This is a genomic window from Salmonella sp. 2020_1395, assembly GCF_043848115.1.
GTDB classification, from domain to species: domain Bacteria; phylum Pseudomonadota; class Gammaproteobacteria; order Enterobacterales; family Enterobacteriaceae; genus Salmonella; species Salmonella enterica.
The window spans coordinates 250,110-306,906 of the sequence record NZ_JBCMFH010000006.1 but is presented as its reverse complement, the minus strand read 5'-3'; the positions used below and the strand labels follow the sequence as shown (position 1 = coordinate 306,906).

The window sequence follows — 56,797 nt, the reverse complement described above, 5'->3', positions numbered from 1 at the left end:
AAGGTATAAAAGGGATAGATTTGCCCAGTTTACCACGGACGTGCGGAATTAATGACAAACGATGAAAAGCCGGATGGCAACGCTTTCGCGTCTTATCCGGCCTACAAAGGGCTACAGCACGTTAGACTGGTGGCAGGTCAAACAGTAACACTTCACTGTCGCTATCGGCATGAATCGAAATTGCCTGCTCATCCCAGATTGCCAGGCCATCGCTGGTGGTGGCTTTGGTTCCGTTAATGGTGACATTGCCTTTTACCACCTGGATCCAGACGCGGCGCTCGGCGGCAATCTGATGCATCGACTGCTCATCTTTGAGCAGTGCCCAGCGATACAGCTCCATATCCTGGTACACTTTCAGCGAACCATCACGGGCATCCGGCGACAGCACCAGCTGTTTGCCCTGCACCGCATCGAAACGGCGTTGTTCATAGCGTGGCGTAATCCCGTTTTCCTGTGGGATGATCCAGATTTGATACAGGTGCAGTTTCTCAGTGTTGCTCGGGTTGTACTCCGAGTGACGGATCCCCGTCCCGGCGCTCATAATCTGGAATTCACCGGCCGGAACCTGTTCTTTATTGCCCATACTGTCCTGATGCTCCACCGCGCCTTCCAGCACATAAGTCAGGATTTCCATGTCTTTATGGGGGTGAGTACCAAAGCCCTGACCTGCGTCGATCACATCGTCGTTAATCACACGCAGCGCCGAGAACCCCATAAAGTTCGGATCGTAATAATCGGCAAAAGAAAAAGTATGCCAAGAGTCAAGCCAGCCATGATTCGCATGACCGCGGTCGTTTGCTTTGCGTAAGTAGATCATTGTGTTCACCCCCAGATGTTTTCGATGGAATAAGTGTGGACTCATTCCGTCCGGGATCATAGAGGGTGAAAATTGACTCCTCTGTTCAAAAAATATGAATAAGCGCAGAGGAGTCTGTAAGGGCTATTTAGCGAGGGTTATCGTCGCAGGCGATGCCTGTTCGAAAGCACGCTCGAGGATTTCCAGATTGGTAAGAACTTCAGATTCCTTGACGTAATTAGGCGTACCGACGGTCAACGTCTGGTACAGCGCATCATAAACACGACCATAGTCACCCGTTTCCGGTTTCACCTCTTCTTTCACCGTAACGCCGTCGTCATTGACATACTCCAGCACACCGACGGATTCGTCAGCGGCGAAACCGGGTTCGCCAGGCATAATGTTCGCTTTCAGGCTGGTTTCTTGTTGATCGATACCGTATTTCACAAACGAACCTTTGGTGCCGTGAACAATAAACTTCGGATAGTCGATTTTCACCAGATGGCTGGTTTTAACGATAGCCTTCAAATCGCCATAAAATAGTTGCGCTTCAAAGGTGTCATCCGGATTCGCTTTATTACGCAGGCTACGAATGTCATACGCGACATGATCCGGGCGGCCAAATAGCGAAATAATTTGATCCATGGTGTGGACGCCAAGTCCATAGAATGCGCCGTCCTGCGGCAGGCCAGGTTTGGTTTCTGCTACCGGGCGGTAATAATCGAAATGGCTTTCAATTTCGACAATCTTGCCCAGTTTCCCGCTCTCAATCGCTTCTTTAGCCGTGAGAAAACAGGAATCAAAACGCCGATTCTGATACGGCGTGACGGTCAGTCCTTTGCTTCGCGCCAGGTCGAACAACACATTTGCCTCCGCCAGCGTCGGCGTGAAAGGTTTCTCAACCAGCACATTTTTACCCGCTTCCAGCGCGCGTTTGGCGTATTCGAAATGGCTGTCAGCATGCGTACAGACGATCACCAGCTTTACCTGCGGATCGCCCAACACCTCATCCAGATCGCTGGTGAAGTGAATATGCGAATACTGCGGCGCCTGCTCTTCCGGTTTAGCGTGACGACGGAAAATATGCGCGACATGCCAGGTATCTTTCCGATTCAGAACATAGGGGAGATGGTAACGGGTGGTACTTTTGCCGAATCCAATAAATGCGCAGTGTAAGGTCATGAGACGATCCTTTTGAAGATGATTGTTTACACCATAGCGCAAAGCGTGAGGAGACTGAATGTTGGATTCTTTGACGGTGGCGGAGAAGACTTTTCGGGCCTACAAAAGCAGATGCCTCAAGATCAGCCGTCGGCGTCGCGGTCAGTTTGTTCACGGCAAGCGCGCAGGGCCCGGAGCGTACTACATGTACGTGAGGAGCACGAGCACTTCACGGGGACAAAATGACAAGTAAGCCAGGCTGAAACAAAACCCAAAAAAAAGCCAGCGAAAGCTGGCTAAAGTAATACTGGAAGCAATGTGAGCAATGTCGTGCTTTCAGGTTCTCCGTAGGGGTTCCCCTGAATGCATGGCAATAATAATCATTCTCATTCGCACTTGTCTACTTCTTTTTGCAAAAAAATGCGGTTGACGGAATTTTCTTTCTCAGCGAGTGTAAATACACAATTACCCCTGCAGGAGATAAGGAATGAGTGAAATAGTGATACGCCACGCTGAACCGAAAGATTACGACGCCATTCGTCAGATCCACGCCCAGCCGGAGGTGTACCACAACACGCTACAGGTTCCTCATCCTTCCCTCGAAATGTGGCAGGCGCGGCTAACCGAGCAAGCCGGGGTTAAACAACTAGTTGCCTGCATTGACGATATTGTCGTTGGCCATCTTTCTATTCAGGTCACCCAACGTCCCCGCCGCAGCCACGTGGCCGATTTTGGTATCTGCGTGGATGCCCGGTGGCACAATCGCGGCATTGCCAGCGCGCTGATCCGCACAATGATCGACATGTGTGACAACTGGCTGCGCGTCGAGCGTATTGAGTTAACGGTGTTTGTTGATAACGAGCCCGCGGTGGCGGTGTATAAGAAGTACGGCTTTGAAATCGAAGGCACCGGTAAGAAATACGGCCTGCGCAACGGTGAGTACGTTGATGCGTACTTTATGGCGCGCGTGAAATAGCGCTTCCCCGCCCCACCCTGTGGGGCGAAACGTCACAAACCTTCACAACATTCCAGTTATTGCAACCTACTTCCCCTATATCAAAACAATAACCACCTGAATTTCATGGTTATTACCACTTTAAGCTTTATCACCGTTTTTTCCGTAATTTTAGCAATATTAATATTACATTTTTGTTTTTTTTTGGTTTCTGCCATCACTTTATGGTGACAATCACAACAATATACTCCTCCCGGGACTAATTTAACCACGGTGAGGTAAAAAATGAAATTTGAACGCCATCATAGAATATTGAAGGAACTCAGTATTTCGGGAGTTGTAAAAGTTTCAAATCTGGCGAAAAGTCTCAAGGTAACAAAGGAAACTATTCGTTCAGATCTCAATGAACTTGCCGGACAGGGATATCTTACTCGCTGTCATGGTGGTGCATTTATTACCCTTGATTCTCTTGATAACGTCGCAAAAAATGAAATTGCTTATGTGCTGGAAAAATATGAATCAGCGCAGAAAATAAAAAAAGGTCTCTCTGCCATGAAAAATAATGTATGTGTTATTGGCTCGTTCAATGTTGATATTATCAGTTATCTACCGAGATTACCCTCAACGGGAGAATCATTGCTGGCCGATAAATTTATTTTTTCACCCGGCGGTAAGGGATGTAATCAGGCATTAGCAGCAAGCTATGCCGACTCTGATGTGCATTTTATTACTAAAGTCGGCTCAGATCATTTTAGTGATTACGCCATTAATTTTATAAACTCATCAAAAATCCATAAAAGTGTTATCTACCAGACCAAAGAAACACAAACAGGTACAGCAACTATCATGGTGAATGGAGATACCGGAGATAACGTCATCGCTATCTACCCTGGCGCCAACATGACAATCTCCCCTGATGAAATCACCATTCAAAAAGAAGCCATTGTTCATTCAGATATTGTTCTTGTCCAACTGGAGACGAATTACGAAGCGCTGCAGCAAACAATTCGCCTCGCACAAAAAAATGACATACCGGTCATCATCAATCCAGCGCCATACAATGACATGGTTAACACTATCATTGATAACATTGACTATATTACGCCAAATGAAACGGAAGCAGGCCTGCTGGCCAATATGGCGGTTAATGATATCGAATCAGCCAAATGCGCGGCCAAAATTATTCATCAGAAAGGCGTCAAAAATACCATTATTACATTAGGTAGCAAAGGTTCGCTTGCTTATGATGGCACACAATTCATCTATTCCCCGGCATTTCCGGCAGTTGTAAAAAATACTGCGGGAGCGGGTGACGCTTTCAATGGCGCCCTCGCATCTGGTCTTGCAAAAGGAAAGTCACTGGCATCCGCATTGTGCTACGCCAGCGCATTTGCCTCACTTGCGGTTGAAACGCCTAATGCCTCTGATATGCCGGAAAACGACTCCGTTCTTCATCGTATTCAGGGTTCACATTACAAACAAACTATTTCTACTCACTAAATCAAGGAGCAGACTATGAACAATACGCAGAAAAAACTAAAGGTGCTCTTTATTGGAGAATCCTGGCATATTCATATGATTCATTCAAAAGGTTATGACAGTTTCACCTCCAGTAAATATGAAGAAGGCGCTACATGGTTACTGGAATGCTTGAGGAAAGGCGGCGTTGATATTGATTACATGCCTGCCCACACGGTACAAATTGCCTTTCCAGAGAGTATTGACGAATTAAATCGTTACGATGTGATTGTTATTAGCGACATTGGTAGTAATACCTTCCTGTTGCAAAACGAGACATTTTATCAGCTAAAAATAAAACCAAACGCTCTGGAGTCCATTAAAGAGTACGTCAAAAATGGCGGTGGACTACTCATGATTGGCGGTTATCTGTCATTTATGGGTATTGAGGCAAAAGCCAATTATAAGAACACCGTTCTTGCTGAGGTTCTGCCAGTTATTATGCTTGATGGCGATGACCGGGTAGAAAAGCCCGAGGGTATCTGTGCTGAGGCTGTCTCACCTGAACATCCTGTTGTTAACGGGTTCTCAGATTATCCGGTATTTCTTGGATATAACCAGGCCGTCGCCAGAGACGATGCCGATGTCGTATTAACAATAAATAATGACCCATTGTTAGTGTTCGGTGAATACCAACAGGGTAAAACCGCCTGCTTTATGAGCGACTGCTCCCCACACTGGGGAACCCAGCAGTTTATGTCATGGCCATTTTATACCGACCTGTGGGTCAACACGCTTCAATTCATCGCCAGAAAATAAAAAACAATGGAGTAACGAAAGTTACTCCTTTTATAAAATATAAGGATTGATGTATGAACAAGAATAAGTACTCAACCCCCTTACTGATGCTTGCCACCATCTTAGCCGGTATGCTTTCCCCGATGCAGTCTGCCGTTAATGGGCAGTTAGGACATTGGTTACAAGACGGTAATGCTTGCGCAGTAATCTCGTTTGCCAGCGGTCTGGTCGTCATGTTTTTTATTATTATTGCGCGCAAAGAAACACGCCAGCAATTCGCCTCAATCCCTACTCTGATTAAAAAGAGAAAAATCCCGCTATGGAATTGGTTTGCAGGATTATGCGGGGCTATGGTCGTATTTTCTGAAGGCGCATCCGCCAGTGCGCTGGGCGTTGCCACCTTTCAAACGGCATTAATTTCTGCCCTGCTTCTTTCCGGCCTGCTGTGCGACCGTTTTGGCATCGGTGTGGAGGAGAAGAAATATTTTACGCCATGGCGCATTACTGGCGCATTGTTCGCCGTTATCGCCACCATTTTTGTCGTGTCGCCACAGTGGCACTCAACCTCGTTTATCCTGCTCGCTATCCTCCCCTTTTTGGCAGGGTTACTCGCTGGCTGGCAGCCTGCGGGGAATGCTAAAGTCGCCGAGGCAACGGGCTCCATGCTGGTGTCCATTACATGGAACTTCATCGTCGGCTTTTGTGTCCTGGGCGCAGCGCTGGCGATACGTATCGCATTAGGCCATGTCACCATCCAGTTACCCGATACATGGTGGATGTATCTCGGTGGTCCGCTGGGTCTGCTGTCCATCGGGCTAATGGCGATTCTGGTGAGAGGCTTAGGGCTATTGATGCTGGGCGTAGCGTCAACAGCAGGCCAACTGCTTGGCTCAGTGCTAATTGATGAATTGATCCCTTCATTAGGCAATACGGTCTACCTGGTCACCATCATCGGTACGCTGTTCGCGTTAGTCGGTGCGATTGTGACCACCATCCCTGAATACAGAGCATCCAAAATGGCGCAAAGAATAGAGGTGTCAGAATGAAAGGTTTCCTGCAAACCGTAACAGGCCCGGTGGCGCATACGGATATGGGGCTGACGCTACCGCATGAACATCTGTTTAACGATCTGTCTTCGGTCGTAGACGAGCCACATTATGCTTTTTCACAGCAACTGGTGGGAAAGAAAGTCAGTGCTGACCTGCAGTGGGGGCTGAAACACGACCCATACTGCTGCGCCGATAACATGGACAGAAAAGAGATTGATGATGTTATCTTCGAAATCAATAACTTTATGTCTTTAGGCGGCAGGACGATTGTCGACGCCACCGGATCAGAATCCATTGGACGGGACGCCTCAGCGCTGCGAGAAGTTGCCTTAAAAACGGGTTTGAATATCGTTGCATCATCCGGACCTTATCTGGAGAAATTTGAAAGTACCCGGATCCATAAACCTGTTGAGCTGTTAGCCTCACTCATTGATAAAGAACTGAATCAGGGTATTGGCGAGACGGATATTCGCGCTGGCATGATCGGTGAAATCGGCGTATCTCCCGCGCTTACCCAAGCGGAGCGTAACAGCCTGCGGGCAGCGTCTCTGGCACAATGTAACAACCCCCACACGGCGATGAATATCCATATGCCAAGGTGGCTGCGACTGGGTGATGAGGTGCTGGATATCGTGCTGGAAGAAATGAACGTCTCTCCGGCAAAAGTCTCGCTGGCGCATTCGGACCCTTCAGGAAAAGATGTCGTCTATCAACGTAAAATGCTCGACCGTGGCGTATGGCTTGAATTTGACATGATTGGTCTGGACATCACCTTTCCAAAAGAAGGTGTCGCGCCGGGCGTTCAGGAGACCGCAGATGCAGTAGCGAATCTGATTGCACTGGGTTACGCCGACCAAATCGTTTTAAGCCATGATGTTTTTCTCAAACAGATGTGGGCGAAAAATGGCGGAAATGGCTGGGGGTTTGTCCCGAATGTCTTCCTCGCCTATCTGGCTGCTCGCGGAGTAGACAACGATACTCTGCGCAAGCTTTGTATTGATAATCCAGCCCGATTACTCACGGCATAATCTGCAAATAGCCCGGTGTCTGACACCGGGCCTGGAATTAAAAATCAGTATCCCGCCGTTAAATCATCCACCGAACGCGGGTCAGACGCACCGTACAGTTCGCCATCCGGTCCAACCATAATACTTTGGGTGCTGCCCATCGCTTCTTTCAACGCGACTTTCTGCCCTTTCTGTTCCAGCAACTTCAGCGTATCGGGGCTGAAGCCCTTTTCTACCCGCAGTTCGTCCGGCAACCATTGATGATGGAAACGCGGCGCGTTGGTCGCTTCGGCGACGTTCATGCCAAAATCAATGCTGTTCACTACCATTTGCAGCACAGTAGTGATGATTCGACTCCCGCCAGGACTGCCGGTCACCAGCCAGGTTTTGCCCTCTTTAACGACGATAGTGGGCGACATCGACGACAGCGGACGTTTTTTTGGTTCGACCGCGTTAGCATCGCCGCCCACCAGGCCATAAACATTAGGTACACCGGGTTTAGCAGAAAAATCATCCATTTGATTATTCAGCAGAATACCGGTATTTCCCGCCACAATTCCTGTGCCAAAGGTGGTGTTCAGGGTATAGGTCACCGCCACGGCATTGCCGTCTTTATCCACCACCGAGAAGTGGGTGGTCTGGTTGCTTTCATACGGGGCGAGCTTGCCAGGTTTGATCTGGCTGGAAGGTTTGGCCTTGTTGATATCAATTTGATCGGCCAGCGTTTTCGCATAGGCTTTGTTGGTCAGCGCCTGCCACGGCACTTTCACAAAGTCCGGGTCACCCAGATACTCTGAGCGGTCGGCATAGGCGTATTTTTCCGCTTCCGCCATGATTTGCATGGCATCGGCGCTGCCAAAGCCGTACTTCTTCATGTCGAAATTTTCGAGGATATTCAGGATCTGTACGATGTGAATACCGCCCGAGGACGGCGGCGGCATGGAGAAGACCTGATACCCGCGATAGTCACCGCTGATTGGCGTACGCTCAACGGCTTTATAGCTGGCTAAATCCTCTTTGGTCATCAGACCGCCGTTCTTCTGCATTTCTCCGGCAATCTGGTCAGCAATCGCCCCTTTATAAAACGCATCCGGGCCGTTTTCGGCAATCATTTCCAGGCTTTTCGCCAGATTCTTCTGGACCAGCTTATCGCCTTTTTTCAGCGGCTCGCCGTCTTTCCAGAAAATGGCTTTGCTGTTCTCATGGTTGGGGATCACTTCGCTGCCGTAAGTTTTTAAGTCGTCGGCCAGCGCATCGTTAACCACAAAACCCTCTTCCGCCAGCTTCATCGCCGGACGCACCACTTTATTCAGCGGCATCGTGCCGTATTTCTCCAGCGCCAGCGAGAACCCCGCCACGGTACCCGGCGTACCGGATGCCAGATGCGACGTCAGCGACTTTTTCGCATCGGCGTTACCCTGATCGTCGAGGAACATATCACGGGTCGCGCCAGCCGGCGCCATTTCACGAAAATCAATCGCCGTAGTGTTACCGTCTTTGGTGCGCAGCAGCATAAATCCCCCGCCGCCCAGATTCCCGGCTTGCGGATGCGTGACAGCCAGCGCATAGCCCACGGCGACGGCGGCATCCACGGCATTACCGCCCTGCTTTAAGATATCCACGCCAACCTGCGTCGCCATTGCATCCACGGACGCCACCATCCCTTGCGTCGCCCGCACAGGATGAAAGACATCTTCTTCAACACCATAGGAGACTGGCGGCGCGACGGGAGGATTGGCCACCGCGCTAAACGTCCCCCCGGCCAGCAGAGCGGCGATCGCCACCCAGCGCATAAACGTTGGTTTCATCGTTGTTTTTCTCCAGATAAATGGGTGTATGTCCCGTTTAATCCTGGTCCACAACGCTTAAAAAATCATCATCATGGCGAAATAGAGGTACACTTAAAAAGAGGCCTCATCGGGAGGAGACGACAATGAAACGCTTACTACTTATTACGGCTTTGTTACCCTTTGCTGTATTGGCCCAGCCAATTAATACACTCAATAACCCTAATCAGCCGGGTTATAAGATCCCCAGCCAGCAGCGTATGCAGACGCAGATGCAAACGCAGCAGATTCAGCAGCAGGGTATGTTGAAACAACAGATGCAAACGCAGGCGCGCAGCCAGCAGCAAAATCTACAGTCGCAGTTGAATGCCAATACGCAGCGGGTTCAGCAGGGACAGCCGGGCAACGGTATGCTCGGTCAGCAAACGCTGCCCAATACGCAGGGCGGAATGCTCAGCGGCAGCGGAAATCCGGACCGGATGCTAAACCATTCCCAGCCAATGTTGCAGCAGGGCAGCGGGACGCCGCAGCCTGACATCCCGCTGAAAACCATCAGCCCTTAAAACTGAAAGTGAGGGCCGATGTCATCAATGCGATCGGTGCAGATACAATCCACGCCCCAGCGCAGCAGCTCTGCCGCCCGCTGGGGCTGATTGACGGTATACACCAGAATCCGCAGACCCGCGGCCTTAATCTCTTGCACTCGCGTCTCATCGAGTAATTTATGGTTGAGATGGAGGGAAACACAGCCCAGACGGGTCGTCAGTTCACGCCAGTCTTCACGCCATTTATCCAGCAGTAACCCGCGCGGCAGTTCAGGTGCTGCCGCCTGCGCCGCTTCCAGCGCCTCTATCTCAAAGGAAGAAAGCAGCGGCGGCGTCATCCCGGCCCACAGTTCGCGGGCGGCCAACGCCACGACACGTCCTGTTAGCCTTCCGCTCCCCGTTGTCGGTTTGATCTCAATATTCGCCATCATGCCGTGTTTACGGCAGCGCTCCGCCACCTGCGAGAGCAACGGCAGCGGCTCGCCTTTAAATTCGCCGCTAAACCAACCGCCAGCGTCCACACGCAATAAATCCTGCCAGTTCAACTCGCCCGCCACACCCCAACCGTTGCTGGTGCGTTCCAGGTTATCGTCATGCAGCAGGAAAATTTCGCCGTCTTTCGACAGCTTGGCATCAAACTCAATCATGGTGTGCCCGTATCGCGCGCCCACGTCAATCGCCGCCAGAGTGTTTTCCGGCGCCAGTTTACCGCCGCCGCGATGGGCGACAATGTGGGGATAAGGCCAGTTACTCATACACGTTGTCCTGTTTCGCCATCAAAAAGATGCCGCTGATGTTCCGGCAGATGCAGCCATAGCGTACTGCCCGCCGCCGGGCGCTGGTGATGCGCCAACCGCACCACCAGTTTCTGATCGCCCCAGCGCCCATGCGCCAGATTATCCGCGCCCAGAATCTCCAGCGTGTCTACCGTTAACGGCACGCCGCCTTCCGACTGCGAGCTTAACGCAATATGCTCCGGGCGGATACCCAGCGTCATGTTACGTCCGGCATGACCCCGATAGCCCGCACCAATCGGCAACGCCAGACCGCCAGGCAATTCGAAACGGTCGCCGGAAGCGCTGATAACGCCGTCCAACAGGTTCATCGCCGGGCTGCCGATAAAGCTCGCCACGAAGCGACTGGCCGGTTTTTCATATACCTCTACCGGCGTGCCAATCTGTTCTGCGACGCCTTTATTCATCACCATCACCCGCTGGGCCAGCGTCATCGCCTCTACCTGATCGTGAGTAACATAGAGCGAGGTGGTACGAAGACGACGATGCAGATGTTGTAACTCCAGACGCATCTGCACGCGCAGCTTGGCGTCGAGGTTAGAGAGCGGTTCGTCGAATAAAAAGACTGCCGGCTCGCGGACGATCGCGCGCCCCATTGCCACGCGCTGCCGTTGACCGCCGGAAAGCTCGCGTGGACGGCGTTTAAGCAGGCCGTCCAGCTCCAGAATGCGCGCCGCCTCCCGCACGCGTTCTTCAATATGCGCTTTGCTCATACCGCGAATTTTTAGTCCCCACGCCATGTTCTCCTCTACGCTCATATGGGGATAGAGAGCATAGTTCTGAAATACCATCGCGATGCCGCGATCTTTGGGCTCCATCTCGGTGACCCGTTTGCGATCAATCCAGATATCGCCGCTGGTCACGCGTTCCAGACCGGCCACCATCCGCAACAACGTTGATTTGCCGCAGCCGGACGGCCCGACCATCACGATAAATTCGCCATCCGCCACGTCCAGCGTCAGCGGTTGAATTACCTGGGTTTTGCCGTCCCAGCTTTTGGTTACTGCCTGTAGTTTTAAACCAGCCATTTTATTTCTCACTATCGACCAGGCCACGCACAAACGCGCGCTGCATGGCTAAAACGATGACAACCGGGGGAATAAGGGTCAGCAGCATTGCCGCCATCACCTGGTTCCATTGCGTGGTACCTTCGCCAGTGGCGATCATCCCTTTGATACCCGCTACGGCAGTGCCAAGATTCACGTCGGTGATAATCAACAGCGGCCACAGATACTGGTTCCAGCCGTAGATAAAGGTGATGACGAATAACGCCGCCAGGTTGGTTTTTGACAGCGGCAACACGATGTCGCGGAAAAAGCGCATCGGCGACGCGCCGTCAATACGGGCCGCCTCCACCAGTTCATCCGGAAGCGTCATAAAGAACTGACGAAACAGGAAAGTGGCGGTAGCGGACGCCATCAGCGGTAGCGTCAGACCGGCATAGCTGTCGAGCATTTTCAGGTTGGCGATCACTTCCACCGTCGGGAAGATACGCACTTCAACCGGCAGCATCAGGGTGATAAAAATCATCCAGAAGAACAGGTTACGCAGGGGAAAACGAAACCAGACGATGGCGAATGCGGAAAGCATAGATACCGTGATTTTGCCTACCGTAATGCTGAACGCCATAATGAAACTGTTAAGCATCATCAGCCAGAATGGCGCGCTATTAACACCGACGCCGTTGACCCAAATAGTTTTGATATTCTCCAGTAACTGCGTGCCGGGAAGCAGCGTCATCGGCGTCTCAAACACCGCGCGGTCGTCCAGCGTCGCCGCGACAAACGCGACATACAGCGGAAACAAAATGACCGCGATCCCCAGAATCAGCATGGTATGGCTGAATATTGTCAGCCCGCGACGATTCTCTATCATTGGTAACGCACCTTACTTTCCACATAGCGGAACTGCACCACCGTCAGAATGATGACGAGGAACATCAACACCACCGACTGCGCGGCGGACGCCGAGAGATCCAGGCCGGTAAACCCTTCGCGATAGATCTTATAAATCAGCGTCGTGGTGGCTTGTACCGGCCCGCCGGCGGTCGCGGCGTCAATCACCGGGAAGGTGTCGAAAAAGGCGTACACCAGGTTGACCACCAGCAGGAAGAAACTGACCGGCGCAATAAGCGGCAAAGAAAGCCGGAAGAAACGACGAATCGGCCCGGCGCCGTCAATGGCCGCCGCTTCCACCAGCGAGCGGGGAATAGATTGCAGCGCGGCAAAGAAGAATAAAAAGTTGTAACTAATCTGCTTCCAGACTGACGCAAATACCACCAGGAACATCGCCTGACCGCTGTTTTGCGCGTGGTTCCAGTTATAGCCGAATTCGCCGAGGAAATGGGTGATTAATCCCCGCCCCGGGTTAAACAGGAAAATCCACAATACGGCGGCGACGGCGGGCGCGACGGCATAAGGCAGCAGCATCAGCGTCTGATAAAAACGGCTGCCGCGCACCACGTAATCCACCAGGGCGGCGAAAAACAACGAGACCAGCAGGCCGCTAAACGTGACCAGCGCGCTGAATTTAATCGTCGTCCAGAAGGCGTCGAGATAATAACTGTCGTGAAAAAGCGCGACAAAATTCTCCAGCCCGACAAATTGGCTGGAAAAACCAAACGGATCGACGCTTTGCAGCGAATACCACAGCGCTTCGCCCGCAGGCCAGATAAAGAAAATAACGGTGATAACCAACTGCGGGGCAACCAGTAAATACGGCAGCCAACGCGAGCGGAACACCGGACGGGATGATGACATGAAGGTTCTTTTCCTGGAAGGTGCCGGATGGCGGTGCAAGCACCTTATCCGGCCTACAAACGCTGTAGGCCTGATAAGCGCAGCGCCACCAGGCACTTATACACTTAAGATTTGCTCGCTTTCTCAAAACGACGCAGCAACTGATTCCCGCGATCCACTGCGGTATCCAACGCCTGTTGTGGGGTTTTCTTCCCGGTCCAGACGCTTTCCAGCTCTTCGTCCACGATGGTACGAATCTGCGGCATATTGCCCAGACGCAAGCCTTTGGTGAAGGGTAACGGCGGCTTATTCAACATCTGGCGAGTGGCGATATCCGCACCGGGGTTTTTATCGTAATAACCCTGCTCGCGGGTCAGCTCGTAGGCGGCGGTGGTAATCGGCAGGTAGCCGGTTTTTTGATGCCATTCAGCAGCGTTTTCCGGTTTTGCCAGGAAGTCGAGGAATTTGGCGACGCCGGTATAGGTTTCTTTATCTTTACCCTGCATGACCCATAGGCTGGCTCCGCCGATAATGGCGTTTTGCGGCGCGCCCTTGATATCAGCGTCGTACGGCATCATACCCACGCCATAGTTAAATTTGGCATACTGGCGGATATTGGCGAGCGAGCCGGAGGACGCGGTTGTCATCGCGCAGTCACCGTTATAAAACTTCTCGGTAGACTCGTCCTTACGCCCAACATAGCTAAAATCGCCTTTTTTATTCATCTCTTCCAGCAGCGCGATATGTTTCACCTGCTCTGGCTTATTAAACTCCAGCACCGCATCTGTACCGTCAAAGCCATTGTTTTTACTGGCGAAGGGGAGACCGTTCCAGGCGCTGAAGTTTTCCAGTTGGATCCAGCCTTGCCAGCCGCTGGCGTAACCGCATTTCATGCCTGCCGCTCTCAGTTTCGCGGTATAGTCAGCCAGCTCCTGCCAGGTTTTCGGCGGCTGTTCCGGATCTAAACCGGCTTTCTTAAAGGCGTCTTTGTTGTAGTACAGTACCGGCGTGGAGCTGTTAAAGGGCTGGGAGAGCAGATGCCCGCTTTTAGCATCGGTGTAGTAGCCTGCAACGGTTGGTACAAACTGGGACTCGTCAAAGTTAATACCGGCGTCTTTAAACACTTCATAAACCGGCTTAATGGCTTTCGAGGCCATCATGGTCGCTGTCCCAACCTCATAAACCTGCAATATTGCCGGCGCGTTGCCGGTACGGAATGCCGCGATCCCGGCGCTCAGGTTCTGTTCATAGTTCCCCTTATAGACCGGAACGATTTTGTAATCCGGATTGGCCTGGTTGAAACGTTGCGCCAGTGAATCAACTTCTTTGCCTAACTCCCCTTCCATTGAATGCCAGAATGGAATAGTGGTGACGGCCAACGCCTGACCCGTAAATGCCAGACTCAGCGCCAGTCCTAAAGCTGTATGTCGTAACGATATCATCGGTTATCTCTCTTTTTGTGCCGGGATGCGCGATATCACGCGTTTTATGTTCGCGGGGGTAACATGACATGCTCGAATGACAGAAAAATAACTTTTTTATTACAAAAAAAAGATAGTAAGGCGACAGAGAGATGGCAAGGCAGTGAAAGCGCCGGAAAAGAAAAGTGGGAGCTACGGCACGTCTGACAGCGTAATGCTGACCAGACATGCGTTATTTGGCTGGCGTCAGCAGTTAATCACGATGAGAATACTTTTTGTACAGATTTTGTAAGCGCCGCTGATCTCGCCGCTCGCGTTCACGCTGAATGTCGGATTTTTCATCCTCCCACGTTGCACAATCCGGATGATGACGCACTTCGCAGGTCGTTGCGGCCAGTGGATAAGGCGTTGCGGTTTCTTCTTGCCAGATAGCAGGATCGCGGGGATCAAAATCGTTTGAGGTTAAGGCGTTAACACTGAACGAAGCCGCGAACAACAGCGTTCCCATTATGCAGGCGCCTGAACGTATCATCCTTGCTCCTTCTTCGGTGGTTATAGTTGATAACTATTCTCAACTATAACATATTGGTACGAAAAATGTTCTACTGATTTGCCGAATGCCGAGTAATCCGCCAGGTCCGGTAAGCGGTAGCGCCACCGGGCGCGTTTGCCAGATGGCAGCTGTAAACTGCGCCTTATCCGCCCAGATAGGCGCTGCGCACCGCTTCGTTCGCCAGCAGCGCATCACCGGTATCGGATAGCACCACGTGGCCGTTTTCCAGCACATAACCGCGGTCGGCGAGCTTCAGCGCCTGGTTGGCGTTCTGCTCGACAAGGAAGATGGTCATACCCTGCTCGCGCAACTGCTCAATGGTGTCGAAGATCTGCTGGATGATGATCGGCGCCAGCCCCAGCGACGGTTCATCCAGCAGCAATAGCCTCGGCTGGCTCATCAGCGCGCGGCCAATCGCCAGCATCTGCTGTTCGCCGCCGGACATGGTGCCCGCTCGCTGGATACGGCGTTCATGCAGGCGCGGAAACAGCTCGTACACCCATTTGATACGCTCCTGAAACCGATCGCGCTCGGCAAAAAAACCGCCCATCGCCAGGTTCTCTTCCACCGTCATCCGCGAGAAGACGCGCCGCCCTTCCGGCACTATCGCCACCGCTTCACGCATGATTTTCGCCGTCTGCCAGTCGGTGATGTCTTTACCGTCAAACACCACCCGTCCGCTGGAGGCGCGTGGATCGCCGCACAAGGTGCCAAGCAGCGTCGTTTTCCCCGCGCCGTTAGCGCCAATCAGGGTAACGATTTCCCCCTGATTGATGTGCAGACTGACGTCGTGCAGCGCCTGAATCTTGCCGTAGTGGGCGCTGACTTTTTCAAACGTTAACATCGTTTTTTCCATCTTATGCCTCACCCAGATAAGCGCGGATGACGTCCGGGTTGTTGCGGATCTCTTCCGGCGTGCCGTTCGCCAGCGGCGTGCCCTGGTTCACCACGTAAATGCGATCGGAAATGCCCATCACCAGCTTCATATCGTGTTCAATCAGTAATATGGTGGTGTTGTGATGGTTACGTAGTTCGGCAATCAGCTCATCCAGCTCTTTGGTCTCTTTCGGGTTAAGGCCAGCCGCCGGTTCGTCGAGCATCAGAATTTCTGGCTGCGTCACCATGCAGCGGGCAATCTCCAGCCGGCGCTGGTCGCCGTAGGCCAGATTACTGGCCTGGCGGTTGGCATGTTCCAGCAGGCCAATACGCTCAAGCCAGGTCGCCGCGCGGTCCAGCGCTTCGCTTTGCGCGCGGCGGAAAGCGGGCGTTTTCAACAGGCCGGAAAAGAGGCCCGTTTTCAGTTGCTGGTGCTGCGCCACCAGCAGGTTTTCAATCACCGTCATTTCGCGAAACAGGCGAACATGCTGGAAAGTACGTACCACGCCCATGCGGGCGATCTGCTGGCCCGGCAACCCTTCCAGATGCCGCTCGCGCAACGTGATCGTACCGCCTGTCGGCTTATAAAAACCGGTCAGGCAGTTAAACACCGTCGTTTTACCCGCGCCGTTAGGGCCAATCAGCGACACAATTTCCCGCTCACGCAATTCCAGCGATACATTGTTGACCGCCAGCAAACCGCCAAAGCGCATCATCAGGCCGTTAACCGCTAATAATGGCTGACTCATGCCTGCTCTCCTTTCGCCTGACCACTTTTCAGCTTCAACTGCGGACGCGTCATCGGCAACAATCCCTGCGGGCGCCAGATCATCATCAACACCATCAAACCACCGAGCATCAACATGCTGTATTCGTTGAAGTCGCGCATCAATTCGCGCGACACCACCAGCAGAACCGCCGCCAGGATCACCGCAAACTGCGAGCCCATTCCGCCCAGCACCACAATCGCCAGCACGAAGGCGGATTCGGCGAAGGTGAAGGATTCCGGGCTGACAAAGCCCTGGCGGGCGGCAAACAACGTCCCGGCGAAACCGGCAAACGCGGCGCTGATAGTAAAAGCGGTCAGCTTGATGCGCGTCGGGCTTAAACCTAATGAGCGACAGGCGATCTCATCCTCACGCAACGCTTCCCACGCCCGGCCCAGCGGCATACGCAGCAGGCGGTTAATGACAAACAGCGACAGGACCACCAGCAACAGGGCCACCAGATAGAGGAAAATGACCCGGTCGGATGGGTCGTACTTCACGCCAAAGAAATTGCTGAAGGTATCCCAGCCGCCTTCGCGGGTGCTGCGGCTAAACTCCAGACCAAACAGCGTCGGTTTGGGGATCTGGCTGATACCGTTCGGGCCGCCGGTAATTTCAGTGTTGTTGAGCAGCAGGATACGGACGATTTCGCCGAAGCCGAGCGTCACAATCGCCAGATAGTCGCCGCGCAGACGCAGTACCGGGAAGCCGAGCAGGAAACCAGCGGCGGCGGAGACCAGTCCCGCCAGCGGCAGGCAGGTCCAGAAACCCAAACCATAATAGTGGTTGAGCAGCGCAAAGGTATAAGCGCCGATGGCGTAAAAGCCGCCGTAGCCCAATACCAGCAGGCCGGACAGCCCCACCACCACGTTCAGCCCCAAACCGAGGATGATATAAATCATGGTCATAGTGGCGATATCCACGCTACCGCGCGACACCATAAACGGCCACGCCACGGCGATAACCAGCAGCGCCATCAGAAACAGCTTTTGCTTAACGGTAGAGCCATCGATCGCCGGCAGAATAAACTTCGGTCCGGAGACATGCTTCACCGCTTTCTGGAACATCGGACGCAACAACTGAAAGAAAAAAACCACTGCCGTACCGATAAAGATCCACTGCCAGCGGATGTCGGCGGCGGTATCCACCACCAGTTTGGTGCCGTCCAGCTCCAGTTGTACGCCCATGAAGACGCCAGCCAGAACGAAGAACATCGCCGCAGAGAATAGCGCCATCGCAATATGCATCGGTTTCATACTTTCTCTACCTCCGGACGCCCCAGGATACCGGTCGGCATCACCAGCAGTACCAGAATCAGCAGAGCGAACGATACGACATCTTTATATTCGGTACTTAAATATGCAGACGAGAGCGCTTCGGCGACGCCCAAAATCAGACCGCCGATCATCGCGCCCGGAATGCTGCCAATCCCGCCCAGCACCGCCGCGGTGAACGCTTTCATCCCGGCCATAAAACCGATGTAGGGGTTAATCACGCCATAGAACTGGCCGAGCAGCACGCCCGCCACCGCCGCCATTGCCGCGCCGATAACAAACGTTAGCGCAATGACGCGGTCGGTATTAATGCCGAGCAGACTGGCCATTTTCAGATCCTCCGCGCAGGCGCGGCAGGCGCGGCCCATCCGGGAGTAGCGAATGAAAATGGTGAGCGCCAGCATAGCCAGAAAGGTGACTATCCAGATAACCGCCTGCATGGTGGTGATGGACGCGGCAAAGTTTTCGCTGCTGCCCACAATCCACTGGCCGTTAAACAGGCTGGGTAACGCCACGTCGCGCGAACCTTCCGTCAGGCTGACGTAGTTTTGCAGAAAGATGGACATCCCGATGGCGGAAATCAGGGCGATCAGGCGCTTGGAATTGCGCACAGGCCGGTAAGCGACTCGCTCGATACTCCAGCCGTAGGCGCTGGCAATAATAATCGCGCCGATAAATCCGGCGGCCACCAGGAGCCAACTGGTGTCTATTCCCATCATCATTAGCGCGGCGATGATCATAAAAGAGACGTAGCTGCCGATCATATACACCTCGCCATGAGCGAAGTTGATCATGCCGATAATGCCGTACACCATCGTATAACCGATAGCAATCAGCGCGTAGGTGCTCCCCAGCGTGACGCCGTTAAACATCTGCTGCAAGAAATAGAGAAACTGCTCGGACATAAGGTAACCTTTTTAAACCCGCCCGGCGTGCGGGCGGTGGGATAACTTATCTTCTGGCATTACTTCGCGACGGTTGACGAGCCGTCGGCGTGCCACTGGAAGACGCCAAATTCAAATCCCTTAAGATCGCCTTTTTCATCCCATTTCAGCGGCCCAATAACGGTATCAGCCCCGTTCGCTTTAAGATCTTTCACCAGATCCAGTGGAGCATGGCTGGCGCTACGCGTCATTGCGGTCGTCAGCGACTGGACGGCGGCGTAGGTGATCCAGACGTACGGACCGCTGGGATCTTTCTTGTCGGCTTTCAGCGCCTCGACAATCGCCTTATTCGCCGGGTCTTGGTCATAACGTTTTGGCATCGTCACCAACATGCCTTCCGCCGCACCGCCCGCAATATTGGACAGCGACGCGTTACCCACGCCTTCCGGCCCCATAAATTGCGTTTTCAGGCCATTAGCCCGCGCCTGGCGCAGCATCTGCCCCATTTCCGGGTAGTAGCCGCCGTAATACACAAAGTCGATATTCTCTTTTTGCAAGCGAGCAATCAGGGCGGAGAAATCTTTTTCACCGGCGGTAATACCATCAAAAAAGACAATATTGGCATTGCCCTGCTTCAGGCCATCCTGCACGGAGCGCGCCAGTCCTTCGCCGTATTGCTGTTTATCGTGAATGATAGCGATGCGCTGCGGTTTCACCGTTTCCAGGATGTATTTCGCGGCCGTTGGCCCCTGGGAGGAGTCCAGGCCGGCGGTACGCATAATGTACTGATAGCCGCGCTGGGTCAGCTCCGGGTTAGTCGCCCCCGGGGAGATCATCAGAATACCTTCATCTTCATAGATATCGGATGCTGGCTGAGTAGAAGAAGAACACAAGTGACCAATAACGTACTGAATACCGTCGTTAACGATTTTGTTGGCCACCGCCACCGCCTGTTTTGGATCGCAGGCATCATCGTACTCTACGCCGACCAGCTTATCGCCTTTAATACCGCCTTTAGCGTTGATGTCTTTAATGGCCTGGCGCGCGCCGTTAAATTCCATATCGCCCCATTGCGCTACCGGGCCGGACATCGCCCCGACTATGGCGACTTTAATATCATCTGCCATTGCCCCCTGCGAGACTGCTAATGCAACAATCCCTGCGATTATTGTTTTCGCTTTCCGTTTCATGTGCCTGTATCCCCATTCGTGATGTTATATGTTTTGTTTTTTGCTGGTTAAAAAGCAGACTGTACTTTTTATAAATGGTGCGCTTTTTACTGACTCATTAATGAGTTAGCGCAGAATTTAAAGCATAATAAGATTAAAATCTCTATTTTTCAGTCTATTAAGAAAAGATAATATTCTGCTTTTCGCTATAGATAAACAAAAAAAAGCACGCTTGTCAGCATAAAATAACGGCATATTAAGCGGAATAATTCACTAGCATTCAGGGAATTATGCTGCCTGTTTTCCATTCTCTAATGCTTCAAACTGTAATTATCGTTGTTAAAAAATTAATAACCTGGTAAATGACACCAAAAAGAGAAAGCATCTGGCCTGCCTGTTTCGGTACACTGATCGCATCTTTTGAAATCGGGACAAGCCGTCGATGAAGCTGACCATTCTTCGTTTAGAACACTTTAGCGCTCAGGATCAGATCGATCTGGGCAAAATCTGGCCGGAATATTCCGCCTCCTCATTAAGCGTAGATGAAACGCACCGGATTTATGCCGCGCGGTTTAACGAACGTTTGTTGGGCGCCGTAAGAGTGACGCTGAGCGGAACGCAGGGCGCGCTGGATTCCTTACGCGTGCGTGAAATCACCCGTCGCCGCGGCGTCGGGCAATACCTGGTAGAAGAAGTCATCCGCGATAATCCCAACGTCTCGTCGTGGTGGATGGCGGATGTCGGTGTTGAAGACCGTAGCGTGATGGCCGCGTTTATGCAGGCGTTAGGCTTTACCGCACAGCATGACGGCTGGGAGAAGCGCTAAAAGAAAGCCGGATGGCGCTGACGCTTATCCGGCCTACATGCCGGGAGCAAAAAATAAAAAACCACCTCGCAATTTTCCAGGTATGTAGGCCGGGTAAGGCGAAGCCGCCACCCGGCACTCAATTACTTAGCGTCTGTCGCCGTACCATTCGCATGCCAGTCAAACACGCCGAACTCAAATCCTTTCAGATCGCCTTTCTCATCCCACGACAGCGGTCCCATTACGGTGTCGACCGTGGCGCCTTTCAGGTATTTGGCGATTTCCGCCGGATCGTCAGACTGGTTCAGACCCGCCTGCAACGATTGCAGCGCGGCGTAGGTGGTCCACACGAATGCGCCGCTAGGATCTTGTTTCTTGGCTTTGATGGCATCCACAATCGGTTTGTTCGCCGGGACCTGATCGTAGTTCTTCGGTTTGGTGACCAGTAAGCCTTCCGCCGACTCTCCGGCGATGTTAGACAGCGAGACGTTCGCCACCCCTTCCGGCCCCATAAACTGGGTTTTCAGCCCTGCGGCGCGGGACTGGCGCAGGATCTGCCCCATTTCCGGGTGATAACCGCCGTAGTAGACAAAGTCGATATTCTCTTTCTTCAGGCGCGCTACCAGAGTGGAGAAATCTTTTTCGCCGGCGGTGATGCCGTCAAAGAATACGACGTTAACGCCGCCTTTCTTCAGACCGTCCTGCACCGCGCGCGCCAGCCCTTCGCCGTACTGCTGCTTATCGTGGATAATCGCGATGCGCTGCGGTTTTACCTTCTCCAGAATATACTTTGCCGCCGTTGGTCCCTGGTCAGAGTCCAGGCCGGTCGTGCGCAAAATCAGGTTATAGCCGCGCGCGGTCAGCTCCGGCGCGGTCGCCGCCGGGGTTATCATCAGGATGCCTTCGTCTTCGTAGATATCAGACGCTGGCTGTGTGGAAGAGGAGCATAAGTGACCGATAACATACCTGATGCCGTCGTTCACCACTTTGTTAGCGACCGCTACCGCCTGTTTCGGGTCACAGGCGTCATCATATTTCACCGCGACGAGCTTATCGCCTTTAATACCGCCTTTCGCATTGATATCGGCAATTGCCTGCTCCGCACCGGTAAATTCCTGGTCGCCATACTGCGCCACCGGACCGGACATCGCGCCGACAACCGCGACTTTAATGTCCTCGGCGAATGCCATATGGCTTAATGACAGGGCGATACATCCTGCCAATAACGTTTTACCCTTCATATTCATCCTGATAATCCCCATTATTCTGGTTGTTACGTGTGTTGTGGTGTTATTGTTCAGCACTTTATTTCGATTATTGGCTAGCTACCCGTGCTTTAGCAGCATACTCTGCTAAAACATACCCGATTTTTATTATTTTGGAATAGCTAAATTTACATCCAGATAACAGATTTGTGTCGGTGGGGGAGAGGAAGGGCCCGTAGGCCCGATAAGCGAAGCGCCATCGGGCAAACGTGTTGCCGGATGGCAGGGTAAACGCCTTATCCGGCCTACAAAAAACAAAACCCCCGAATTCACATTCGAGGGTTCATTGGCAACTCGCGAAGATTACGCTTCGATCGCAGCGCGAAGCTTTTTCATGGCGTTCTTTTCAAGCTGGCGCACACGCTCAGCGGAGACGCCGTAACGATCGGCCAGCTCCTGCAACGTAGACTTATTGTCTTCGTCCAGCCAGCGAGCGCGGATAATATCCTGGCTACGCTCGTCGAGCCCCTGCATCGCGTCGGTCAGTCGGTTGGCGGCCTGCTCTTCCCAGTTATCGTCTTCAATGCCGTCGGCAAAGTTAGACGATTTATCCTGCAGATACAGCACCGGCGCCATTGGCTGGCTGTCGGACTCATCGTCCGAAGACATGTCAAACGTCATGTCCTGCGCCGCCATACGCGACTCCATCTCACGCACGTCTTTACTGGAAACACCCAGTTCGCGCGCCACCATTTCAACCTCATCCTGATTAAACCAGCCCAGACGCTGCTTGGTTTTACGCAGATTAAAGAACAGCTTACGCTGCGCTTTCGTGGTTGCGACTTTAACGATACGCCAGTTACGCAGCACGTATTCGTGAATTTCTGCTTTAATCCAGTGTACGGCGAAGGAAACCAGGCGCACGCCTACTTCCGGGTTAAAACGACGTACGGCTTTCATCAGGCCGATGTTGCCTTCCTGGATCAAATCCGCCTGCGGCAGACCATAGCCCGCATAGTTACGAGCAATATGAACAACAAAGCGCAGGTGAGACAGGATCAGCGTTTTAGCTGCTTCCAGATCGCCCTGGTAATGCAGCCTTTCAGCCAATGCCCGCTCCTCGTCAGCCGATAACATCGGCCACGCGTTCGCCGCCCGGATATAAGATTCCAGGTTGCCAACAGGGGCTAAAGCTAAATTTTGCATTTCTTTGGTCATTCAAATCCTCTCAATCAGTATTGCCTGGCACCGTCAGCGAGCAACAACCGTGCCAAAGCCGATGAGCAACGAGAATATCACCCACTCTTTTATCAGACAGTGATTTTATCCACAAGTTCAATGTAACACTGTGCATAATTTGCACAAATCTTGTGACATAAAGATGACGCGCGGGGAAGAGACAACAGGGACTCTTTCCCTGCGAACGGAAGCCCATTGCAGGGAAAGATTATACCACGATTTTATCAATCGGGAGTAAAGTGACGTAAATGTTGCACCGTGGCCAGCCAGGCGGCGATCCAGCCAATCATGGAACAGACCAGCAGCAGCAACAGGCACTCATCGAACGATAAGCCATTGAGATCAAACTTCGTGCCGAAGACCTGCGCCACTTCAGTCACCGCCGATGATAAACGCATCACCAAAATTTCAGACAATATCAGTGAAAGAAACGCGCCGGAAAAACCGAGCAACGCGCCGCCGTAGAGGAACGGACGCAGGATAAAGCCATCGGTCGCGCCAATCAGCTTTTGCACGTTAATGGTGTCGCGACGGGCAAAAATGCTCAGGCGCACGCTGTTGCCGATAACGAGGAAGACCGCCGCGACCATCAGCACGCCGATCATCGCCGACACGCGGCCCACCAGCCCGGTGAGCGCCGCCAGGCGCGCAAACCAGCTATCATCCATGCGGACTTCGTCAATGCCGTTAATCTGCGAGATACGGTCGCGCAGCGTATTAAGCGAAGCGGTACTCTGGAAGTCCAGCTTGGGGATCACCACCGCCACCGCCGGTAGCGGGTTCTCTTCCAGCATATCCAGCGCGCCGCCAAAACCCGACCAGTTGCGGAATTCTCCCAGCGCGTCCTCACGGGACAGGTAGTTGACCTTCTCAACGCCCTGCTCGGCCTGAAGCTGCCCAACAACCCGTGCCGCCGCGTCATCATCCAGCGTTTTTTGCAGATAAACGGTGATCTGCGGCGACGGATAATACTGAGTCGCCGCCTGGTTGACGTTCTTATAGACCATGTAACAGACGCTGGGCAGCGTCAGGGAGATGGCGATCACCATCACCGTCAGAAACGTCGCCAGCGGTTTGCTTTTCAGATCTTGCAGCGCACCGTGCCAGGCATAGCGCACCTGCTCATTAAAGACGTTCGTTTTACGTGAGTTCGGTTTCGGCGTCGGCTTCTGGCGTCCTGGCGCGTTGCGCCCGCCGCCTGTTCCGCCGCGAGACTTACGCAGTCGATCCAGCCGTCCGCCGAACTGCCTGATTTGGTTAATCGCGTCGCGCCTATTCATTGGCCAGGCCTCCATGCAGATGTCCATCGCTCAGGACGAGCTGCCTATAGGAACGACGGGAGATAAGTCCAATATCGTGCGTCGCCATCAGTACCGTCACCCCTACGCGGTTAAACTCTTCAAACAGACGTAAAATCCCTTCCGACAACGCGTCGTCCAGGTTCCCGGTCGGTTCATCCGCCAGCAATACCGCTGGCTTATTGACCACCGCGCGGGCGATGCCCACGCGCTGTTGTTCGCCTCCGGAGAGTTGAATCGGGAAGTTTCTCGCTTTGTCCAGTAGTCCAACCTTATCCAGCGCCGCCGACACACGACGACGGATATCATCGCCGCTGGCACCGGCAATGATTAACGGTATCGCCACATTGTCATAGACCGTGCGATCCATCAGCAGATGGTGATCCTGGAAAATCATCCCAATCTGGCGGCGCAAAAACGGCACTTCGCGGTTTTTCAGGCGCGTAATATCATGCCCGCTGAAGAAGATTTTGCCGGCGCTGGGCCGCTCAATCCCACAGATTAGCTTCAGCAGGGTACTTTTCCCCGCGCCGGAGTGGCCGGTCAGAAACGCCATCTCGCCTGGCCGCATATGGAATGTCACTCCCTGCAGCGCTTGTCTCCCGCCGAGATAGGCCTTGCTGACATGTTCAAAGCGAATCATTGTTAATCCTCTCGGGCAAAAAGTGCCTCAATAAAATCGTCCGCCTTAAACGGACGCAAATCCTCGATACGTTCGCCCACGCCAATGTAACGGATAGGAATGCCAAACTGGTCAGCTACCGAGAAAATCACCCCGCCTTTCGCCGTACCGTCCAGCTTGGTCAGGGTAATACCGGTTAAGCCTACCGCTTCATGGAACAGTTTGGCCTGGCTTACCGCGTTCTGTCCGGTGCTGGCGTCAATGGTCAGCATAACTTCATGTGGCGCTTCTTCGTCCAGCTTTTTCATGACGCGAACGATTTTTTTCAGCTCTTCCATCAGGTGCGACTTGTTCTGCAGACGCCCTGCCGTATCGGCAATTAACACATCCACATTACGCGCCTTCGCGGCCTGGATAGCGTCAAAAATCACCGAGGCGGAGTCCGCGCCGGTATGCTGGGCGATAACCGGAATGTTGTTACGCTGTCCCCAGACCTGTAGCTGTTCGACCGCCGCCGCGCGGAAAGTATCCCCCGCCGCCAGCATCACTGATTTACCCTGCTGCTCAAACTGGCGCGCCAGTTTACCGATAGTGGTGGTTTTACCCACGCCGTTCACGCCAACCATCAGAATAACAAAAGGCGTTTTACCTTCAATATTAAGCGGTTCGTCTACCTTCGCCAGAATCTCGCCCATCTCGTCTTTCAACAGACCATACAGCGCCTCGGCATCTTTAAGCTGTTTGCGGCTGGCGCCTTCCGTCAGATTAGCGATAATCTTACGCGTGGTTTCTACCCCGACATCAGCGATGAGCAACTGCTCTTCCAGCTCCTCGAACAAATCATCGTCGATTTTCTTGCCGCGGAACAGACTGATAAATCCGGAACCGAGATTTTCTTTGGTTTTCAGCAGACTGCGTTTCAGGCGGGCAAAGAAACCTTCTTTAGTCGGTTTTTCCTGCTCCTGAACGATCGCTTCCACCGGCGCGTCTTCTTCCGCCGACGGAACAACCATCACCGCCTCTTCCGCCGCCTGAGCGGCCAGCGCCTGCGCTTCCAGCTCTTCGTCGGTGAATTTCGCCGCGTTTTCGCCCTCTTCTTCTACCGCGGCAATGACTTCTACGGTTTCCGCTTCGGCCTGCCACTCTTCCGCCGAGATAGCCTCGTCTTTGACCTCTTCCGGCAGCGGCAATTCCTCGCGTTCCACCGCGATCTGCGGCGCTGCCGTCTCAATGGCCGCCGCGGGCTCCGGCTCTACCGGCTGCGGTTTTTCGCTCTCCTGAACTTTCTCAGTAACGTCCACCACCTCTTCCGCAAAGGCTTCGGTTTCTGCTTTGCTGTGCGCGGGCGTTTGCGCGTCTACGTCTGCCGCCGTTTCAACAGGGGGCTCAACCGGTCGTTGTTCCTCAACAATCTGCTGTTCTTCGGTCTGTTCCTGCTTCTGCTCTTTATCACCGAAGCCCAACCAGGAAAAGAAGCCACGTTTTTTCTGTTTTGCCATCTGCGACTACACCCCTCGCGGCGCTATATACATGGAAGCTAAAAAAATGATGAAATAGTCTATCACTTAACTTAATTCACATCACCGCCTGGAATAACTTGCAACAGGCGGTTCGAGCAAGAGAAATGAAAAAACCGACTCACTCTGGCAGCGGCCAAATCCGCATTATTGGCGGGCAATGGCGTGGCCGTAAATTACCGGTTCCGGACAGCCCGGGTCTGCGTCCCACCACCGATCGCGTGCGCGAAACGTTATTTAACTGGCTGGCTCCGGTAATGGTAGACGCCCATTGTCTGGATTGCTTTGCCGGCAGCGGCGCGCTGGGTCTGGAAGCGCTATCGCGTTATGCGGCCCAGGCAACGTTACTGGAAATGGATCGCGCCGTATCGCAGCAGTTGCAAAAAAATCTGGCGACGCTGAAAGCCAACAATGCTCGCGTCGTCAATACCAATACTCTGGCCTTCCTCAGCCAGCCGGGGACGCCGCATCACGTCGTCTTTGTCGACCCGCCGTTTCGTAAAGGGCTGCTGGAAGAGACGTTACAATTGCTGGAAACCCAGGGATGGCTGGCCGACGACGCGCTAATTTATGTAGAAAGCGAGGTGGAAAACGGTCTGCCGCCCGTTCCGGCGAACTGGGCATTGTATCGAGAAAAGGTGGCCGGACAGGTCGCTTATCGTCTGTATCAGCGCGACGCGCAAGGAGAAAATGATGTTGATTAATCTGGGCCGCTTATTAATGCTCTTCGTGTGGGCATTTTTGATTCTTAATCTGGTGCATCCCTTCCCGCGCCCGCTCAATATCTTCGTCAACGTGGCGTTGGTGTTCATGGCGCTGATGCACGGTATGCAACTGGCGCTACTGAAATCAACGATACCGAAAGAGGGTCCGCAGATGACGACGGGAGAGAAAATCCGCATTTTCCTGTTCGGCGTGTTTGAGCTGCTGGTCTGGCAGAAGAAGTTTAAGAACAAAAAATAACGTTTGCTGCCGGATGACGGTTTATTCGTTATCCGGGGTACGGCTAACAAACCCGACGAACCGCGTTCCCTTATAGCTCAGCGTACCTTGATCGCCCACCGTCAAAGCGTGGTACTGCTGCGCTTGTAAACGGAACGTTTTTTCGAGACCGCCATTGAGCGGCTTAAAACTGGCCTCATAGCGCATACTGGTTCCCGCCGGGCTCACTTCCTGCTGGCGAGAGCGTCGGTCGTTAACCGGCTTCTCCCGTTTACTGCTGACCACGACCAGCTTTTGCTGTAACGGCGCCGCCTCATTAGCGGCTTTTTCCCGCCGTTGCTGAACGAAGCGAAACGACGCGGCAACCACGATTAATGCGATGATTATAATGAAGAAAAGCGGTGGCTTACTCATACTGTTAACCTGTCAGAAAATGCGGAAATAAGCATACCCTGCCCGTTATAGTGTTGTCATCTGACCGTCACGGCCTCTACACTGAATAATAGAGCCGCAAGCATACCGTTTGCGAAAAAATAACGAATTCAAGGAATTAAGATGCTTTGGTCGTTTATCGCTGTCTGCCTGTCCGCATGGCTGTATGTGGACGCCTCCTATCGCGGGCCAGCCTGGCAACGCTGGGTTTTTAAGCCCGTCACGTTATTACTGTTGCTGTTACTGGCCTGGCAAGCGCCGATGTTTGACGCCATCAGTTATCTTGTGTTGGCCGGACTGTGCGCCTCGCTGGTCGGCGATGCGTTAACGCTCTTGCCGCGTCAACGCCTGCTGTACGCCGTCGGGGCATTTTTCTTATCGCATCTGCTCTACACCATTTACTTTGCCAGCCAAATGACGTTGTCGTTCTTCTGGCCGCTGCCGCTGGCGTTACTGATAGTCGGCGCGTTGCTTATCGCCGTTATCTGGACGCGACTGGAGGAGCTACGCTGGCCGGTATGTACTTTTATCGCCATGACGCTGGTCATGGTCTGGCTGGCGGGCGAACTGTGGTTCTTCCGCCCAACGGCGCCAGCCCTTTCGGCCTTTACCGGCGCGACGCTGCTGTTCATCGGCAATATCGTCTGGCTGGGTAGCCATTACCGCCGCCGTTTCCGGGCGGATAACGCGATTGCCGCCGCCTGCTACTTTGCCGGACACTTCCTGATTGTTCGCTCGCTGTACCTGTAAATAATAGCGCTTGACTCTGGAGTCGACTCCAGAGTGTATCCTCCGGTTAATGAGAAAATTATCATCAACCGGAGGACGTTATGTCGACCCCTGATACCGATGGCAAAAAAGTCCCGCCCTTTACCTCCTTCAGATTAGCCCCGGCAATACAGAAGGCCGATAGCTGCTGCTGCGAAGAACATTGCGCGTCCAGCGCGCCTGTTTCTACTGCCGTGGCAGGCACGCGCTATACCTGGAAAATCTCCGGCATGGACTGCGCCGCCTGCGCCCGAAAAGTGGAGAGTGCGGTCCGCCAAATTCGCGGCGTCAACCAGGCGCAAGTGCTGTTCGCCACCGAAAAGTTAGTGGTCGATGCCGACGCCGACCTCCGCGCGCAAATTGAACGCGCCGTACAGAAGGCGGGTTATACCTTGCGTAGTGAAGATTCGCGCGACGCCGCGCCTGAATCTCGTCTTAAAGAGAACCTGCCGCTTATTACGCTGATCATTATGATGGCGATAAGCTGGGGGCTGGAGCAATTTAACCACCCGTTCGGCCAACTGGCCTTTATCGTCACCACTCTGGTCGGTCTGTATCCTATTGCCCGCCAGGCGCTGCGGCTGATGAAAAGCGGCAGTTGGTTCGCTATTGAAACGCTGATGAGCGTCGCCGCCATTGGCGCGCTGTTTATTGGCGCGACGGCGGAAGCAGCAATGGTATTGCTGCTGTTCCTCATCGGCGAGCGCCTGGAAGGATGGGCCGCCAGCCGCGCCCGTAAAGGCGTCAGCGCGTTAATGGCGCTTAAACCGGAAACGGCGACCCGTCTGCGCGACGGCGTGCGGGAAGAGGTCGCTATTAATACCCTGCGACCGGGCGATATTATCGAAGTCGCCGCCGGGGGGCGTTTACCCGCCGACGGTAAACTGGTTTCCGGTTTCGCCAGCTTTGATGAAAGCGCGCTCACCGGCGAGTCTATCCCTGTGGAGCGCGCAACGGGCGACAAAGTCCCGGCAGGCGCGACCAGCGTTGACCGTCTCGTCACCCTGGAGGTGCTATCTGAACCTGGCGCCAGCGCGATTGACCGTATCCTGACGCTGATTGAAGAGGCGGAAGAGCGCCGTGCGCCCATTGAGCGGTTTATTGACCGTTTCAGCCGCATCTATACGCCAGTCATTATGGTCATTGCGCTGCTGGTGACGCTTATTCCGCCGCTGATGTTCGATGGCGGCTGGCAGGAGTGGATTTATAAAGGGCTGACGCTGCTATTAATCGGTTGCCCGTGCGCGCTGGTGATCTCCACGCCCGCGGCCATTACCTCCGGGCTAGCGGCGGCGGCACGGCGCGGCGCATTGATTAAAGGCGGCGCAGCGCTGGAGCAACTGGGCCGTATCACGCAGGTCGCCTTTGATAAAACCGGTACGTTGACCATCGGTAAACCACGGGTGACGGCGATTCATCCGGCAAGCGGTATCAGCGAGGCTGAACTGTTGGCGCTGGCGGCAGCCGTAGAACAAGGCGCTACGCACCCGCTGGCACAGGCTATTATCCGCGAAGCGCAGACACGCGATCTGGCGATCCCGACGGCGGAATCGCAGCGAACGCTGGCCGGCACCGGGATTGAAGCGCAGGTTAACGGCGAACGTATTCTGATTTGCGCGGCGGGAAAACAGCCTGCGGCAGCGTTTGCCGGGCAAATTAGCGAACTGGAAAACGCCGGGCAGACGGTGGTTCTGGTGCTGCGTAACGAGACCGTACTTGGCGTCCTCGCCCTCCAGGATACGTTGCGTGACGATGCGCGCGACGCCATCCGCGAACTGCATCAGTTAGGCGTTAACGGCGTGATTCTGACCGGCGATAACCCACGGGCGGCGGCAGCGATTGCCGGCGAGCTGGATCTGGCATTTAAAGCCGGACTACTGCCGGAAGACAAGGTGCGGGCAGTCACCGCCCTTAACCAACAAGCGCCGCTGGCGATGGTGGGCGACGGCATTAATGATGCGCCCGCGATGAAAGCCGCCAGTATCGGAATTGCGATGGGCAGCGGTACTGACGTCGCGCTGGAAACGGCTGACGCCGCCCTTACTCATAACCGTCTGCGCGGGTTAGCGCAGATGATTACGCTGGCGCGCGCTACCCACGCGAATATCCGGCAGAACATCACCATTGCGCTGGGGCTGAAAGCTATTTTCCTGGTGACGACGCTACTTGGTTTTACCGGGCTATGGCTGGCAATCCTGGCGGATACGGGAGCCACGGTATTGGTGACCGCCAACGCGCTACGTTTGCTGCGTAAAAAATAATCCTCTCCCGCCCGGCGGCGTCGCGTCGTGTCGCCGGGTTATCCCGCGATATTCCTTTCTTTGTACATATTATTCACGCGAAAATTATTTATTTTCTATTACTTATCAAACCATTAATCAGAAATAGCGTGATTTGATGTAAGGTTAATTTTTATCCAACCGATATTGATCATACCGTCTACAAAATAAGGAATGTTAGGCACTATGAAAAATATCAAAGTCATCACCGGCGTTATCGCGACGCTGGGCATATTTAGCGCCTTATTGCTGGTGACAGGAATACTGTTTTATTCCGCCGTCAGCAGCGATCGGCTGAATTTCCAGAATGCGAGCGCACTGAGTTACCAACAACAGGAACTGGGCGGCAGTTTTCAGACATTGATCGAAACCCGCGTCACCATTAACCGCGTGGCGATACGCATGTTAAAAAATCAGCGCGATCCCGCCTCACTGGATGCCATGAACACGCTGTTAACCAACGCTGGCGCGTCGCTCAACGAAGCGGAAAAACATTTCAACAACTACGTGAACTCCGAAGCGATCGCGGGCAAAGATCCGGCGTTGGATGCCCAGGCCGAAGCCAGCTTTAAGCAGATGTATGACGTTTTGCAGCAGTCTATCCACTATCTTAAAGCCGATAATTACGCCGCCTATGGCAACCTTGACGCGCAAAAAGCGCAGGATGACATGGAGCAGGTATATGACCAGTGGCTCTCTCAAAATGCGCAATTAATAAAATTAGCCAGCGATCAGAATCAGAGCAGTTTTACCCAGATGCAATGGACGCTGGGGATAATTCTACTTATCGTACTCATCGTGCTGGCGTTTATCTGGCTGGGGCTGCAACGCGTTCTACTCCGCCCGCTGCAACGGATTATGGCGCACATTCAAACGATCGCCGACGGCGATCTTACCCATGAGATAGAGGCCGAAGGACGCAGTGAAATGGGCCAACTGGCCGCCGGTCTCAAAACGATGCAGCAGTCGTTAATCCGTACCGTCAGCGCGGTGCGCGATAACGCAGACTCTATCTATACTGGCGCAGGCGAAATTTCCGCCGGCAGCAGCGACCTCTCTTCCCGTACCGAACAGCAGGCCTCGGCGCTGGAGGAGACCGCCGCCAGCATGGAACAGTTAACCGCCACGGTACGGCAAAACACCGATAACGCACGACAGGCGACGGGTCTGGCGAAAACCGCATCAGAAACCGCGCGTAAAGGAGGACGCGTGGTGGATAACGTAGTGAACACCATGAACGATATCGCCGAAAGTTCGGAAAAAATCGTGGACATCACCAGCGTGATTGACGGTATCGCCTTCCAGACTAATATCCTGGCGCTGAACGCCGCGGTAGAAGCCGCCCGTGCCGGCGAACAGGGGCGAGGATTCGCGGTCGTGGCCGGAGAGGTACGCACGTTGGCCAGCCGTAGCGCGCAGGCCGCCAAAGAGATCAAAGTGCTGATTGAAAACTCCGTGTCGCGCATTGATACCGGCTCTACGCAGGTACGCGAAGCGGGAGAAACCATGAAAGAGATCGTCAACGCCGTGACCCGCGTAACCGATATTATGGGCGAAATCGCCTCTGCCTCCGATGAGCAAAGCAAAGGCATTGAGCAGGTGGCGCAGGCGGTATCGGAAATGGACAGCGTGACGCAGCAAAACGCCTCGCTGGTAGAGGAATCCGCAGCAGCGGCGGCGGCGCTGGAAGATCAGGCTAACAAACTTCGTCAGGCGGTCGCCGCGTTCCGCATCCAGAAACAGCCTCGTCGGGAGGCGTCGCCGACGCCGTTAAGCAAAGGCTTAACGCCACAGCCCGCCGCAGAACAGGCGAACTGGGAAAGCTTCTAATCAGAATGTTATCTGCCGTGCGGTTAATGCGCTTTACGCAATAAATAGCGGTACGGCAGACCCTCCGTCTCTTGCGCCAGCAAATCGTGTTCCATAAAGGTACAGAACCCCGGAATATCACGCGTCGTCGCCGGATCGTCGGCGATAATCAGCAATGTTTCGCCAGTTTGCATGTTGCGCACCGTTTTGCGCACCATCATTACCGGTTCAGGGCAACGCAGCCCCAGGGCGTCAAGCGTATGGTCAGGGGAGGAAAACAGATCGCTCATCTTCGTCTCAATAGTAGAAAAACGGCGATATTTTACGCCCATCTTCGTCAGTAAGCCAGGCAGGTTAACGATTGCGTGAAAATTAGCCATTGCAATGCCAGCGCAAAACAGTATTATGCGGCGGTTCTTTATTGGGTTCCCTCACCCCATCCAACAAAAAGGTCACAATATGACTCCGTTTACACAATCACAGCGCGTAAAAGCGTTGTTCTGGCTATCGCTATTCCATTTACTGGTGATCATTTCCAGTAACTATCTGGTGCAGCTCCCCATCACTATTTTTGGTTTCCACACGACCTGGGGCGCGTTTAGTTTTCCTTTTATTTTTCTCGCCACCGATCTTACCGTGCGTATTTTTGGCGCACCGCTGGCGCGCCGCATTATCTTCGCCGTCATGATCCCTGCGCTGCTGGTGTCATATGTGGTGTCATCGCTGTTCTATATGGGCGCCTGGCAAGGTTTCGCCGCGCTGGCGAACTTTAATCTGTTTGTCGCCCGTATCGCCGCCGCCAGCTTTATGGCCTACGCGCTGGGACAGATCCTTGATGTCCATGTGTTTAACCGCCTGCGCCAAAATCGTCGCTGGTGGCTGGCGCCGACCGCTTCAACGCTGTTTGGCAATATCAGCGATACCCTTGCCTTTTTCTTCATTGCGTTCTGGCGAAGCCCCGATGCCTTTATGGCCGGGCACTGGATGGAAATTGCGCTGGTGGATTATTGCTTTAAGGTGCTCATCAGCATTATTTTCTTCCTGCCGATGTACGGCGTTCTACTGAATATGTTGCTGAAAAAGCTGGCAGATAAATCTGAAATTTCCCCATTACCGGCAAGTTAAAGGTTCGTTTTCCGAGTTGTGATAAGATGAGCGAATGAGCCGTTATGGCCGTTTATCGAAAGGAAGAAGTCAATGCGCAATTTGGTTAAATATGCCGGTATTGGCCTGCTGGTTATGGGGCTTGCGGCCTGTGATAACAACGATACAAAAGCGTCGGCAGAAAGCGCCGCCGCAGAAAGCCAGGCCTCCGGTCAGCCCATCAGCCTGATGGATGGCAAACTCAGTTTCTCACTGCCGGCGGATATGACCGATCAAAGCGGTAAGCTGGGCACCCAGGCGAATAATATGCACGTTTATTCTGACCCGACGGGCCAGAAAGCGGTGATTGTTATCGTCGGCGATAATACCGATGAAGCGTTGCCGGTGCTGGCGAACCGCCTGCTTGAGCAACAGCGTAGCCGCGACCCGCAGCTTCAGGTCGTCACCAATAAGTCTATTGAGCTCAAAGGCCATACGTTGCAACAACTGGACAGCATTATCTCCGCGAAAGGCCAGACAGCGTACTCTTCCATCGTGCTGGGCAAAGTGGATAACCAATTGCTGACGATTCAGGTCACGCTGCCTGCGGACAATCAGCAAAAAGCGCAAACCACGGCTGAAAACATCATCAATACGTTAGTTATTAAGTAACCTTTACGATGATGATGCGGCCTCCGGCAGTGCAGACGGAGGCCGTTTTTTTAAGCGCCAGGTCAGCAATAGCGCCATCGCTACCAGCCCGGCTGCCGCCAGATAAATCACCGGCACGCCCGCCCAGGTCATCACCAGCCCCGCCAGCGGCCCGGTAACCCCCAAAGACATATCCATAAAGACGGTATAGGTCGCCAGCGCCGCGCCCTGGTTCTGCGGCGGCACGGCTTTGACGGCCACCACGCCCAGCGCCGGAAAGACCAGCGAAAACCCCATCCCCGTGAGTAAAACGCCGATTTTTGCCATCCACGGCATGGCTGCCGTCCCCACCAGTAACAGACCAATAATCTCCACGCCAAAGCAGATCATGGCGACATTCAACCCGCCTAAACGATTGATGCCGTTAGGGAACAGCAAACGCGTGCCGACAAACGCGACGCTAAATAACGTGAGCGCAAAGGCGGCGCCATCCCAACCTTTAGCATCATAAAATAAGGTAATAAACGTCGCGATGACGCCAAACCCTGCCGAGGCCAGCGCCAACGCCATACCATACAGCCAGACACGCCCCAGCACCGCGCGAAACGGCAGCGGCTTGCCTTTGTTCGCCTTCACCGACGGACGTGGAAGGGCTAACAGTACCGCCAACAGCGCCACGCCCATCACCGTTAGCGCCAGTCCCTGTAACCCGCCCCAGGCATAACACAGCACGCCCAACGGCGCGCCCATCGCCATTGCGCCGTAGGTGACGATACCGTTCCAGGAGATGACCCGACCAATATGCAACGACCCGACGACGCCGACGCCCCACAGTGTCGAACCGGTGCCGGCAAAACTTTGCCCAATCCCTAAAATCACGCGACCCAGCCCCAGTAGCAACAAACTGATCATCGGCCAGGCGCTGGCGATATCCGCCAGCAGGTAGCCGAGTCCGCTTAAAAAACAGCCGCATAAGCCAAAGACAACGATTTTTTTCGGCCCTAATACATCCGCATACCGCCCGGCATGGGGACGGCTTAACAGAGTGGCGAAGTATTGCAGGCTGATAATAAGCCCCGCCCAGAACGCGCTGAATCCCATCGCATCATGCACATAGCCGGGCAAGACGGCGAGCGGCAGGCCGATGGTCAGGTAGCTGGCAAAGTTAAACATCACAATGGAGACAATACGCAGATTGAGGCGCAATCCGTTTAGCGCCGGTTCAGCGACGGGTTCGGGCATGAGTATCACCGCATTTTTACAACATGTTTTCTTTTCTATCATGGCGCGCGGTGAAAATCAGTAGTGAGATTCAGATTATCGGTATCAGGGCAGCCGCTACACTTAGAAAAAAACACAACAAGGAAAACTTCATGGCAACCGCTCAACCCGACAAAACGGGTATGCATATTCTGCTGAAACTGGCCTCCCTGGTTATTATTCTCGCCGGGATTCATGCCGCGGCGGATATTATTGTACAACTCTTGCTGGCGCTCTTTTTTGCCATCGTTCTTAATCCATTAGTGACCTGGTTTATTCGTCGGGGCGTGAAGCGACCGCTGGCGATTACTATTGTGGTGGTCGTCATGCTGATCGTGCTTACCGCGCTGGTGGGTGTGCTTGCCGCATCGCTTAATGAATTTATCGCTATGCTGCCTAAATACAGCAAGGAGCTGACGCGTAAGGTCTTACACCTTCAGGAGTTAATGCCCTTCCTGAATTTACATATGTCGCCGGAACGTATGCTCCGCGGGATGGATTCCGATAAAATCATGCTCTTCACCACAACATTAATGACCGGCGTATCGGGCGCGATGGCAAGCATTGTGCTGCTGGTGATGACCGTGGTTTTTATGCTGTTTGAGGTGCGTCACGTGCCTTATAAATTACGTTTCGCGCTAAACAATCCACAAATCCATATTGCCGGCCTGCACCGCGCCCTGAAAGGCGTCTCGCATTATCTGGCGCTGAAAACGCTGCTCAGTTTATGGACGGGCGCGATTATCTGGCTGGGACTGGCGTTAATGGATATTCAGTTTGCGCTAATGTGGGGCGTACTGGCCTTTTTGCTCAATTACGTTCCTAATATCGGCTCGGTGATTTCCGCCGTTCCCCCCATGATTCAGGCGCTGTTATTTAACGGTTTTTACGAGTGCGTACTGGTCGGCGCGCTCTTTTTGGTGGTCCATATGGTGATTGGCAACATTATGGAGCCACGCATGATGGGCCATCGTCTGGGAATGTCCACGCTGGTGGTATTTCTTTCGTTATTGGTCTGGGGATGGCTATTAGGCCCGGTCGGGATGCTCTTGTCCGTTCCTTTGACCAGCGTCTGCAAAATCTGGATGGAAACCACTAAAGGCGGCAGCAAACTGGCGATCTTACTGGGGCCAGGCCGACCGAAAAGCCGTTTACCGGGATGAGGCGACAGATGCTACAATCTCCTCTTCTTCATAGGCAACGTTGGTCCTGATATGTACCAGATCGTTCTGGGAAAAGTGTCAACATTAAGCGCAGGTCAATTGCCCGACGCGTTAATCGCTCAGGCGCCGCAGGGCGTTCGCCGGGCAAGCTGGCTGGCCGGGCGCGTGCTGCTTTCCCGTGCGCTCTCGCCGCTACCGAAGATGGTGTATGGCGAACAGGGTAAACCGGCTTTTTCCGCCGGAACGCCGCTGTGGTTTAACCTCAGCCATAGCGGCGACACTATTGCTCTGTTGCTTAGCGACGAAGGTGAAGTCGGCTGCGATATTGAAGTGATCCGCCCGCGCGATAACTGGCGTTCGCTGGCAAATGCGGTATTCAGCCTCGGCGAACATGCTGAAATGGAAGCGGAACGTCCGGAGCGACAACTGGCGGCCTTCTGGCGTATCTGGACGCGTAAAGAAGCCATCGTAAAACAACGCGGCGGCAGCGCCTGGCAAATCGTCAGCGTGGACAGCACGTTGCCCTCTGCCTTGTCGGTCAGCCAGTGTCAGCTCGATACGCTCAGTCTGGCAGTCTGTACCCCCACACCGTTTACGCTGACGCCACAGACGATAACAAAAGCGTTATGACACATTAATTTTTCCCTCTGGCGGCGGACGTGTGTTACAAAATGCGGAGCTTCCCATGCGCCGACGCGCCATACCAAAAGGTTTAAGTCAGATGCAACGTGTCACCATCACCCTCGATGACGATTTACTGGAAACGCTGGACAGCCTGAGCCAGCGACGCGGCTATAACAATCGCTCCGAAGCGATCCGTGATATTTTGCGCGGCGCTCTGGCGCAGGAGGCCACCCAGGAACACGGTACACAGGGTTTCGCGGTACTTTCATATGTTTATGAACATGAGAAACGGGATTTAGCCAGCCGCATCGTCTCCACCCAGCATCATCATCATGATTTATCCGTCGCCACGCTGCACGTCCATATCAACCACGATGACTGTCTGGAGATCGCCGTTCTGAAGGGCGATATGGGCGACGTACAGCATTTTGCCGATGATGTTATCGCCCAGCGCGGCGTGCGCCACGGCCACTTGCAGTGTTTGCCGAAAGAAGACTAACGCCGGGGGCGCTTCGCTTGCCCGGCCTACGCTCGCACGTCTGTCGTTTGTAGGCCGGATGAGGCGCAGCCGCCATCCGGCAATAATGTTCACGCCATTGTGCCAATCGTTTTTCTGAAGCGTAACAGCGCTATCAGGAAGAACACGCCGCCTATCGCCAACAGGGTCAGGAACTGCGGCCAGACGATACTCAAACCTGCGCCGCGATAAAGAATAGCCTGGGCAAGGCTGACAAAATGCGTCGTCGGCATGGTCAGCATAATATCCTGCACCGCCTGCGGCATACTTTCGCGCGGCGTGGAACCGCCGGAAAGCATTTGTAGCGGTAACAGTACCAGAATCATTAATAACCCCAGTTGCGGCATCGAACGGGCGATGGTGCCCATAAAAATCCCAATTGAAGTGGTGGCGAACAGGCTCAGCGCCACGCCCAACATAAACAATGGGATCGATCCTTCAATCGGTACGCCAAGTACGCCTTTCACCATCAGCATCAAAGACAAACCGGAAACCACCAGCACGACCAGCCCCATCGACCACACTTTTGCCATCATGATCTCAAAGGGCGTGACCGGCATCACCAACAGATGCTCTACCGTGCCGTGTTCTCGCTCGCGGATCAGCGCCGATCCGGTCAGCACTATCGCCAGCATGGTAATGTTGTTGATAATCGCCATCACGCCGCCAAACCACGCCGGGTCCAGATTCGGGTTAAAGCGCATCCGAATCTCCAGCGACACCGGCTGAACGTTATCTCCCCGCGCGCGCGCCACAAAGCTGTTGACCTCGCCGCTAATAATATTCTGGATATAACTGTTGCCGGTAAACGCCTGACTCATGCGCGTCGCATCGACGTTAACCTGAATATCAGGCTGACGTCCGGCCAGCACATCACGCTGGAAATTCGGCGGAATATTGACCGCAAAGGTATAGCGTCCGGCATCCAGTCCGACATCCATTTCCGTTGCCGTAATCATCTCCGGCGGCAGAAACCACGGGCGGTAAAAACTATTCACAATACGGTTCGACAACTGCGACTGATCCATATCGGCGATGGCGATAGGGGCAAGATGCAACGAACCGGGCAGGACGGTAGCGGAGGAGTAAACCGAAATCGTAAAGGCGAAGACGATCAGCGCCAGCATCGCTTTGTCGCCCAGCAGACTGCGCAGTTCTTTGACGCCGAGATTATAAATATTACGTAATCCGCGCATTACCCCTCCTGTTTTTTCAGCAGCAGAATGCTCAGACCCATCACCACCGGGACGGCAATCAGTAACGGCATAAATAACGGCCAGAGATCGGACAGATCCAACGCTTTGGAAAACGTCCCGCGCGCGATCGTCAGAAAATGGCTGGTCGGGTAGATCTCGCCGATCCATCTTCCCGGTCCTTCCAGCGAAGCCACCGGATCGATCATGCCGGAAAATTGTGTTGCCGGAATGAGGGTAATAATCGACGTCCCAAAAATAGCGGCGATTTGGCTCTTCATAAACGTGGAGATCAGCAGCCCCAGACCGGTGGCGATGATGACGTAAAGTAGCGCCGCGAGGGTAAGCGTGAGAAAGCTGCCTTTCAGCGGCACGCCGAACACAAAGACCGACAGCGCGCACAGTAGCAAGAAGTTCAGCATACCCAGCGCGATATACGGCAGTTGTTTACCCAGCAAAAATTCGCTGCGCGTCGTCGGCGTTACATACAGATTAATCATCGACCCCAGCTCTTTCTCCCGCACCACGCTCAGGGCACTAAGCATTGACGGGATCATCATGAGCAGCAGCGGAATGACCGCCGGAACGATAGCGGGCAGACTTTTCACATCCGGGTTATAACGATAGCGCGTTTCAATGTTGAGCAGCCCGGTCTGTTTAACCGGGTTCGGCTGACGACTTGCCGCCTCCTGCAGCCAGCTTTGGTGCATCGCCTGAACGTACCCCTTCACCGTCTCGGCGCGGCTGGGCATGGCGCCATCCACCCAGACGCCAATCTGCGCTGGCTTACCGCGAGCAATATCGCGACCAAAATTAGGCGGGATCTCAATGGCAACCGCCAACTCTCCCGAACGCATCCGCCGGTCAAGCTCGTCATAGCTGGCGAGCGGCGGCTGTTCGATAAAATAGCGCGATCCCGCCAGATTGAGCGACCATGCCTGACTACTGACGGTTTGATCGCGGTCGAGTACGGCAAAACGCAGGTTCTCCACGTCCATACTGATGCCATAGCCCATAATCAGCATCAGAATTACCGTTCCCAGCAGCGCCAGCGTGGAACGTACCGGATCGCGGCGTAGCTCCAGCGCTTCGCGGCGACTGTAGCTGAACAAACGCCGGAAGCTCAATCCCTGCCGCGACGGTTTACCTGACGCGGCGGGCGTCTGGGATGGCGGTATTGGGGTTTCAGGCGCCGCTCCCGCAGCTTCCTGTAGCCAGGAAATAAACGCCGCTTCCAGATTGGCCGCGCCCCGCTGTTGCACCAATTCCTGCGGCGTACCGCTGGCGAGCACTTTACCGGCGTGCATCAATGACATTCGGTCGCAACGTTCCGCTTCGTTCATAAAATGGGTCGAGATAAAAATCGTCACCTTATCCTGACGCGAAAGATCGACCATAAGCTGCCAGAACATATCCCTGGCGACCGGATCAACGCCGGACGTTGGCTCATCAAGAATCAGCATTTCCGGGCGATGGATCACCGCTACCGCCAGCGATAAACGCTGGCGGATACCGAGCGGCAACGAAGCGGGGAGCGTATCTTCCACCTCCGTTAGCATAAAGCGTTCGATCATCTGCGCGACGCGCGCCGGGATCTCCGCTGGCGGAATATGAAACAGGCGGGCATGAAGTTCCAGATTCTGCCGCACGGTGAGTTCGTTATAGAGAGAAAAAGCCTGCGACATATACCCGACCCGGCGACGGGTATCGATGTCGTTCGGGTCTACCGGCTGGCCAAATAGCCAGGCCTGGCCTTCGCTGGCGGGAAGCAGACCGGTCAGCATTTTCATGGTGGTCGATTTGCCGCAACCGTTTGAACCGAGGAAGCCAAAAATCTCGCCGCGCGGAATGCGGAAATTAACATGGTCAACCGCGACGAACTTACCGAAGCGCATGGTCAGATCTTTCGCCTCAATGGCAATCTCTTCCTGCTCAGCGTGATACGGCGGGATCACCACTGGCTTATGCGCCTGGCGCTGCGCTTCTGGCAACAGGGCGATAAACGCCTGTTCCAGCGTCGCGCTATAGGTTTTTGCCCGCAGTTGCTGCGCACTGCCGGTTGCCAGTATCTCGCCCGCATTCATCGCCACCAGCCAGTCAAAACGCTCCGCCTCTTCCATATAGGCCGTTGCGACCAACACGCTCATATTGGTCTGCCGTTGGCGAATACTGTCGATTAAGTCCCAGAACTGAGCGCGGGAGAGCGGGTCCACGCCGGTGGTAGGCTCATCAAGAATCAGCAATTCCGGGTCATGAATCAGCGCACAGCACAACCCCAGCTTTTGTTTCATCCCACCGGACAGCTTCCCGGCAGGACGGTCACGAAACGGCGCCAGGCCGGTGCTGTTCAGCAGCTCGGTAATACGCGCTTCGCGTTCAGCTTTGTCATGACCAAAGAGACGAGCGAAAAAATCGACGTTCTCATAAACCGATAGCGTGTGATAAAGGTTTTTCCCCAACCCCTGCGGCATCCAGGCGATGCGCGGACAGACGTCGCGGCGATGTTTCGCATCGCGCATATCGCCGCCCAGGACGATAACGTTCCCTTGCTCAATCACCCGCGCGCCAGAAATCAGCGACAGCAGGCTCGACTTACCCACCCCGTCCGGACCAATCAGCCCGACCATACTACGGGCGGGAATGTCCAGCGTGATATTGTTCAGCGCGACCGTTTTTCCGTAATGCTGGCTCACCCCCTCAAGCTGCGCCACGGGAGGAACAGGCACCAGCGTCAGCGACGTCATTGCGACAGCCTCACGCTTAGAGCGTCAGGCCAGGGCACGCGCTCATCCAGACGAACCCAGGCCATTCCCGGCAAACCGGTTTTGACATATTCCAGATGCTGTCGCAGCAGCTCTGGCGGAATACGCGCTTTGACGCGGAACATCAGCTTCAGCCGTTCATCGTGGGTTTCCACGGTTTTGGGTGTGAACTGCGCCACGCTGGCGACAAAACTGATCGTCGCTGGAATACGCAGATCCGGCGCGGCGTCCAGCACCAGTCGCGCTTCGCCGCCGATCTTCAACAACCCCGCCTGTTCGGTCGGCAGGAAAAATGTCATATAAACATCGCTGAGATCGACCATGTTCAACACCCGGCCGCCAGCCGATAACACTTCGCCCGGCTCCGCAACGCGGTACTGCACGCGTCCATCGCGCGGCGCTTTTAATTCGCTGTCGTCGATGTCGGCGACAATACGCCGCTCGGTCGCCTGCGCCGCTTCCACGCGCGTTTGCGCCTGGATAATACTGGTACGCGCCGCCTCAATCGCCGCTTTTGCCGCAGATACCTGCGCTTTGGCGGTATCCAGGGCGGCGCGCGCGCTTTCCGCCGCCGCGCGATCGTCATCTAACTGTTGTACAGATACCGCGCCACGCTGCGACAGCGAACGGGAACGCACGTGACGTTTAGAGACGGAGTCCAGCTCAGCTTCCCGCTGTTTGACGACCGACTGCGCGGCGCGCATTTCACTCTGGCGTTGCTCCAGCAAGGCGCGGGCGGCGGCAACTGCGCTCTCGGCCTCTTTAATCTGCGCAATCGCCTCCAGCCGCTGCTCCTGCAATACGCGGGTATCCATTTTCGCCAGCACCTCGCCCTGACGAACGAACTGCCCTTCCGAAACGAGGATGGTATCAATACGCCCGGCAATCTTAGTGGCAATATCCACTTCGGTGGCTTCAATTCTGCCGTTGCTGGCGGCAAACCCCTCCGGTATTCCCGCAGGGCGCAGCATCCACCAGGCTATCGCGGCCACCGCCACAAGAATCCCCGCTCCCCACCACACCAGATGACGCTTCATTTTGTCCATAATCGACCCGCCGTAATCCCTGTTGTCTAACCATGCGTGTCACAAAGTCCGCCGGGCGTGCGCTCAGCGGGGGTTTCCATTCGGGATAAGAATGAAAAAAGAAAAGGGGCCAGACGACGAACAGACGCCGATGAAGCGCTCGCCGTCAAAGGGAGTGAATGATGTAGGTACCCGGAAAAGAGGGAGTAATGTTGTCATCATCAGCGTTCCTGGCCGTAAATGAAACACGCATACTCATAACTGCTATAAATCGATACTAACACCTCTGTCCGGGATGTCTATTCGCTTATTGTTTGTAATGGTACTTAGCGTTTTGCCGCCAAATCCTGCGCGCAGGCCCAGGCGCTCGACCACGCCCACTGGAAGTTATAGCCGCCCAACCAGCCGGTGACATCCATCACTTCGCCGATAAAATAGAGACCCGGCACGCGGCGCGCTTCCATAGTCCGCGATGATAGTTCGTTTGTATCCACGCCGCCCAGCGTCACTTCCGCTGTCCGATAGCCTTCGGTGCCGTTAGGCTGCACTTGCCAGGCCGTAAGCGTGTCAACCAACGCCTGCTGGTCACGAACGTTCAACTGCCTGAGCGATACATCCGGGATGTGCCCCAACTGTTGTAAACACTCCACCAACCGTTTCGGCAGATGCATCGCCAGCGTGTTCTTCAGACTCTGGTTCGGGTGCGCGTTACGCTGTTCATTGAGAACGTCTTCCAGCGAGAGGTCCGGCAATAAGTTAATGCTCACTAACTCGCCCGGTTGCCAGTAGCTGGAAATCTGTAAAACGGCGGGGCCGGACAGCCCACGATGGGTAAAAAGTAGGTTTTCCCGAAATACCGTGCCATTGCGGGCAGTAATCACGCAGGGCACAGAGACGCCAGACAGCGTCTGGAGCTGTTCTAACAGCGGCTTATGTAGGGTAAAAGGCACCAGCCCGGCGCGCGTCGGCAACACCTTGAGACCAAACTGTTCGGCGATTTTATAGCCAAACGGCGATGCGCCAAGCCCCGGCATCGACAGACCGCCGCTGGCAATCACCAGCTTTTGCGTAGTCACCGTCTCGCCGTTCAACGCCAGTACGAAACCCGACTCATCACGCTCGACGCTCAATACCTCGCTACGCAGGCGCATCGTTACGCCGCCTTTGTCGCACTCGGCAACCAGCATATCGACAATGCGTTGGGCGGAATCATCGCAAAAAAGCTGTCCCAGCGTTTTCTCATGCCAGGCTATCCCATACCTGCCGACCAGATCGATAAAATCCCACTGGGTATAGCGGGCTAACGCTGATTTACAAAAATGGGGGTTCTGGCTCAAATACGCAGCAGGCTCAACATAAAGATTAGTAAAGTTGCAGCGCCCACCGCCGGACATGAGGATTTTACGTCCTGGCTTCTTGCCATTATCAATGAGCAGCACGCGGCTACCCGCCTGTCCTGCCTGCGCGGCGCAAAACATGCCCGCTGCGCCAGCGCCTATAATAACGGCATCAAACCTTTCCACGTCGCCTTCCTCTCTCAAATTCGGGCGGGAATTGTAAAGTTTCCTCAGTGGTCGCACCAGCGCGAAAAGCGCCTGAAAATGGTATTTATCTGAAATATATAAGATAATTCTTTAGTGATATCAAACAAAGCACGAAGTACATCAAAAAAAGTCTATATTTCACTTTGCCCGCGCCGCCAAAGTCACTGATAATGCGCCGCGTTCATGTCCTCAAAATGGCGTAACGTCCTATGCTACATTTGTTTGCTGGCCTGGATTTACATACCGGGCTTTTATTATTGCTTGCTCTGGCTTTTGTGCTGTTCTACGAAGCGATTAACGGCTTCCATGACACAGCCAATGCAGTCGCAACCGTGATTTACACCCGTGCGATGCGTTCGCAGCTGGCGGTTGTCATGGCGGCGGTGTTTAACTTTTTTGGCGTTTTGCTGGGGGGTCTCAGCGTGGCGTATGCCATTGTGCATATGCTACCGACGGATCTCCTGCTCAACATGGGTTCCGCGCACGGCCTCGCTATGGTCTTTTCCATGTTGCTGGCGGCGATTATCTGGAACCTCGGTACCTGGTATTTCGGGTTGCCGGCGTCCAGTTCCCACACGCTGATTGGCGCCATTATCGGCATCGGTTTAACCAATGCGATGATGACCGGCACGTCAGTGGTGGATGCGCTTAACATCCCGAAAGTTATCAATATTTTCGGTTCACTCATTATCTCCCCTATTGTCGGTCTGGTATTCGCCGGCGGTCTGATTTTCTTGCTGCGCCGCTACTGGAGCGGTACTAAGAAACGCGCCCGTATCCACCTGACGCCAGCCGAACGTGAAAAGAAAGACGGCAAGAAAAAGCCGCCGTTCTGGACGCGTATCGCGCTAATCCTCTCAGCTATCGGCGTGGCGTTTTCGCATGGCGCGAACGATGGTCAGAAAGGCATTGGCCTGGTCATGCTGGTGCTGATTGGCGTCGCGCCTGCGGGTTTCGTGGTCAATATGAATGCCTCCAGCTACGAAATCACCCGTACGCGCGATGCTATCAACAATGTCGAAACGTACTTTGAGCAGCGTCCTGACCTGCTGAAAGCCGTCACCGGCGTTGACCAACTGATTCCCTCTCCGGAACCGGGCGCGACTGAACCGACTGAATTCCACTGCCATCCGGCTAACACCATTAACGCGCTTAACCGTGCGAAAGGGATGCTGGCAAACGTGGAAAGCTACGACAAGTTAAGCGTTGAACAGCGTAGTCAGTTGCGTCGCATTATGCTGTGCATTTCCGACACGACCGATAAAGTCGTGAAATTGCCTGGCGTAAGCAGCGATGACCAGCGCCTGTTGAAAAAGCTGAAGACCGATATGTTAAGCACCATTGAGTATGCGCCGGTGTGGATCATTATGGCAGTGGCGTTGGCGCTGGGTATTGGTACGATGATCGGCTGGCGTCGCGTGGCGACCACTATCGGCGAGAAAATTGGTAAAAAAGGCATGACGTATGCGCAGGGAATGTCGGCGCAGATGACGGCGGCAGTCTCTATCGGTCTTGCCAGCTACACCGGTATGCCAGTTTCTACCACTCACGTACTCTCCTCTTCAGTGGCGGGAACCATGGTCGTTGATGGCGGCGGGTTGCAGCGTAAAACCGTGACCAGCATTCTGATGGCCTGGGTATTTACGTTACCGGCGGCGATTATTCTTTCCGGCGTGCTGTACTGGCTTTCCCTGAAGATTATTTAAGCCAAATGGGCCGGATAGCGCTGTCGCTAATCCGGCCTGTCAGGATGAAACGACACAGGCCTGATAGGCCGCTACAAGCGGCGTCATCCGGAGGCTTATCTAATACGAGCGGGTCAGGAAACTGGCCCGCTTTTTTTATTCAGTGCCAAATCATGAGCGCAATCAAGCTCACCACCACCAAACCGCATAACGCGCTGGTCAGCAGAAACTGGCGGCGCACGCGTTCACAACGGCGAATAAATTCTTCATCATGATGATCGCGATAGCGCTGAGCGTAGATATACCATACCAGGCGCACCTGTTTGTTGGGCTGACCATGCGTGGTAAAGAAGCCGCCGCCATCGACATATTGATAGAGCAAAGGATCGCAACCACGAAGTACCACTAACAGTGCGCGTAGCGATGAGAAATAGCGCGCCATATTAACAATGCAAACGACACATAAAGCCCAGAATAGTGAGACGGTGCTTATCATATCTCCTCCCCGGCGACCCGCCCACGGAGTTCCTCTCCGGGACTACCGCTCCCCGATACCCTGCCAGACAATCAGTGAAAGAGTACTACGAAAGCCGTCCATATTAGCGCTCCGCATTCGAACGGCTCTTATACACATTGTAGGAGATCAGTTAATTTTTTTACCAGAAGGTTAATCACTATCAATGCAATTCCCTGAAAATTTTGTTTAACTAACTGGCAAGCAAGGCAGATTGACGGATTATCCTGGTCGCTATAATGTAAGGATAGTTATGGTAAACGGCTGAGCTAGCCCCGCGCATAGAGTTCGCAGGACGCGGGTGACGCGGCGGCATAAGAAACGCCAGTAGCTCAATGGTCATCGACAACTTATGGAAGGAGTAACACTATGGCTTATAAACACATTCTTATCGCAGTTGATCTCTCCCCGGAAAGTAAAGTTCTGGTTGAAAAAGCGGTCTCTATGGCGCGCCCCTACAACGCGAAAATCTCCCTCATCCACGTTGATGTGAACTATTCTGACCTGTACACCGGTCTGATTGACGTCAATCTGGGCGATATGCAGAAACGTATCTCCGAAGAAACCCACCACGCGCTGACCGAGCTGTCTACCAACGCTGGCTACCCTATCACTGAAACCCTGAGCGGTAGCGGCGATTTGGGCCAGGTGCTGGTTGACGCCATCAAGAAATACGATATGGATCTGGTCGTTTGCGGTCATCACCAGGACTTCTGGAGCAAACTGATGTCTTCTGCGCGCCAGCTGATCAACACCGTTCACGTTGACATGCTGATTGTGCCGCTGCGCGACGAAGAAGAGTAATACTTGCCGTACCGGCTGGCGGCTAAGACCACATCTGGTCTATAGTCAATCAGGTTGGCCTGAACCATCAGGCAAATTCCGGCTATCAACAACAACGCCCGCTTATGTGGGCGTTTTGTTTATCCCCCCTTCTTCGCAGTACTCAGTACATCATTCCATCACACCAAACATAATTAGTGTGATCCACTAATTAGTTTGCGTATCATTTGTATAATAACCTATTGATCAGGCTAATAACCGCAGTCTATATCAGGGTAAGTCTTTTCGGCGCGTTTTGATATACGCGCTCATACGTTTCGGGATGGCATTAAAAGGCGAAGGAATATGAATACAACTGCACCTACGGGCTTGCTGCAGCAACCTCGTCCATTCTTCATGATCTTTTTTGTAGAATTATGGGAACGATTTGGCTATTACGGCGTCCAGGGCATCCTGGCGGTCTTTTTCGTTAAACAATTGGGTTTTTCTCAGGAACAGGCCTTTATTACCTTTGGCGCTTTTGCGGCGCTGGTTTATGGCCTGATCTCCATCGGCGGCTATGTTGGCGACCATCTGTTAGGGACTAAACGCACCCTAGTCCTGGGCGCGATTGTGCTGGCGATTGGCTATTTTATGACCGGCATGTCGCTATTAAATCCCGATCTAATTTTTATCGCACTGGGTACGATTGCCGTGGGCAACGGGTTATTTAAAGCCAATCCCGCCAGCCTGCTCTCTAAATGCTATCAGCCTAAAGATCCCCGGCTGGATGGCGCTTTCACCCTGTTTTATATGTCGATTAACATCGGTTCTTTGTTATCGCTATCGCTGGCGCCGGTGATTGCCGATAAATTTGGCTATGCGGTGACCTATAATCTGTGCGGCGCTGGTTTAATTGTTGCGCTTCTGGTGTACTTCGCCTGCCGTGGCATGGTGAAAAATATCGGTTCTGAACCGGATCATAAACCGCTACGTTTTCGCAATTTGCTGCTGGTACTACTCGGCACCGTCGTCATGATTTTCCTCTGCGCCTGGCTGATGCACAACGTTAAGATTGCCAATCTGGTGCTCATCGTCCTTTCTATCGTCGTCACTATCTTCTTCTTTCGCGAAGCGTTTCGTCTGGATAAAACCGGCCGCAATAAAATGTTCGTGGCGTTTATTCTGATGATTGAAGCCGTGCTGTTTTACATTCTGTATGCGCAGATGCCTACCTCGCTGAACTTCTTTGCGATTAATAACGTGCATCATGAAATTCTTGGATTCGCCATTAACCCGGTGAGTTTTCAGGCGCTGAACCCATTCTGGGTGGTCGTGGCCAGTCCGGTACTGGCAGCGATTTACACCCGACTGGGTAGCAAAGGCAAAGATCTGACTATGCCAATGAAGTTTACACTCGGCATGTTCCTCTGCGCGCTGGGTTTTCTGACCGCCGCCGCCGCCGGGATGTGGTTTGCCGATGCGCAAGGATTGACGTCGCCGTGGTTTATCGTGCTGGTGTATCTGTTCCAGAGTCTGGGCGAGCTGCTGATTAGCGCGCTGGGGCTGGCGATGGTCGCCGCTCTGGTGCCGCAGCATCTGATGGGCTTTATTCTGGGAATGTGGTTCCTGACCCAGGCCGCCGCCTTCCTGCTCGGCGGTTATGTGGCGACCTTCACTGCCGTACCGGAAAACATCACCGATCCGTTACAGACGCTGCCCATTTATACCGGCGTCTTTAGCAAAATTGGTCTGGTAACGCTGGCGGTCACCGTGGTGATGGCCATTATGGTGCCGTGGTTAAACCGAATGATTAATACGCCAGGCACCGAACAGTAATACTCAGTGCCGGATGCGGCTTACGCCTTATCCGGCCTACAAATAATTGAGAATCGTAGGCCCGATAAGCGTAGCGCCATCGGGCAATCCGTTACTCCGTCAGAGGGGTTCCGGCATAAATATCAAACCGATGCCCTTTGGTGACGATGGCGTTGGGCGTCGCGACATCCGCCAGCGGCGGCGCATAATCGGGACGTTTAACCACCACGCGTTTGGTCGCCAACTGACGCGCCGGTTCCAGCAGTCCGTCGGCGTCGAGATCCGGCCCCACCAGCGACTGAAACACCCGCATCTCTTTCTTCACCAGCGCGCTTTTCTGCCGGTGAGGAAACATCGGATCGAGGTAGACCACCTGCGGGCGCGGCGTGATATCGGTCAACGCCGTCAGGCTGGAAGCATGAATCAACTGCAAACGCTCCTGAAGCCAGCCGCCAATATCCGCATCGGCGTAGCCGCGCGTCAGGCCGTCGTCGAGCAACGCGGCGACCACCGGATTACGCTCCAGCATCCGCACGCGGCAACCGACGGACGCCAGCACAAACGCATCGCGCCCCAGTCCGGCCGTGGCATCAACCACATCCGGCAGATAATCGCCTTTGATACCAACGGCTTTCGCCACCGCTTCGCCGCGCCCGCCGCCGAACTTACGTCGATGGGCCATCGCGCCGCCGACAAAATCGACGAAAATGCCGCCGAGCTTCGGTTCGTCGCGCTTGCGCAGCTCCAGATGTTGCGGCGTCAATACCAGCGCCATCGGGTTGTCTTCGTCATGCTCCAGTCCCCAGCGGGCAGCCAGAACAGATAAGGCGCCGTCTGTGGCGCCCGTTTCATCCATTAAGCAGATTTGCACGTAAAATCAGCCTTTAATCCCGTAATGCTCCAGCATCGCGTCCAGCTGTGGTTCACGGCCACGGAAGCGTTTAAAGAGTTCCATCGGCTCTTCAGAACCACCGCGAGTCAGGATGTTATCAAGGAACGACTGACCGGTCTCACGGTTGAAAATGCCTTCCTCCTCAAAGCGGGAATAAGCGTCCGCCGCCAGTACGTCGGCCCACAGATAGCTGTAGTAGCCTGCCGCATAGCCGCCAGCAAAGATATGGCTGAACGCATGTGGGAAACGGCCCCATGTCGGTGACGGCACCACGGCGACCTGTTTTTTGATTTCAAAGAGCGTCTCAAGAATTTTCGCTCCTTGCTGCGGATTAAATTCCGCATGCAGACGGAAATCAAACAGACCGAACTCCAGCTGACGCAGAATAAACAGCGCCGCCTGATAGTTTTTCGCCGCCAGCATTTTATCCAGCAGTTCCTTCGGCAGCGGTTCGCCGGTCTCATAGTGGCCGGAGATAAACGCCAGCGCTTCCGGCTCCCAGCACCAGTTTTCCATAAACTGGCTTGGCAGTTCGACCGCGTCCCACGGCACGCCGCTGATACCGGAGACCCCGGCGGTCTCAATGCGGGTCAGCATATGATGCAGGCCATGACCAAACTCGTGGAACAGGGTGATCACTTCGTCATGGGTAAACAGAGCGGGTTTACCGTTCACCGGACGGTTGAAATTACAGGTCAGATAAGCGACCGGCTTTTGCAATGTGCCGTCCGCCTTACGCATCTGGCCGACACAGTCGTCCATCCACGCCCCGCCGCGTTTGTGTTCGCGCGCGTACAGGTCAAGGTAGAAGCTGCCGCGCAGCTCGTTATTTTCGTCATACAGTTCAAAGAAACGCACTTCCGGGTGCCAGACATCAACGTCAGTACGCTCTTTGGCGGTGATGCCGTAAATACGTTTCACCACTTCAAACAGGCCATTCACGGCTTTGTCTTCCGGGAAGTACGGGCGTAGCTGCTCATCGCTGATGCTGTACAGGTGCTGTTTTTGCTTTTCACTGTAGTACGCGATATCCCACGGTTGCAGCTCCTCAACGCCAAATTCGGCTTTGGCGAAGGCGCGCAGCTGGGCCAGCTCTTTTTCCCCCTGCGGACGGGCGCGTTTCGCCAGATCGGTCAGGAAGTCGAGCACCTGCTGCGGATTTTCCGCCATTTTGGTGGCCAGCGATTCATGGGCATAATTTTCGAAGCCCAGCAGTTGCGCCAGTTCATGGCGCAGCGCAAGAATTTCTTCCATCACCGGGCTGTTATCCCACTTACCGGCGTTCGGCCCCTGGTCGGAGGCGCGAGTGGAATAGGCGCGATACATCTCTTCGCGCAACGCCTGGTTGTCGCAGTAGGTCATGACCGGCAGATAGCTCGGGATATCCAGAGTCAGCAGGTAACCTTCCTGCTCTTTGGCTTCCGCCTGGGCTTTAGCGGCGGCGAGCGCGCTTTCCGGCATTCCCGCCAGCTCGGCTTCGTTGGTGATGAGCTTCGTCCAGCCCATGGTGGCATCGAGCACGTTATTGCTGTACTGGTTGCCCAGCTCAGACAGGCGAGTGGCGATTTCGCCGTAACGCTGCTGTTTCTCTTTCGGCAGACCGATGCCGGACAGTTCAAAATCACGCAGCGCGTTATCAACCGCTTTCTTCTGCGCGGTATTCAGAGTGGCGTAATGATCGCCGTCGCGCAGGTCGCGGTACGCGTTGTACAGTCCTTCATGTTGCCCAACCCAGGTGCTGTATTCAGACAGCAGCGGCAGCGTCTGTTCGTAGGCTTCACGCAGCTCCGGACTATTTTTCACCGAGTTTAAGTGGCTAATTGGCGAGAAAATACGCCCCAGAACATCGTCGGCTTCCGCCAACGGCTGGCAGAGGTTTTCCCAGCTATACGGCGCGCCATGCGCCACAACGCCTTCTACCGCTGCCCGGCAATCGGCCAACGCTTTGGTGACCGCAGGCACCACATGCTCCGGTTTAATTGCAGAAAAAGGCGGCAGTGAAAAAGACGTTAGTAATGGATTGGTCATATGCGCAGTCCTGGTCTAAAAAAGAAATGAAGCGCTCTATCGCGCTTTCGCTATGGATCTAGAATGGGGGATAGTTGGGGGAATTTCAATGATGGTGGGCGCTCATTTCACCCGTGCAGCAACGCCAGCATCCGAACGTAGGCATTGCTGCTGAATCCAATTTTAACGACTGAAGATCAGTAGCTGTAGCGGCATAGTGACAATATCCAGCGCCAAAGTTACCGGCAGCAACACTCTGCCAAATTTTGCCCCGGACATACTGCGCTGATACTGATAGAACTCAACGGTGAAAGGATGATAAAACGCTAGCTGCTGAGTAACGCTCTGATCTTTATTTTTCTGATGGATAGTCCCCTTCAGGTCCATGACGGATAGCGTGCAATTTACCGCGCCGTCTGCACAAATAAACCCATAGCCTACCGCTGCCAGTTTATCTTTCTCGTCCACCCAGGCATAAGTCACATTGACTTCACCCGTAAACTCCTTCTTATCTGTATCAATCAGGAATTTAACACCATCCTTTACTCGCATTTTATCCCGGCGAATAGTCGCATCTTTTAACAGCGCCACCACATTATCGCCGCCCTGGGTCAACAGGTAGTCAAAATGTTCGCCAACAAACACCCAGCCCGTTTTCCCGTTGCTATCTTTACCTAAGGAAAGCGCGGTAACGGTATCCGATTTCCAGGTAGACTGATGACGATTGCCCTCTTTATCGGTGGCAAGTATCAGCCCAAATGAAAGACAGCCCGACAGCGAACAGCAAACCAGTAATAAAAACAGCGTGCGAACGACACATTTTCCATAATGGAACATCAATGAATCCTTTCTTTTCTATTATTAGCGCTATCGTTTTAATCAAATAAACAAGGTAAAACCAGCACTATCATCATAATAAAAACGATTTCAGAATAAGACCCGACAGGGGTAAGTCGGTGGACGCGTCGCGGCATGATTAGCGTTAAATTCAGATAGGTTTTTCATGGGCGTTTTTCTGAAAACAGGGCCGTGGCATCAATCGCTGTCATTTTTGCGCAAACTGCCCATGTATAATATTCTCAACTTTTTCGTTTCTGGAATACAAGGATTGTATATGACCACGTTATTACAGGTTATTGTACTGATATTTATTGTTTTCTTTATTTTCCCTGGGCGAAAAATTTTCCGTCGGAGTAAGCATCTGCAAGATGGCCGTAAATTAATTTCATCTTCTTCGCTGATGCTGCGAAAATTTGGCAGTTCTCGCGGCTATAACGCGGATTACTACTTTGACATGCAGTACCTCTATGAAGTCGCGGACGGTATCACCACCGCGATACCACTCATCAGCATCATTGAGGCGAAACCGGGAACAACGAGAGTCAGTGGTCGTTCAGTCTGGTCAGTCGACTGGATAACAGCGGAAGGGCAAAGAAAACAGACGCGCTTCCTTCATAACTACACCCTATTCAATCGAAATTTTGCCACCTTCCTTAAGACCGTAAAACAGGCCAATCCAGACGCCTGCATCACTTCGTTGACGTTATTTACGCTCTGACGCCACAGCCTACTTGTTTTTCCTCCTGGCCAACGGCGATAAAAGCGCAAGAGCGGTAATCTCTACGGATCTGCGGTAAACTATCGGCTAACTTGTTTACTTCCCGGAATATCTGCATCCATGCTCAGTTATCGTCACAGCTTTCACGCTGGCAACCACGCCGACGTCCTTAAACATACCGTTCAGAGCCTGATCATCGAGTCGCTAAAAGAGAAAGAAAAACCGTTTCTCTATCTGGACACGCACGCGGGCGCGGGGCGTTATCAGTTGGGCAGCGAACATGCTGAACGTACCGGAGAGTATCTGGAAGGCATCGCCCGTATCTGGCAGCAGGACGACCTGCCCGCCGAACTGGAACCGTATATTAGCGTCGTAAAACATTTCAACCGCAGCGGGCAGTTACGCTACTATCCGGGCTCCCCGTTAATCGCCCGCCAGTTGCTGCGTGAGCAGGACAGTCTGCAACTCACGGAATTGCATCCCAGCGACTTCCCACTGTTGCGCGCGGAGTTTCAAAAAGACAACCGCGCCCGCGTGGAACGCGCTGACGGCTATCAGCAACTGAAAGCCAAATTGCCGCCGGTTTCCCGCCGCGGTCTGATCCTCATTGACCCGCCTTATGAAATGAAAACCGACTACCAGGCGGTAGTCAGCGGCATCAGCGAGGGTTATAAACGTTTCGCCACCGGGACATACGCGCTATGGTATCCGGTGGTGCTCCGCCAGCAAATTAAGCGCATGATTCATGATCTGGAGGCCACCGGCATCCGTAAAATCCTGCAAATTGAGCTGGCGATCCGCCCGGACAGCGATCAGCGCGGGATGACGGCCTCCGGTATGATCGTGGTTAACCCGCCGTGGAAACTGGAGCAGCAGATGAACAACGTGCTACCGTGGCTGCACAGCAGGTTGGCGCCAAACGGTCACGGACACACTTCGGTAAGCTGGATCGTGCCGGAGTAATCACAGCCATCGGTGGAACCTTTCACCTTCAGGTATACAATCGCGAATATTTTGGCGGGTAGCGCAGAATCTATCCGTCCGACAACGAACATAAAGGAGCGGTCATGACCAAACACTATGATTACATCGCTATCGGCGGCGGCAGCGGCGGTATCGCCTCGATTAACCGCGCCGCTATGTACGGCCAGAAATGCGCGCTCATCGAAGCCAAAGAGCTGGGCGGCACCTGTGTTAACGTGGGCTGCGTGCCTAAGAAAGTGATGTGGCATGCCGCGCAGATTCGTGAAGCGATTCATCTGTATGGCCCGGACTACGGTTTTGACACCACGATTAATCAGTTCGACTGGAGCAAGCTGATTGCCAGCCGTACCGCGTATATTGACCGCATCCATACTTCATACGACAACGTGCTGGGCAAAAATAACGTGGATGTGATTAAAGGCTTTGCCCGCTTTGTCGATGCCAAAACCATTGAAGTGAACGGCGAAACCATCACCGCCGACCATATTTTGATCGCTACCGGCGGCCGTCCGAGCCATCCGAGCATTCCAGGCGTGGAATACGGCATTGATTCCGACGGTTTCTTTGCGCTGTCTGCCTTGCCGGAGCGCGTCGCAGTGGTAGGCGCAGGTTATATCGCCGTTGAACTGGCTGGCGTTATCAACGCGCTGGGGGCGAAAACGCATCTGTTTGTCCGTAAACATGCGCCGCTGCGCAGTTTTGACCCGATGATTAGCGAAACGCTGGTTGAGGTGATGAACGCCGAAGGCCCGCAACTGCATACTCACGCCGTGCCGAAAGCGGTGGTGAAAAACGCCGACGGCAGTCTGACTCTGGAACTGGAAGATGGCCGCAGTGAAACCGTTGATTGCCTGATCTGGGCCATTGGTCGCGAACCGTCGACCGACAATATTAATCTGGCGGCAGCGGGCGTGAAAACCAATGAAAAAGGTTACATCATTGTCGATAAATTCCAGAATACCAACATTGAAGGCATTTACGCCGTTGGCGACAACACTGGCGCGGTAGAGCTAACGCCAGTCGCCGTCGCCGCCGGTCGCCGTCTCTCCGAGCGCCTGTTTAACAACAAGCCGGACGAGCATCTGGACTACAGCAACATCCCGACCGTGGTCTTTAGCCATCCGCCTATCGGCACCGTCGGGTTAAGCGAGCCGCAGGCGCGCGAGCAGTACGGCGACGAGCAGGTGAAAGTCTATAAATCATCGTTTACCGCTATGTATACCGCGGTAACGACACACCGCCAGCCGTGCCGTATGAAGCTGGTCTGCGTCGGGCCGGAAGAAAAAATTGTGGGTATCCACGGTATCGGCTTCGGCATGGATGAAATGTTGCAGGGCTTCGCGGTAGCGCTGAAGATGGGCGCTACCAAGAAAGACTTCGATAATACCGTCGCCATCCACCCGACCGCATCGGAAGAGTTTGTGACCATGCGTTAAGATCTTGTGCGCCCATCTTCGAGGGTGGGCGCACAAGCCTGCATGATTAATACGTACTGAAATAACTCTGGATCAGTTCCGGATTACGCGTCTGAGTTAATGCCGTCATCAGCAACACTCGCGCCTTCGCCGGGTTGAGCGAGTCAGACACCAGCCCTGGCTGCCCTTTATCCAACGGTACTACGCCGTTTCCGGTGCGGGAAGCGCGCACCACGATAATCCCGGCTTTCTCCGCTTTTTTAATCCCCGCGTCGCTGCGTACCGAGACCGAACCTGCGCCGGTTCCGGCATAAATAATACCGTCCGCGTGATGGGCGATCGCCGCATCATACATATATTCCGGGTCGTCCTGATAGCCGTAAATAATCACC

54 protein-coding genes and 1 pseudogene (1 of these 55 running past the window's edge) are annotated in these 56,797 nt (G+C 53.9%); 24 read left to right on the top strand and 31 right to left on the bottom strand.

What is annotated here, in order from left to right:
- Positions 1-121: 121 nt before the first annotated feature.
- Both yhhW and ACH0WD_RS12450 read right to left on the bottom strand, forming a co-directional pair.
- Positions 122-817: a quercetin 2,3-dioxygenase gene (gene yhhW / locus ACH0WD_RS12455; protein ID WP_000639780.1), complete on the bottom strand. Its 696-nt coding sequence runs from the start codon at positions 815-817 to the stop codon at positions 122-124.
- 123 nt (positions 818-940) lie between these two features.
- Positions 941-1,978, bottom strand: coding sequence for an oxidoreductase (locus ACH0WD_RS12450; RefSeq protein WP_000172400.1), 1,038 nt, complete (start codon positions 1,976-1,978; stop codon positions 941-943).
- Between the two features lie 466 nt (positions 1,979-2,444).
- On the opposite strand from ACH0WD_RS12450, the gene yhhY reads away from it, so the two are divergent.
- The 5 genes from yhhY to ACH0WD_RS12425 all read left to right on the top strand — a co-directional run bounded on the left by yhhY (position 2,445) and on the right by ACH0WD_RS12425 (position 7,245).
- Positions 2,445-2,933 (top strand): N-acetyltransferase, encoded by a 489-nt coding sequence (gene yhhY / locus ACH0WD_RS12445; protein WP_001290279.1) that lies wholly within the window; start codon positions 2,445-2,447, stop codon positions 2,931-2,933.
- 264 nt (positions 2,934-3,197) lie between these two features.
- Positions 3,198-4,412 (top strand): PfkB family carbohydrate kinase, encoded by a 1,215-nt coding sequence (locus ACH0WD_RS12440; protein ID WP_000667440.1) that lies wholly within the window; start codon positions 3,198-3,200, stop codon positions 4,410-4,412.
- A 15-nt stretch (positions 4,413-4,427) separates the two neighbouring features.
- The gene (locus ACH0WD_RS12435) at positions 4,428-5,189 is read left to right on the top strand and encodes a glutamine amidotransferase (protein WP_001066509.1); all 762 of its coding nucleotides are present in this window, start codon (positions 4,428-4,430) and stop codon (positions 5,187-5,189) included.
- Positions 5,190-5,242: 53 nt separating this feature from the next.
- Complete coding sequence (locus tag ACH0WD_RS12430) at positions 5,243-6,214, top strand: DMT family transporter (RefSeq protein WP_001038948.1); 972 nt, start codon at positions 5,243-5,245, stop codon at positions 6,212-6,214.
- Positions 6,211-7,245: a phosphotriesterase gene (locus ACH0WD_RS12425; protein WP_172480758.1), complete on the top strand. Its 1,035-nt coding sequence runs from the start codon at positions 6,211-6,213 to the stop codon at positions 7,243-7,245. Before ACH0WD_RS12430 ends, ACH0WD_RS12425 begins: the two co-directional genes overlap by 4 nt.
- A 44-nt stretch (positions 7,246-7,289) precedes the next feature.
- On the opposite strand, the gene ggt is transcribed toward ACH0WD_RS12425, so the two are convergent.
- On the bottom strand, positions 7,290-9,032 hold the full coding sequence (gene ggt, locus ACH0WD_RS12420; RefSeq protein WP_000805111.1) for a gamma-glutamyltransferase: 1,743 nt from the start codon (positions 9,030-9,032) through the stop codon (positions 7,290-7,292).
- Positions 9,033-9,157: 125 nt separating this feature from the next.
- On the opposite strand from ggt, the gene ACH0WD_RS12415 reads away from it, so the two are divergent.
- A complete protein-coding gene (locus ACH0WD_RS12415; RefSeq protein WP_000826034.1) occupies positions 9,158-9,574 on the top strand; it encodes a DUF2756 family protein in 417 nt (138 codons plus the stop codon).
- Here the strand turns inward: ACH0WD_RS12415 and ugpQ are convergent.
- From ugpQ to livK, 11 genes are all read right to left on the bottom strand, one after another.
- On the bottom strand, positions 9,571-10,311 hold the full coding sequence (gene ugpQ, locus ACH0WD_RS12410; protein ID WP_000073548.1) for a glycerophosphodiester phosphodiesterase: 741 nt from the start codon (positions 10,309-10,311) through the stop codon (positions 9,571-9,573). The two genes, ACH0WD_RS12415 and ugpQ, sit on opposite strands and share 4 nt — an antisense overlap.
- Positions 10,308-11,378 carry a sn-glycerol-3-phosphate import ATP-binding protein UgpC gene (locus ACH0WD_RS12405; RefSeq protein ID WP_000907844.1) on the bottom strand — a complete coding sequence of 357 codons (1,071 nt, stop codon included), beginning with the start codon at positions 11,376-11,378 and terminating at the stop codon, positions 10,308-10,310. The genes ugpQ and ACH0WD_RS12405 overlap by 4 nt, the downstream gene beginning before the upstream one ends.
- Position 11,379: 1 nt before the next feature.
- Complete coding sequence (gene ugpE, locus ACH0WD_RS12400) at positions 11,380-12,225, bottom strand: sn-glycerol-3-phosphate ABC transporter permease UgpE (RefSeq protein WP_000572196.1); 846 nt, start codon at positions 12,223-12,225, stop codon at positions 11,380-11,382.
- The gene (ugpA, locus tag ACH0WD_RS12395; RefSeq protein ID WP_000099306.1) at positions 12,222-13,109 is read right to left on the bottom strand and encodes a sn-glycerol-3-phosphate ABC transporter permease UgpA; all 888 of its coding nucleotides are present in this window, start codon (positions 13,107-13,109) and stop codon (positions 12,222-12,224) included. Before ugpA ends, ugpE begins: the two co-directional genes overlap by 4 nt.
- A gap of 104 nt (positions 13,110-13,213) precedes the next feature.
- Positions 13,214-14,530, bottom strand: a complete 1,317-nt coding sequence (gene ugpB / locus ACH0WD_RS12390; RefSeq protein ID WP_000624747.1) for a sn-glycerol-3-phosphate ABC transporter substrate-binding protein UgpB — start codon at positions 14,528-14,530, stop codon at positions 13,214-13,216.
- Positions 14,531-14,762: 232 nt separating this feature from the next.
- Positions 14,763-15,041 carry a hypothetical protein gene (locus tag ACH0WD_RS12385; protein WP_000621260.1) on the bottom strand — a complete coding sequence of 93 codons (279 nt, stop codon included), beginning with the start codon at positions 15,039-15,041 and terminating at the stop codon, positions 14,763-14,765.
- Positions 15,042-15,204: 163 nt separating this feature from the next.
- Positions 15,205-15,918 carry a high-affinity branched-chain amino acid ABC transporter ATP-binding protein LivF gene (gene livF / locus ACH0WD_RS12380; protein ID WP_000416114.1) on the bottom strand — a complete coding sequence of 238 codons (714 nt, stop codon included), beginning with the start codon at positions 15,916-15,918 and terminating at the stop codon, positions 15,205-15,207.
- Between the two features lies 1 nt (position 15,919).
- Positions 15,920-16,687, bottom strand: a complete 768-nt coding sequence (livG, locus tag ACH0WD_RS12375; protein ID WP_000082083.1) for a high-affinity branched-chain amino acid ABC transporter ATP-binding protein LivG — start codon at positions 16,685-16,687, stop codon at positions 15,920-15,922.
- Positions 16,684-17,961 (bottom strand): branched chain amino acid ABC transporter permease LivM, encoded by a 1,278-nt coding sequence (livM, locus tag ACH0WD_RS12370; protein ID WP_000803766.1) that lies wholly within the window; start codon positions 17,959-17,961, stop codon positions 16,684-16,686. Before livM ends, livG begins: the two co-directional genes overlap by 4 nt.
- A complete protein-coding gene (gene livH, locus ACH0WD_RS12365; RefSeq protein ID WP_000003005.1) occupies positions 17,958-18,884 on the bottom strand; it encodes a high-affinity branched-chain amino acid ABC transporter permease LivH in 927 nt (308 codons plus the stop codon). Before livH ends, livM begins: the two co-directional genes overlap by 4 nt.
- A gap of 59 nt (positions 18,885-18,943) precedes the next feature.
- Entirely contained in the window at positions 18,944-20,053 is a 1,110-nt protein-coding gene (gene livK / locus ACH0WD_RS12360) for a high-affinity branched-chain amino acid ABC transporter substrate-binding protein LivK (protein ID WP_000822977.1), read from the bottom strand.
- Positions 20,054-20,474: 421 nt separating this feature from the next.
- Between livK and panM the strand changes: the two genes are divergently transcribed.
- Both panM and ACH0WD_RS12350 read left to right on the top strand, forming a co-directional pair.
- Complete coding sequence (gene panM / locus ACH0WD_RS12355) at positions 20,475-20,858, top strand: aspartate 1-decarboxylase autocleavage activator PanM (RefSeq protein WP_000778873.1); 384 nt, start codon at positions 20,475-20,477, stop codon at positions 20,856-20,858.
- Positions 20,836-20,939 (top strand): annotated as a pseudogene (locus ACH0WD_RS12350) (hypothetical protein); the annotation flags it as partial. The gene panM and the pseudogene ACH0WD_RS12350, both read left to right, overlap by 23 nt.
- A gap of 41 nt (positions 20,940-20,980) precedes the next feature.
- On the opposite strand, the gene livJ reads toward ACH0WD_RS12350, so the two are convergent.
- The 5 genes from livJ to ftsY form a co-directional block, all read right to left on the bottom strand.
- On the bottom strand, positions 20,981-22,084 hold the full coding sequence (gene livJ / locus ACH0WD_RS12345; RefSeq protein ID WP_001747710.1) for a branched chain amino acid ABC transporter substrate-binding protein LivJ: 1,104 nt from the start codon (positions 22,082-22,084) through the stop codon (positions 20,981-20,983).
- Between the two features lie 321 nt (positions 22,085-22,405).
- The gene (rpoH, locus tag ACH0WD_RS12340) at positions 22,406-23,260 is read right to left on the bottom strand and encodes an RNA polymerase sigma factor RpoH (RefSeq protein ID WP_000159621.1); all 855 of its coding nucleotides are present in this window, start codon (positions 23,258-23,260) and stop codon (positions 22,406-22,408) included.
- 245 nt (positions 23,261-23,505) lie between these two features.
- A complete protein-coding gene (gene ftsX / locus ACH0WD_RS12335) occupies positions 23,506-24,561 on the bottom strand; it encodes a permease-like cell division protein FtsX (RefSeq protein ID WP_001081707.1) in 1,056 nt (351 codons plus the stop codon).
- Positions 24,554-25,222, bottom strand: a complete 669-nt coding sequence (gene ftsE, locus ACH0WD_RS12330) for a cell division ATP-binding protein FtsE (RefSeq protein ID WP_000617729.1) — start codon at positions 25,220-25,222, stop codon at positions 24,554-24,556. Before ftsE ends, ftsX begins: the two co-directional genes overlap by 8 nt.
- A 2-nt stretch (positions 25,223-25,224) precedes the next feature.
- Entirely contained in the window at positions 25,225-26,700 is a 1,476-nt protein-coding gene (ftsY, locus tag ACH0WD_RS12325) for a signal recognition particle-docking protein FtsY (RefSeq protein ID WP_001118684.1), read from the bottom strand.
- Between the two features lie 125 nt (positions 26,701-26,825).
- Here ftsY and rsmD point away from each other — a divergent pair, with 125 nt between their 5' ends.
- Together rsmD and ACH0WD_RS12315 are read left to right on the top strand one after the other, a co-directional pair.
- Entirely contained in the window at positions 26,826-27,422 is a 597-nt protein-coding gene (gene rsmD, locus ACH0WD_RS12320; protein WP_000743275.1) for a 16S rRNA (guanine(966)-N(2))-methyltransferase, read from the top strand.
- Complete coding sequence (locus tag ACH0WD_RS12315; RefSeq protein WP_000906759.1) at positions 27,412-27,681, top strand: DUF1145 family protein; 270 nt, start codon at positions 27,412-27,414, stop codon at positions 27,679-27,681. The genes rsmD and ACH0WD_RS12315 overlap by 11 nt, the downstream gene beginning before the upstream one ends.
- Positions 27,682-27,702: 21 nt before the next feature.
- Here ACH0WD_RS12315 and ACH0WD_RS12310 read toward each other — a convergent pair whose 3' ends face one another.
- A complete protein-coding gene (locus ACH0WD_RS12310; RefSeq protein ID WP_000042852.1) occupies positions 27,703-28,074 on the bottom strand; it encodes a DUF2500 domain-containing protein in 372 nt (123 codons plus the stop codon).
- Between the two features lie 141 nt (positions 28,075-28,215).
- On the opposite strand from ACH0WD_RS12310, the gene ACH0WD_RS12305 reads away from it, so the two are divergent.
- From ACH0WD_RS12305 to ACH0WD_RS12295, 3 genes are all read left to right on the top strand, one after another.
- Complete coding sequence (locus ACH0WD_RS12305) at positions 28,216-28,842, top strand: lysoplasmalogenase (RefSeq protein WP_000964735.1); 627 nt, start codon at positions 28,216-28,218, stop codon at positions 28,840-28,842.
- Positions 28,843-28,922: 80 nt separating this feature from the next.
- On the top strand, positions 28,923-31,121 hold the full coding sequence (gene zntA / locus ACH0WD_RS12300) for a Zn(II)/Cd(II)/Pb(II) translocating P-type ATPase ZntA (protein WP_000106674.1): 2,199 nt from the start codon (positions 28,923-28,925) through the stop codon (positions 31,119-31,121).
- Between the two features lie 204 nt (positions 31,122-31,325).
- Positions 31,326-32,969, top strand: a complete 1,644-nt coding sequence (locus ACH0WD_RS12295; RefSeq protein WP_000789679.1) for a methyl-accepting chemotaxis citrate transducer — start codon at positions 31,326-31,328, stop codon at positions 32,967-32,969.
- Between the two features lie 23 nt (positions 32,970-32,992).
- Here the strand turns inward: ACH0WD_RS12295 and tusA are convergent, their stop codons facing one another.
- Positions 32,993-33,238, bottom strand: coding sequence for a sulfurtransferase TusA (gene tusA, locus ACH0WD_RS12290; protein ID WP_001541054.1), 246 nt, complete (start codon positions 33,236-33,238; stop codon positions 32,993-32,995).
- 169 nt (positions 33,239-33,407) lie between these two features.
- On the opposite strand from tusA, the gene ACH0WD_RS12285 reads away from it, so the two are divergent.
- Together ACH0WD_RS12285 and ACH0WD_RS12280 are read left to right on the top strand one after the other, a co-directional pair.
- Positions 33,408-34,073 carry a 7-cyano-7-deazaguanine/7-aminomethyl-7-deazaguanine transporter gene (locus ACH0WD_RS12285; protein ID WP_001518097.1) on the top strand — a complete coding sequence of 222 codons (666 nt, stop codon included), beginning with the start codon at positions 33,408-33,410 and terminating at the stop codon, positions 34,071-34,073.
- 72 nt (positions 34,074-34,145) lie between these two features.
- The gene (locus tag ACH0WD_RS12280; protein WP_001245277.1) at positions 34,146-34,703 is read left to right on the top strand and encodes a DcrB family lipoprotein; all 558 of its coding nucleotides are present in this window, start codon (positions 34,146-34,148) and stop codon (positions 34,701-34,703) included.
- Between the two features lie 3 nt (positions 34,704-34,706).
- Here the strand turns inward: ACH0WD_RS12280 and ACH0WD_RS12275 are convergent, their stop codons facing one another.
- Complete coding sequence (locus ACH0WD_RS12275) at positions 34,707-35,966, bottom strand: MFS transporter (protein WP_001576500.1); 1,260 nt, start codon at positions 35,964-35,966, stop codon at positions 34,707-34,709.
- An 89-nt stretch (positions 35,967-36,055) separates the two neighbouring features.
- Here ACH0WD_RS12275 and ACH0WD_RS12270 point away from each other — a divergent pair, with 89 nt between their 5' ends.
- The 3 genes from ACH0WD_RS12270 (at position 36,056) to nikR (ending at position 38,228) form a co-directional block, all read left to right on the top strand.
- Positions 36,056-37,105: an AI-2E family transporter gene (locus tag ACH0WD_RS12270; protein WP_000179588.1), complete on the top strand. Its 1,050-nt coding sequence runs from the start codon at positions 36,056-36,058 to the stop codon at positions 37,103-37,105.
- Between the two features lie 51 nt (positions 37,106-37,156).
- A complete protein-coding gene (acpT, locus tag ACH0WD_RS12265) occupies positions 37,157-37,735 on the top strand; it encodes a 4'-phosphopantetheinyl transferase AcpT (RefSeq protein ID WP_000284368.1) in 579 nt (192 codons plus the stop codon).
- Between the two features lie 91 nt (positions 37,736-37,826).
- The gene (gene nikR, locus ACH0WD_RS12260; RefSeq protein ID WP_001190057.1) at positions 37,827-38,228 is read left to right on the top strand and encodes a nickel-responsive transcriptional regulator NikR; all 402 of its coding nucleotides are present in this window, start codon (positions 37,827-37,829) and stop codon (positions 38,226-38,228) included.
- 89 nt (positions 38,229-38,317) lie between these two features.
- Here the strand turns inward: nikR and ACH0WD_RS12255 are convergent, their stop codons facing one another.
- The 4 genes from ACH0WD_RS12255 to ACH0WD_RS12240 form a co-directional block, all read right to left on the bottom strand.
- The gene (locus ACH0WD_RS12255; RefSeq protein ID WP_001214759.1) at positions 38,318-39,442 is read right to left on the bottom strand and encodes an ABC transporter permease; all 1,125 of its coding nucleotides are present in this window, start codon (positions 39,440-39,442) and stop codon (positions 38,318-38,320) included.
- Positions 39,442-42,183, bottom strand: coding sequence for a ribosome-associated ATPase/putative transporter RbbA (rbbA, locus tag ACH0WD_RS12250; protein WP_000202928.1), 2,742 nt, complete (start codon positions 42,181-42,183; stop codon positions 39,442-39,444). Before rbbA ends, ACH0WD_RS12255 begins: the two co-directional genes overlap by 1 nt.
- A complete protein-coding gene (locus ACH0WD_RS12245) occupies positions 42,180-43,247 on the bottom strand; it encodes an HlyD family secretion protein (protein ID WP_000359832.1) in 1,068 nt (355 codons plus the stop codon). Before ACH0WD_RS12245 ends, rbbA begins: the two co-directional genes overlap by 4 nt.
- Before the next feature lie 305 nt (positions 43,248-43,552).
- Positions 43,553-44,749: an NAD(P)/FAD-dependent oxidoreductase gene (locus tag ACH0WD_RS12240; protein WP_000439230.1), complete on the bottom strand. Its 1,197-nt coding sequence runs from the start codon at positions 44,747-44,749 to the stop codon at positions 43,553-43,555.
- Between the two features lie 230 nt (positions 44,750-44,979).
- Between ACH0WD_RS12240 and pitA the strand changes: the two genes are divergently transcribed.
- Positions 44,980-46,476: an inorganic phosphate transporter PitA gene (pitA, locus tag ACH0WD_RS12235; RefSeq protein WP_000902764.1), complete on the top strand. Its 1,497-nt coding sequence runs from the start codon at positions 44,980-44,982 to the stop codon at positions 46,474-46,476.
- A 139-nt stretch (positions 46,477-46,615) separates the two neighbouring features.
- On the opposite strand, the gene uspB is transcribed toward pitA, so the two are convergent.
- Positions 46,616-46,951 (bottom strand): universal stress protein UspB, encoded by a 336-nt coding sequence (gene uspB, locus ACH0WD_RS12230; protein WP_000626193.1) that lies wholly within the window; start codon positions 46,949-46,951, stop codon positions 46,616-46,618.
- Between the two features lie 387 nt (positions 46,952-47,338).
- Between uspB and uspA the strand changes: the two genes are divergently transcribed.
- Together uspA and dtpB are read left to right on the top strand one after the other, a co-directional pair.
- Positions 47,339-47,773, top strand: coding sequence for a universal stress protein UspA (uspA, locus tag ACH0WD_RS12225; protein WP_000323565.1), 435 nt, complete (start codon positions 47,339-47,341; stop codon positions 47,771-47,773).
- A 324-nt stretch (positions 47,774-48,097) separates the two neighbouring features.
- Complete coding sequence (dtpB, locus tag ACH0WD_RS12220) at positions 48,098-49,570, top strand: dipeptide/tripeptide permease DtpB (RefSeq protein ID WP_001098275.1); 1,473 nt, start codon at positions 48,098-48,100, stop codon at positions 49,568-49,570.
- 91 nt (positions 49,571-49,661) lie between these two features.
- On the opposite strand, the gene rsmJ is transcribed toward dtpB, so the two are convergent.
- From rsmJ to ACH0WD_RS12205, 3 genes are all read right to left on the bottom strand, one after another.
- The gene (rsmJ, locus tag ACH0WD_RS12215; RefSeq protein ID WP_001165127.1) at positions 49,662-50,420 is read right to left on the bottom strand and encodes a 16S rRNA (guanine(1516)-N(2))-methyltransferase RsmJ; all 759 of its coding nucleotides are present in this window, start codon (positions 50,418-50,420) and stop codon (positions 49,662-49,664) included.
- Positions 50,421-50,426: 6 nt separating this feature from the next.
- Positions 50,427-52,469 (bottom strand): oligopeptidase A, encoded by a 2,043-nt coding sequence (gene prlC / locus ACH0WD_RS12210; protein ID WP_000184184.1) that lies wholly within the window; start codon positions 52,467-52,469, stop codon positions 50,427-50,429.
- A 162-nt stretch (positions 52,470-52,631) separates the two neighbouring features.
- Positions 52,632-53,285, bottom strand: a complete 654-nt coding sequence (locus tag ACH0WD_RS12205) for a hypothetical protein (RefSeq protein ID WP_000469195.1) — start codon at positions 53,283-53,285, stop codon at positions 52,632-52,634.
- Between the two features lie 277 nt (positions 53,286-53,562).
- Here ACH0WD_RS12205 and ACH0WD_RS12200 point away from each other — a divergent pair, with 277 nt between their 5' ends.
- The 3 genes from ACH0WD_RS12200 (at position 53,563) to gorA (ending at position 56,426) form a co-directional block, all read left to right on the top strand.
- Positions 53,563-54,006 (top strand): hypothetical protein, encoded by a 444-nt coding sequence (locus ACH0WD_RS12200; protein ID WP_023168021.1) that lies wholly within the window; start codon positions 53,563-53,565, stop codon positions 54,004-54,006.
- A gap of 120 nt (positions 54,007-54,126) precedes the next feature.
- Positions 54,127-54,969, top strand: coding sequence for a 23S rRNA (adenine(2030)-N(6))-methyltransferase RlmJ (locus ACH0WD_RS12195; protein WP_000954233.1), 843 nt, complete (start codon positions 54,127-54,129; stop codon positions 54,967-54,969).
- A gap of 104 nt (positions 54,970-55,073) precedes the next feature.
- Positions 55,074-56,426, top strand: a complete 1,353-nt coding sequence (gene gorA / locus ACH0WD_RS12190; RefSeq protein ID WP_000160777.1) for a glutathione-disulfide reductase — start codon at positions 55,074-55,076, stop codon at positions 56,424-56,426.
- 46 nt (positions 56,427-56,472) lie between these two features.
- Here the strand turns inward: gorA and fraE are convergent, their stop codons facing one another.
- On the bottom strand, positions 56,473-56,797 hold the 3' portion of the coding sequence (gene fraE, locus ACH0WD_RS12185) for a fructose-asparagine asparaginase (RefSeq protein ID WP_000702187.1). It continues 719 nt past the right edge of the window; only the last 325 of its 1,044 coding nucleotides appear in the window; the start codon falls outside the window, past its right edge — the gene reads right to left on this strand; the stop codon is at positions 56,473-56,475.

Bases quoted from the DNA above. Each gene is read 5' to 3' on its own strand.
- ACH0WD_RS12270 (WP_000179588.1), top strand. From the start codon at position 36,056: ATGGCAACCGCTCAACCCGACAAAACGGGTATGCATATTCTGCTGAAA.
- prlC (WP_000184184.1), bottom strand. From the start codon at position 52,469: ATGACCAATCCATTACTAACGTCTTTTTCACTGCCGCCTTTTTCTGCA.
- ACH0WD_RS12280 (WP_001245277.1), top strand. From the start codon at position 34,146: ATGCGCAATTTGGTTAAATATGCCGGTATTGGCCTGCTGGTTATGGGG.
- uspA (WP_000323565.1), top strand. From the start codon at position 47,339: ATGGCTTATAAACACATTCTTATCGCAGTTGATCTCTCCCCGGAAAGT.
- ftsY (WP_001118684.1), bottom strand. From the start codon at position 26,700: ATGGCAAAACAGAAAAAACGTGGCTTCTTTTCCTGGTTGGGCTTCGGT.
- rbbA (WP_000202928.1), bottom strand. From the start codon at position 42,183: ATGACGTCGCTGACGCTGGTGCCTGTTCCTCCCGTGGCGCAGCTTGAG.
- livF (WP_000416114.1), bottom strand. From the start codon at position 15,918: ATGGAAAAAACGATGTTAACGTTTGAAAAAGTCAGCGCCCACTACGGC.
- rpoH (WP_000159621.1), bottom strand. From the start codon at position 23,260: ATGACCAAAGAAATGCAAAATTTAGCTTTAGCCCCTGTTGGCAACCTG.
- livJ (WP_001747710.1), bottom strand. From the start codon at position 22,084: ATGAATATGAAGGGTAAAACGTTATTGGCAGGATGTATCGCCCTGTCA.
- ACH0WD_RS12435 (WP_001066509.1), top strand. From the start codon at position 4,428: ATGAACAATACGCAGAAAAAACTAAAGGTGCTCTTTATTGGAGAATCC.
- ACH0WD_RS12425 (WP_172480758.1), top strand. From the start codon at position 6,211: ATGAAAGGTTTCCTGCAAACCGTAACAGGCCCGGTGGCGCATACGGAT.
- ACH0WD_RS12245 (WP_000359832.1), bottom strand. From the start codon at position 43,247: ATGGACAAAATGAAGCGTCATCTGGTGTGGTGGGGAGCGGGGATTCTT.
- ACH0WD_RS12450 (WP_000172400.1), bottom strand. From the start codon at position 1,978: ATGACCTTACACTGCGCATTTATTGGATTCGGCAAAAGTACCACCCGT.
- yhhW (WP_000639780.1), bottom strand. From the start codon at position 817: ATGATCTACTTACGCAAAGCAAACGACCGCGGTCATGCGAATCATGGC.
- ACH0WD_RS12195 (WP_000954233.1), top strand. From the start codon at position 54,127: ATGCTCAGTTATCGTCACAGCTTTCACGCTGGCAACCACGCCGACGTC.
- ugpB (WP_000624747.1), bottom strand. From the start codon at position 14,530: ATGATATCGTTACGACATACAGCTTTAGGACTGGCGCTGAGTCTGGCA.
- ACH0WD_RS12385 (WP_000621260.1), bottom strand. From the start codon at position 15,041: ATGATACGTTCAGGCGCCTGCATAATGGGAACGCTGTTGTTCGCGGCT.
- livM (WP_000803766.1), bottom strand. From the start codon at position 17,961: ATGAAACCGATGCATATTGCGATGGCGCTATTCTCTGCGGCGATGTTC.
- ACH0WD_RS12295 (WP_000789679.1), top strand. From the start codon at position 31,326: ATGAAAAATATCAAAGTCATCACCGGCGTTATCGCGACGCTGGGCATA.
- ACH0WD_RS12275 (WP_001576500.1), bottom strand. From the start codon at position 35,966: ATGATAGAAAAGAAAACATGTTGTAAAAATGCGGTGATACTCATGCCC.
- livH (WP_000003005.1), bottom strand. From the start codon at position 18,884: ATGTCCGAGCAGTTTCTCTATTTCTTGCAGCAGATGTTTAACGGCGTC.
- livG (WP_000082083.1), bottom strand. From the start codon at position 16,687: ATGAGTCAGCCATTATTAGCGGTTAACGGCCTGATGATGCGCTTTGGC.
- ACH0WD_RS12205 (WP_000469195.1), bottom strand. From the start codon at position 53,285: ATGTTCCATTATGGAAAATGTGTCGTTCGCACGCTGTTTTTATTACTG.
- ugpQ (WP_000073548.1), bottom strand. From the start codon at position 10,311: ATGAGTAACTGGCCTTATCCCCACATTGTCGCCCATCGCGGCGGCGGT.
- ACH0WD_RS12415 (WP_000826034.1), top strand. From the start codon at position 9,158: ATGAAACGCTTACTACTTATTACGGCTTTGTTACCCTTTGCTGTATTG.
- livK (WP_000822977.1), bottom strand. From the start codon at position 20,053: ATGAAACGGAAAGCGAAAACAATAATCGCAGGGATTGTTGCATTAGCA.
- dtpB (WP_001098275.1), top strand. From the start codon at position 48,098: ATGAATACAACTGCACCTACGGGCTTGCTGCAGCAACCTCGTCCATTC.
- acpT (WP_000284368.1), top strand. From the start codon at position 37,157: ATGTACCAGATCGTTCTGGGAAAAGTGTCAACATTAAGCGCAGGTCAA.
- ftsX (WP_001081707.1), bottom strand. From the start codon at position 24,561: ATGAATAGGCGCGACGCGATTAACCAAATCAGGCAGTTCGGCGGACGG.
- ftsE (WP_000617729.1), bottom strand. From the start codon at position 25,222: ATGATTCGCTTTGAACATGTCAGCAAGGCCTATCTCGGCGGGAGACAA.
- nikR (WP_001190057.1), top strand. From the start codon at position 37,827: ATGCAACGTGTCACCATCACCCTCGATGACGATTTACTGGAAACGCTG.
- ACH0WD_RS12310 (WP_000042852.1), bottom strand. From the start codon at position 28,074: ATGAGTAAGCCACCGCTTTTCTTCATTATAATCATCGCATTAATCGTG.
- zntA (WP_000106674.1), top strand. From the start codon at position 28,923: ATGTCGACCCCTGATACCGATGGCAAAAAAGTCCCGCCCTTTACCTCC.
- ggt (WP_000805111.1), bottom strand. From the start codon at position 9,032: ATGAAACCAACGTTTATGCGCTGGGTGGCGATCGCCGCTCTGCTGGCC.
- ACH0WD_RS12255 (WP_001214759.1), bottom strand. From the start codon at position 39,442: ATGCGCGGATTACGTAATATTTATAATCTCGGCGTCAAAGAACTGCGC.
- yhhY (WP_001290279.1), top strand. From the start codon at position 2,445: ATGAGTGAAATAGTGATACGCCACGCTGAACCGAAAGATTACGACGCC.
- ACH0WD_RS12430 (WP_001038948.1), top strand. From the start codon at position 5,243: ATGAACAAGAATAAGTACTCAACCCCCTTACTGATGCTTGCCACCATC.
- pitA (WP_000902764.1), top strand. From the start codon at position 44,980: ATGCTACATTTGTTTGCTGGCCTGGATTTACATACCGGGCTTTTATTA.
- uspB (WP_000626193.1), bottom strand. From the start codon at position 46,951: ATGATAAGCACCGTCTCACTATTCTGGGCTTTATGTGTCGTTTGCATT.
- panM (WP_000778873.1), top strand. From the start codon at position 20,475: ATGAAGCTGACCATTCTTCGTTTAGAACACTTTAGCGCTCAGGATCAG.
- ACH0WD_RS12305 (WP_000964735.1), top strand. From the start codon at position 28,216: ATGCTTTGGTCGTTTATCGCTGTCTGCCTGTCCGCATGGCTGTATGTG.
- rsmD (WP_000743275.1), top strand. From the start codon at position 26,826: ATGAAAAAACCGACTCACTCTGGCAGCGGCCAAATCCGCATTATTGGC.
- tusA (WP_001541054.1), bottom strand. From the start codon at position 33,238: ATGAGCGATCTGTTTTCCTCCCCTGACCATACGCTTGACGCCCTGGGG.
- ACH0WD_RS12285 (WP_001518097.1), top strand. From the start codon at position 33,408: ATGACTCCGTTTACACAATCACAGCGCGTAAAAGCGTTGTTCTGGCTA.
- ugpE (WP_000572196.1), bottom strand. From the start codon at position 12,225: ATGATAGAGAATCGTCGCGGGCTGACAATATTCAGCCATACCATGCTG.
- ACH0WD_RS12315 (WP_000906759.1), top strand. From the start codon at position 27,412: ATGTTGATTAATCTGGGCCGCTTATTAATGCTCTTCGTGTGGGCATTT.
- ACH0WD_RS12440 (WP_000667440.1), top strand. From the start codon at position 3,198: ATGAAATTTGAACGCCATCATAGAATATTGAAGGAACTCAGTATTTCG.
- ACH0WD_RS12405 (WP_000907844.1), bottom strand. From the start codon at position 11,378: ATGGCTGGTTTAAAACTACAGGCAGTAACCAAAAGCTGGGACGGCAAA.
- gorA (WP_000160777.1), top strand. From the start codon at position 55,074: ATGACCAAACACTATGATTACATCGCTATCGGCGGCGGCAGCGGCGGT.
- ugpA (WP_000099306.1), bottom strand. From the start codon at position 13,109: ATGTCATCATCCCGTCCGGTGTTCCGCTCGCGTTGGCTGCCGTATTTA.
- ACH0WD_RS12200 (WP_023168021.1), top strand. From the start codon at position 53,563: ATGACCACGTTATTACAGGTTATTGTACTGATATTTATTGTTTTCTTT.